38 protein-coding genes and 5 pseudogenes are annotated in these 43,155 nt (G+C 61.4%); 16 read left to right on the forward strand and 27 right to left on the reverse strand.

Annotated features, from left to right (window positions below; all coding sequences use genetic code 11):
* Nucleotides 1-235, forward strand: a pseudogene (locus BM222_RS36330) (ISNCY family transposase); the annotation flags it as partial.
* Between the two features lie 703 nt (nucleotides 236-938).
* Here the strand turns inward: BM222_RS36330 and BM222_RS36335 are convergent.
* On the reverse strand, nucleotides 939-1,859 hold the full coding sequence (locus BM222_RS36335) for a nucleotidyl transferase AbiEii/AbiGii toxin family protein (RefSeq protein WP_092239468.1): 921 nt from the start codon (nucleotides 1,857-1,859) through the stop codon (nucleotides 939-941).
* Nucleotides 1,846-2,643 carry a type IV toxin-antitoxin system AbiEi family antitoxin gene (locus BM222_RS36340; RefSeq protein ID WP_092239469.1) on the reverse strand — a complete coding sequence of 266 codons (798 nt, stop codon included), beginning with the start codon at nucleotides 2,641-2,643 and terminating at the stop codon, nucleotides 1,846-1,848. Before BM222_RS36340 ends, BM222_RS36335 begins: the two co-directional genes overlap by 14 nt.
* Nucleotides 2,644-2,955: 312 nt before the next feature.
* Here BM222_RS36340 and BM222_RS36345 point away from each other — a divergent pair, with 312 nt between their 5' ends.
* Nucleotides 2,956-4,263: a DUF2130 domain-containing protein gene (locus tag BM222_RS36345; protein ID WP_092239470.1), complete on the forward strand. Its 1,308-nt coding sequence runs from the start codon at nucleotides 2,956-2,958 to the stop codon at nucleotides 4,261-4,263.
* Between the two features lie 195 nt (nucleotides 4,264-4,458).
* Here the strand turns inward: BM222_RS36345 and BM222_RS36350 are convergent, their stop codons facing one another.
* Nucleotides 4,459-4,674, reverse strand: coding sequence for a hypothetical protein (locus BM222_RS36350; protein WP_092239471.1), 216 nt, complete (start codon nucleotides 4,672-4,674; stop codon nucleotides 4,459-4,461).
* A 792-nt stretch (nucleotides 4,675-5,466) separates the two neighbouring features.
* Nucleotides 5,467-5,676: a hypothetical protein gene (locus BM222_RS40600; protein WP_143106162.1), complete on the reverse strand. Its 210-nt coding sequence runs from the start codon at nucleotides 5,674-5,676 to the stop codon at nucleotides 5,467-5,469.
* Between the two features lie 400 nt (nucleotides 5,677-6,076).
* Here BM222_RS40600 and BM222_RS36355 point away from each other — a divergent pair.
* Nucleotides 6,077-6,653: pseudogene (locus BM222_RS36355) on the forward strand (ATP-dependent DNA ligase).
* 432 nt (nucleotides 6,654-7,085) lie between these two features.
* On the opposite strand, the gene BM222_RS42550 reads toward BM222_RS36355, so the two are convergent.
* Nucleotides 7,086-7,436 (reverse strand): Rid family hydrolase, encoded by a 351-nt coding sequence (locus tag BM222_RS42550; RefSeq protein WP_244547395.1) that lies wholly within the window; start codon nucleotides 7,434-7,436, stop codon nucleotides 7,086-7,088.
* 213 nt (nucleotides 7,437-7,649) lie between these two features.
* Here BM222_RS42550 and BM222_RS36365 point away from each other — a divergent pair, with 213 nt between their 5' ends.
* Nucleotides 7,650-7,904, forward strand: coding sequence for a DNA ligase-like domain-containing protein (locus BM222_RS36365; RefSeq protein WP_244547396.1), 255 nt, complete (start codon nucleotides 7,650-7,652; stop codon nucleotides 7,902-7,904).
* Nucleotides 7,905-8,744: 840 nt separating this feature from the next.
* On the opposite strand, the gene BM222_RS36380 is transcribed toward BM222_RS36365, so the two are convergent.
* From BM222_RS36380 to BM222_RS36405, 6 genes are all read right to left on the reverse strand, one after another.
* Complete coding sequence (locus BM222_RS36380) at nucleotides 8,745-9,836, reverse strand: HupE/UreJ family protein (RefSeq protein ID WP_244547397.1); 1,092 nt, start codon at nucleotides 9,834-9,836, stop codon at nucleotides 8,745-8,747.
* A complete protein-coding gene (locus tag BM222_RS36385) occupies nucleotides 9,833-10,891 on the reverse strand; it encodes a hypothetical protein (RefSeq protein ID WP_143106163.1) in 1,059 nt (352 codons plus the stop codon). Before BM222_RS36385 ends, BM222_RS36380 begins: the two co-directional genes overlap by 4 nt.
* Nucleotides 10,888-12,477, reverse strand: a complete 1,590-nt coding sequence (locus tag BM222_RS36390) for a Gldg family protein (protein WP_177243677.1) — start codon at nucleotides 12,475-12,477, stop codon at nucleotides 10,888-10,890. Before BM222_RS36390 ends, BM222_RS36385 begins: the two co-directional genes overlap by 4 nt.
* An 8-nt stretch (nucleotides 12,478-12,485) precedes the next feature.
* On the reverse strand, nucleotides 12,486-13,187 hold the full coding sequence (locus BM222_RS36395; RefSeq protein ID WP_092239476.1) for an ABC transporter permease: 702 nt from the start codon (nucleotides 13,185-13,187) through the stop codon (nucleotides 12,486-12,488).
* Nucleotides 13,184-14,122, reverse strand: a complete 939-nt coding sequence (locus BM222_RS36400; RefSeq protein WP_092239477.1) for an ABC transporter ATP-binding protein — start codon at nucleotides 14,120-14,122, stop codon at nucleotides 13,184-13,186. The genes BM222_RS36395 and BM222_RS36400 overlap by 4 nt, the downstream gene beginning before the upstream one ends.
* 112 nt (nucleotides 14,123-14,234) lie before the next feature.
* Entirely contained in the window at nucleotides 14,235-15,032 is a 798-nt protein-coding gene (locus BM222_RS36405) for an N-acyl homoserine lactonase family protein (RefSeq protein ID WP_177243678.1), read from the reverse strand.
* Between the two features lie 551 nt (nucleotides 15,033-15,583).
* Here BM222_RS36405 and BM222_RS36410 point away from each other — a divergent pair.
* Genes BM222_RS36410 through BM222_RS36430 form a run of 5 tightly spaced genes read left to right on the forward strand, consistent with a single transcriptional unit; the run spans nucleotide 15,584 to nucleotide 20,137 of the window.
* Nucleotides 15,584-16,819, forward strand: coding sequence for an ABC transporter substrate-binding protein (locus BM222_RS36410; protein WP_092239479.1), 1,236 nt, complete (start codon nucleotides 15,584-15,586; stop codon nucleotides 16,817-16,819).
* Nucleotides 16,820-16,825: 6 nt separating this feature from the next.
* A complete protein-coding gene (locus BM222_RS36415) occupies nucleotides 16,826-17,725 on the forward strand; it encodes a branched-chain amino acid ABC transporter permease (protein ID WP_092239480.1) in 900 nt (299 codons plus the stop codon).
* 44 nt (nucleotides 17,726-17,769) lie between these two features.
* Complete coding sequence (locus BM222_RS36420) at nucleotides 17,770-18,681, forward strand: branched-chain amino acid ABC transporter permease (protein WP_244547398.1); 912 nt, start codon at nucleotides 17,770-17,772, stop codon at nucleotides 18,679-18,681.
* A 38-nt stretch (nucleotides 18,682-18,719) separates the two neighbouring features.
* Nucleotides 18,720-19,430, forward strand: a complete 711-nt coding sequence (locus tag BM222_RS36425; protein ID WP_244547399.1) for an ABC transporter ATP-binding protein — start codon at nucleotides 18,720-18,722, stop codon at nucleotides 19,428-19,430.
* Nucleotides 19,427-20,137 carry an ABC transporter ATP-binding protein gene (locus tag BM222_RS36430; RefSeq protein ID WP_092239483.1) on the forward strand — a complete coding sequence of 237 codons (711 nt, stop codon included), beginning with the start codon at nucleotides 19,427-19,429 and terminating at the stop codon, nucleotides 20,135-20,137. The genes BM222_RS36425 and BM222_RS36430 overlap by 4 nt, the downstream gene beginning before the upstream one ends.
* 263 nt (nucleotides 20,138-20,400) lie before the next feature.
* On the opposite strand, the pseudogene BM222_RS36440 reads toward BM222_RS36430, so the two are convergent.
* Nucleotides 20,401-21,430: pseudogene (locus BM222_RS36440) on the reverse strand (IS110 family RNA-guided transposase).
* A gap of 213 nt (nucleotides 21,431-21,643) precedes the next feature.
* Here BM222_RS36440 and BM222_RS36445 point away from each other — a divergent pair.
* Nucleotides 21,644-22,392: pseudogene (locus BM222_RS36445) on the forward strand (IS110 family transposase).
* 710 nt (nucleotides 22,393-23,102) lie between these two features.
* Here the strand turns inward: BM222_RS36445 and BM222_RS41565 are convergent.
* Complete coding sequence (locus tag BM222_RS41565; RefSeq protein ID WP_177243675.1) at nucleotides 23,103-23,270, reverse strand: hypothetical protein; 168 nt, start codon at nucleotides 23,268-23,270, stop codon at nucleotides 23,103-23,105.
* On the opposite strand from BM222_RS41565, the pseudogene BM222_RS40605 reads away from it, so the two are divergent.
* Nucleotides 23,223-23,339, forward strand: a pseudogene (locus BM222_RS40605) (IS110 family transposase); the annotation flags it as partial. The gene BM222_RS41565 and the pseudogene BM222_RS40605 sit on opposite strands and share 48 nt — an antisense overlap.
* 40 nt (nucleotides 23,340-23,379) lie before the next feature.
* Here the strand turns inward: BM222_RS40605 and BM222_RS41570 are convergent.
* The 8 genes from BM222_RS41570 to BM222_RS36490 are packed head-to-tail and all read right to left on the reverse strand — an operon-like array spanning nucleotide 23,380 to nucleotide 30,799.
* The gene (locus BM222_RS41570) at nucleotides 23,380-23,592 is read right to left on the reverse strand and encodes a hypothetical protein (RefSeq protein WP_177243676.1); all 213 of its coding nucleotides are present in this window, start codon (nucleotides 23,590-23,592) and stop codon (nucleotides 23,380-23,382) included.
* Between the two features lie 44 nt (nucleotides 23,593-23,636).
* Complete coding sequence (locus tag BM222_RS36460; RefSeq protein WP_092239487.1) at nucleotides 23,637-24,674, reverse strand: tagatose 1,6-diphosphate aldolase; 1,038 nt, start codon at nucleotides 24,672-24,674, stop codon at nucleotides 23,637-23,639.
* Nucleotides 24,671-25,630: a sugar kinase gene (locus tag BM222_RS36465; RefSeq protein WP_092239503.1), complete on the reverse strand. Its 960-nt coding sequence runs from the start codon at nucleotides 25,628-25,630 to the stop codon at nucleotides 24,671-24,673. The genes BM222_RS36460 and BM222_RS36465 overlap by 4 nt, the downstream gene beginning before the upstream one ends.
* On the reverse strand, nucleotides 25,627-26,700 hold the full coding sequence (locus BM222_RS36470; RefSeq protein WP_092239488.1) for an ABC transporter ATP-binding protein: 1,074 nt from the start codon (nucleotides 26,698-26,700) through the stop codon (nucleotides 25,627-25,629). Before BM222_RS36470 ends, BM222_RS36465 begins: the two co-directional genes overlap by 4 nt.
* A 6-nt stretch (nucleotides 26,701-26,706) precedes the next feature.
* Nucleotides 26,707-27,711: a zinc-dependent alcohol dehydrogenase family protein gene (locus tag BM222_RS36475; RefSeq protein ID WP_092239489.1), complete on the reverse strand. Its 1,005-nt coding sequence runs from the start codon at nucleotides 27,709-27,711 to the stop codon at nucleotides 26,707-26,709.
* A 7-nt stretch (nucleotides 27,712-27,718) separates the two neighbouring features.
* Complete coding sequence (locus BM222_RS36480) at nucleotides 27,719-28,546, reverse strand: carbohydrate ABC transporter permease (RefSeq protein WP_092239504.1); 828 nt, start codon at nucleotides 28,544-28,546, stop codon at nucleotides 27,719-27,721.
* 4 nt (nucleotides 28,547-28,550) lie between these two features.
* Complete coding sequence (locus BM222_RS36485) at nucleotides 28,551-29,438, reverse strand: carbohydrate ABC transporter permease (protein ID WP_092239490.1); 888 nt, start codon at nucleotides 29,436-29,438, stop codon at nucleotides 28,551-28,553.
* 59 nt (nucleotides 29,439-29,497) lie between these two features.
* Nucleotides 29,498-30,799, reverse strand: a complete 1,302-nt coding sequence (locus BM222_RS36490; protein WP_092239491.1) for an ABC transporter substrate-binding protein — start codon at nucleotides 30,797-30,799, stop codon at nucleotides 29,498-29,500.
* A 192-nt stretch (nucleotides 30,800-30,991) separates the two neighbouring features.
* Here BM222_RS36490 and BM222_RS36495 point away from each other — a divergent pair, with 192 nt between their 5' ends.
* Nucleotides 30,992-32,044, forward strand: coding sequence for a LacI family DNA-binding transcriptional regulator (locus tag BM222_RS36495; RefSeq protein ID WP_092239492.1), 1,053 nt, complete (start codon nucleotides 30,992-30,994; stop codon nucleotides 32,042-32,044).
* Nucleotides 32,045-32,054: 10 nt separating this feature from the next.
* Complete coding sequence (locus BM222_RS36500; RefSeq protein ID WP_092239493.1) at nucleotides 32,055-32,789, forward strand: SDR family NAD(P)-dependent oxidoreductase; 735 nt, start codon at nucleotides 32,055-32,057, stop codon at nucleotides 32,787-32,789.
* Between the two features lie 276 nt (nucleotides 32,790-33,065).
* On the opposite strand, the gene BM222_RS41730 is transcribed toward BM222_RS36500, so the two are convergent.
* The 5 genes from BM222_RS41730 to BM222_RS36525 form a co-directional block, all read right to left on the reverse strand.
* Entirely contained in the window at nucleotides 33,066-33,383 is a 318-nt protein-coding gene (locus BM222_RS41730) for a hypothetical protein (protein WP_092239494.1), read from the reverse strand.
* 416 nt (nucleotides 33,384-33,799) lie between these two features.
* Nucleotides 33,800-33,979 (reverse strand): hypothetical protein, encoded by a 180-nt coding sequence (locus tag BM222_RS36510; protein WP_092239495.1) that lies wholly within the window; start codon nucleotides 33,977-33,979, stop codon nucleotides 33,800-33,802.
* Nucleotides 33,980-34,532: 553 nt separating this feature from the next.
* Nucleotides 34,533-34,712: a hypothetical protein gene (locus BM222_RS40615; RefSeq protein WP_143106165.1), complete on the reverse strand. Its 180-nt coding sequence runs from the start codon at nucleotides 34,710-34,712 to the stop codon at nucleotides 34,533-34,535.
* A gap of 11 nt (nucleotides 34,713-34,723) precedes the next feature.
* A complete protein-coding gene (locus BM222_RS36520) occupies nucleotides 34,724-35,203 on the reverse strand; it encodes a Crp/Fnr family transcriptional regulator (RefSeq protein ID WP_092239497.1) in 480 nt (159 codons plus the stop codon).
* A gap of 466 nt (nucleotides 35,204-35,669) precedes the next feature.
* Nucleotides 35,670-36,197 carry a hypothetical protein gene (locus BM222_RS36525; RefSeq protein WP_244547400.1) on the reverse strand — a complete coding sequence of 176 codons (528 nt, stop codon included), beginning with the start codon at nucleotides 36,195-36,197 and terminating at the stop codon, nucleotides 35,670-35,672.
* A 144-nt stretch (nucleotides 36,198-36,341) separates the two neighbouring features.
* Between BM222_RS36525 and BM222_RS36530 the strand changes: the two genes are divergently transcribed.
* From BM222_RS36530 to BM222_RS36540, 3 genes are read left to right on the forward strand one after another with little or no spacing between them, the layout of a single operon-like run.
* Nucleotides 36,342-37,610: an NHLP bacteriocin system secretion protein gene (locus BM222_RS36530; protein ID WP_092239498.1), complete on the forward strand. Its 1,269-nt coding sequence runs from the start codon at nucleotides 36,342-36,344 to the stop codon at nucleotides 37,608-37,610.
* Complete coding sequence (locus BM222_RS36535; RefSeq protein ID WP_244547401.1) at nucleotides 37,603-39,825, forward strand: NHLP family bacteriocin export ABC transporter peptidase/permease/ATPase subunit; 2,223 nt, start codon at nucleotides 37,603-37,605, stop codon at nucleotides 39,823-39,825. Before BM222_RS36530 ends, BM222_RS36535 begins: the two co-directional genes overlap by 8 nt.
* The gene (locus BM222_RS36540) at nucleotides 39,822-42,707 is read left to right on the forward strand and encodes an NHLP bacteriocin export ABC transporter permease/ATPase subunit (protein ID WP_092239500.1); all 2,886 of its coding nucleotides are present in this window, start codon (nucleotides 39,822-39,824) and stop codon (nucleotides 42,705-42,707) included. The genes BM222_RS36535 and BM222_RS36540 overlap by 4 nt, the downstream gene beginning before the upstream one ends.
* A gap of 97 nt (nucleotides 42,708-42,804) precedes the next feature.
* On the opposite strand, the gene BM222_RS36545 is transcribed toward BM222_RS36540, so the two are convergent.
* Nucleotides 42,805-43,017 carry a hypothetical protein gene (locus BM222_RS36545; RefSeq protein ID WP_092239501.1) on the reverse strand — a complete coding sequence of 71 codons (213 nt, stop codon included), beginning with the start codon at nucleotides 43,015-43,017 and terminating at the stop codon, nucleotides 42,805-42,807.
* Nucleotides 43,018-43,155 lie beyond the last annotated feature (138 nt).

The raw sequence follows: 43,155 nt of genomic DNA on the forward strand, positions 1-43,155 counted from the left end.
CACCGTGTTCGATTATCCGGATGGGCGGCTTGTGATCAAGCACAGGGGCCGTGCGTTGCCCTACCGGACATTCGACAAGGTGCGACAGGTCGACCAGGCGGCGATCGTCGAGAACAAGCGGTTGGGACCGGTTCTGGCGTACATCGCCGAGCAGCAGAAGCTGCTCGACGTCAGCCGCAGCCAGAAGGCCCCGCGCCGCCGCGGCCAAGGTGCGAGCCTGTTCAAGGCGGGCTAAAAATCCCGCATCGACCAGTCGCCGTCACTGGCACTCTCATCCGGGCGCCCGGCCGCTGCGCAACCCCGGCCAGCTTCGCGTCCGTGCGCCCTCCTCGCCGGGTCTTGCAGTGACATTGCTAACGAGCGCAATCGGCGACTTGTCTATCGAGTTCCAACATTTCGGCAGCCCTTGTGAAGGTCCGGCAACCGACTTCCTAACGACCATGACTTACGCAGGGCTTTACTGTTCGCACTCGATCCCCACATCATTAGCTTTTAGGAGGCCCTTAAGAGACACATAAATGGCAACGCTGATCTTGGCTACCGCGCGACAATCAGTATCCCTAGTATCGCGAGGTGCGGGTTGGAGATCGCAAGCAGAGTCGACGAGCGGAGCCGCCACTTCACATTAGCAAGTGCACCCTCCCCGATTGCTCGCCTCTTTGAAACGGGTAATTCGGGGCGTTCAGCGCTATGATGGCAGGACCGCTGTCTGCGGCCAATCAGGTACATAATGACCTACAATTTCGAATTGTCCGCGATCTTCGGCTGAGCTCGTCGCGCCAAGAAAGAGGGTACTAGGTAGTCGAGGTCAGGCTAGCGATAGCTGGCTGAGCTGAAGACCGCAAGCTCCGGGCTCGCTGTTTGGCGGCGTCCCCCCTTGGAGATCGGTCTCAACAAGTTGCCACGCGCGTGCTCGACGAAGATCCCCTCCTCCGACCTCAGGCATTGCGCAAGACTTGCTCGAGCTGCGCGACGAGCTTCGGCCGGAGCTCGGCAGGAAGCTTGTCCAGATTGATCTGCTTCCAGCGCACGGCCGGCAGCTCCGCCGCGCCAGCGACGCCCAGCAGGCTCCAATCGGGCTCGCCGCGCTTGAACCCTATGAGGAAATCCTTATGAACTTGCGGCATTTTTCCTGCAATCTCGGCGATCAGCGTTTCCCGGGCTTCGAGCAACTCGTCCAGGCTTACTTCATCGGCGGTCATGCCCTCGAAGCCATGCGTGAATTCGTGCTGGATGTCCTTGCGACTAGGAACCACGACCTCGGAAATCGGCCTGTCATGGCTGATGAGGTAGACGATGAACGCCTTACGAAGATCGTCCGTGATGCCCTCGTTGGCGAGCAGATCGCGGACATCGAAGAGGTCGCGCGGATGTTGCCGGTCGAGCGCCGCGACGAGCTTTCCGGCGTATAAGTCGGCGAACGAAACGACTTTCATCTGTGCGAAGCCGAACGTTTCTTCGACGCTCGGCGACACGTCGCGCAGCTCCGGCTCGAAGACGCAGCCCCTGATCACCGGGGTGACCTCGATCTTGATCTGCGCGTCGCCTTTCTGGACGGTCAGCTTGGTAACGATCTTTTCACGAGCGTTGACGACTTCCGTCACCCGTACGCCCGGCAATCCTTTCCTGATGGCCGCCGCCACGCGCTTCATAGCCGCATCGATTGCAGCAAGAGATTCGGGGCGCGGAGCCACCGGCAGATAGGTCAGGTCGATATCGACCGACAGGCGCGGCATGTGGCGGTGGAAGAGATTGATGGCGGTGCCGCCCTTGAGCGCAAAATCAGACTCCGCCGCGACGAACGAGATCGTCTCGATCAACAAGGGCACTTGATGCCGATATGTTTCAGACAGGGGCATTGAGGTCGTCTGGGATGGTTATGAGGTATTTGGTGTCGAGTTTACCGCCCTTGACGAGCATGCGCTTTCCTGTGCCGAGATTGACGTTCGACTTGTCGATCTGTTTGAGCCAGGCATGCTGATGCCGCTCTGCGAACCAGAAGAACAGCCGTTTGACCTTAACGCTTTTGCAGTCGTTCAAAAGCGTTTGCAGCCGCCGGGGACTTAGGCTCCTCAAGCCTTCCGCCAACGCATCTATCTGATGGAAGCTTTCGTGGCGGGGCAATTCGTCGAGCAGTTCGAGAAACGCGCGTTCGGGCGTCGATACTGTGAGAGGCCAGTCAAATGGTCCCGGTATTTCCCGCGTCGTCCCCGACTTTGATCCGGGCGTGCTCTCGTGCGTTTTGAATAGACTTTGCGTGCGGTGAACGCGGAATTTCTGTTTGAGCGGGAGTTTGCCGAGCCAGCCAGGAGCAGGCCGCGTTCCGTATAGATGTACGGTCGAAGGACCCTTCTCGTTCAAGTAGTGGCCGAGGCCTTGCGCTTCGATGGCCGTGCGTCCGCCGACGACGAGGTCGGAGCCGAGCAACCGCTGGAGTGAAACGACGACGCTCTGCCAGGAAAGTTCGCCGAGCGGGCGCTTGAAGGTTCCCCGCGCCGGCTGATCAAGCCAGCCGGCCGCTACGTATTGGCTGCGCAGACTGGTGGAATATCCATGCCGCTCCATCCAGGCAGCATCGACTACAAGTCCTTGCGGGAGAGTCCTTTCGAGTTTGTTTAGCTTTCTGTCGTTTTGCTCAGCCATACTAAGTAAACTAGCATCTCTTCAAACCAACGTCGAGGTTTAAGATGTGTCCGTTTCCCGTAGCCATACTAAGTAAAATTACCAAAACACAAACTCTCGCCATTCAGATTTGACATATGTTCCTATTTTGTTCTAATCTGAGATTACCCTCCTGCGAGGCTGCTCGCGCACGCGTTCGGGTAGATAGACCTATCGGTGGAAAACCCGCCGGCAAAGTCGAAATCGTCGACGCGTATGTGGACATTGAGCCGAGCGACATCGCAATCGCGAACAGATCATGTTGAATCCGGTTGCAACGCTGAAGGGGAGTTCATGAGTTTCAAAGCAACCGGCGCTTCACACGAGGCGACCCTGCATTGCCCCAACTGCAATCACGAGATTCGGCTAACGGAGTCGTTGGCCGCTCCCCTCCTCGCCGAAACCCGTCAGCGCTTTCAACAGCAGCTGGCCACCAAAGATGCAGAGATGGAGCGTAAGACCGAGGCACTGCGGCTGGAACGGGAGCAGGTCGCTAAGGATCGCGAGCAAATCGAGGACCACATTGCGAAGCGATTGACCGCCGAACGTGCCCAGCTGGTCGTCGCCGAAAGCAAGAAGGCGCGAGAGGCGGCCGCAGTCGAGCTGCAGGCGAAGGAAGCGGAAGTCGCGGAGCTGCGAGCGAACCTGCTTACCAACAACGCAAAGCTTGCCGAGGCCCAAAAGCAGCAAGCCGAACTGATGCGACAGCAGCGCGCACTCGAAGAGGAAAAGCGCGAACTCGACCTGACAATAGAGAAGCGCGTGCAGGCCTCAATCAGCGAAATCCAGATCAAGGCCAGGCAGGAAGCCGACGAAGCAGCGCGCTTGCGCGTTGCCGAAAAGGACCAGACCATCGAGTCGATGGCTCGAACTATCGAGGAGCTCAAGCGCAAGGCCGAACAGGGATCGCAGCAATCCCAAGGGGAAGTACTCGAGCTCGAGCTCGAAGAGCTTCTGCGCGGACGTTTTCCATCCGATTCGATTGAGCCGGTTGGGAAAGGTGAGCTTGGAGCGGACGTTATTCAGCAGGTAAATGGTGTTATTGGCCAATCTGCCGGCATCATCCTTTGGGAAACCAAACGCACCAAGGCATGGAGTGATGGGTGGCTCGCTAAATTGCGTGACGACCAGCGTCGTTCCGGCGCCGATATAGCTCTGATCATCTCTCAGGCACTACCGAAGCATATCGAGCAATTTGACTTGGTCGACGGTGTATGGGTGGCTCATCCGCGGTGCGCATTGCCGGTCGCCGTGGCGCTCCGCCAGGGTCTAATCGATGTAAGCAGCTCGCGCCTCGTTCAGCAGGGTCAGCAGAGCAAGATGGAGCAGGTTTACCACTACCTGACCGGCATGAAGTTTCGGCAGCGGGTAGAAGCAGTGGTTGAGAAATTCAACGATATGCGCGACGACCTAGACAAGGAGCGCAAGTTCATGGGCCGGCAATGGGCCAAGCGCGAAACTCAGATTCTCGCAGTGGTTGAGTCGACCGTTGGCATGGTGGGTGATTTGCAAGCGATCGTCGGCAAGGCCATGCCCGAGATCCCGAGCCTGGATATGCCGCTGCTTGAGAGCCACGCCGCACCTGAACGGAAGGTGGGATGATGGCGGAAGCTGATGGCGAGCTCGGGTCGGCAATATCTCGATCTCGCCGTCCGCCGCCTCCACCCAGGCCGGCGGACGAGGCCTCACCCCCGGGGCTGCCGAGATGAACCGGAATCGCGTAGTCGAGGCGCGATCCGGGAACATGAACTGATGCACCGGCCATTCGGTTCCCAGTGCTTGCAACGGCGGTCCCAATTAAGTGATGCCAAGTTCTCGCGTAGCCACCTTCGCGATCTCGTGCGGGTCATGAGTGCCGGCCGCGTCGATCTCGATCACCTTCCGCGCGACGATCTCGCAAACCGGATCATTGCGATCAACCAAATGCAGTGTTTTCAGTGTAGCAGCGAACGCCCGCTTTAGTCGTTCAGCGTCTGCCGAGCTGGCATTCCCCAAAAGCCGATTGATCGGCATAGCTTGTAGCCCCCGGTTACGCCACCTTCCCAGGGATGGCCCTTGGGCACACCCTTTCAGCGATCTAGGACACTTCCAAATCCAATTTTGAAACATAAGCCGGAACACACACTGCCGGCCGGTACGCCCTGCCTTGCCTTTCGTCGGCTGTGGGTGACAAGCGGACAATCTTGCGACGGCCGAACGATGAGGTCGCTACGGCCCAAGGCACCTTGTTTGCATCGAGATTGCCGCCCAACGGCGAGAGCCTGCCTCCAGAGAGATAGTCCACCCGTAAATTTCCCAACTGCCGGTCATTACGCTCGCTGGTTAACCGGTGCGGATCGAGCGCCGCGTCATGAAAACACCGAAGCCAAAGCAATGGGGCCATCCAAGAGGTCCGACCGATTAGTCGGGCTCGCCCGGCAGGGAGTTGGCACATCGCGGATAGCCGCCGTCTCGGCCACGCCGGATCAGTGAAGCGAATGGCGCGAACGGTCGGGAAAGAAGGAGTCCCCGAGCGCCGACTTACAGCCCAAAACTCGGCCCCCCGCCGCGAGCTGGCCTGCAATTCGCGCAGAGCTAGAACTTAGATCGCTTGCAACAATATCATCCCGACGACGGTCACAACGAAACCGATTGCCGTCACTGCGGCGAAGCACCGCTCTACGTTATCCATGAACGACCCCCCTCAAAAGAAATAAGTTCGTCTCGCAAAAAGTGAGAGCTGGCTGTCACCGTCGAGGAGACTTTGAGCAACCAAAAGCGCTCACGCCGCCATACCTGCGCCGAGGGCGTGATGTTCGCATCATCTCACATTGCTGGGAACGAGAAGCTAAATGTGCACGGGTGATCGCGCACCGCATCGTTGGCTAAATGCTCCCAATACTCAGCTTCGGCGAGCAGTTTCCAACTTCTATCGGGATGATGCGCGGCAGTCTGACGGCACAGTGATGCCATCGCGCGCAGGCGAACCGCAGTATCCACCCAATCCTCCCAACCCCATGTTTTTGTGTTTTCCACCCTATTTTCTATTTTTGCGTCGGAGTCATTATAGTTATAGCTCAGAACGAATTTTACTTTCCAAAGCGCGATGCGGCTTTCGTGGCGGCTTCAAATCGCAGCGCGATCACAACGGGCGCAACCCAGTATGTTGATTGGCACTTAGGGGTCGAACCCCGCGCGGCCACGAAGTAAGCCGTATTTGCACGGCAAAGCACCGCCATGGACTGTAGTGGTACGGAGACTGCCCCAGGCTAGTCCTCGGCGGTATCGCTGTGTTCACTTGTGTGCGGGACCAGCTATTCATAATGTTCCTGCATTGGAACATCGAGGCCGCAGATGAAAGACATGCAGGCCCAGTTCGAAAACCGGTTGCCCAAGCTCCATCTCGTATTCAGGCGGCGAATGCCCTTTTTTCCGCATGCGTTCCTTTGAGTTTTGCCTGCCGACCAAGGGCACAATCGTGCCAAACGTCCCCGATTGGCTCCACGAAGTGAAATACGACGGTTATCGCCTCCTCTTGGAGCACGATGGCGACCGCGTGCGCCTGATAACGCGAGGCGGCTACAATTGGGCCGACCGAAACCCCTGGATGGTCGAGGCCGCACGGAAGGTGCGCCAGAAGCAATTCGTGCTGGACGGCGAAGCGGTCGTGTTCGGCGTCGATAGCATCTCAGATTTCAACGCGCTGCATTCGCGCAAGCACGATCGTGCAGTTCTGTGCGTTCGACATCCTCGCGGAAGAAGGCGACGATCTGCGGAAGCTCCCGCTGCATCTCCGCAAGAGCAATCTGGGACGCCTTGACGCCTTCTTGCGCACCGGCCGGAAGGGCATCTTCGTCAATCCGTTCGAGCGAGGTGAGATCGGCCCTGATCTCTTTCGAGCCGCGTCCGAGATGGGTCTAGAAGGCTTGGTCTCTAAGCGTCGCGAGCGGTCCTACGTCGCTGGCCGCTGCAAGTATTGGATCAAAGTCGCGGCGATGGAGCGGGAGTTGTAAATTCCAAAATCCCTGAGAGGGTCAGACAAAACAGGATGGCTGGTCAGTAGCCCCTAACTGTTTGAGCCGTTCGCAGGCAAGCGCCATGCTGTTTCATTTCAGAATTGCAATTAAATTTTGTGCGGCATCGCTCATCGAACGATGGTTAGCTTGTAATCAGTCCGGGCGGAGACGTTTGATCCCGATCGATTTTGGCCCGGCGCCTTGCACTAAAAACGACCGTCCTTTAGGCGGTCTTTTTTCGTCGCATTCTTTGCAAACACCCCGGCAAGCACAGCCAGCCGGGGTTCAAGACGGATCATTGAGATCAGGTACTCATTTGTGGGCAACGGCCCAGCATTCCACTCGAGTTGGGCACCCAGAGCTAGTCCGCTCACCCCAAAGGCAGACCGAGCAGGGAAACGGTCCGGTTTGAAATGGGTTGCGTATATCTTATCGAACGCATCCAATTTGGACTGTCTGCAAGCATCGCAGTGCATTGAACACGTCATCGAACGTCAAGCCACTCGCTCTCAAGATATTGCCGATGTTCTGCATAATCTGGGTGGTCTCGGGTTCAATTCCTCCCGGAGCCAGCTCCGGTTTACCCGGCAGGACGCCGGTGAATCCGGACAAATACAGTATGTCCCCGACCCGCACGGCAAGACTGATCGGAAACTTTGCAGCGATTGCCGGAGGCGCGTTATAGAAGTAAACCTGTTCGTCTCCGGCAGCTACCGGTGTTGCATAAGCGAGCCCAAGGACGGCCATCAAAACCAATGCAGCTTTCGAAAGTTTATTCATTTGGCGCTCCCTTCAAAAGTTCATTGCCCGCGCCCCGTCCACCCCCCGCCTTCCGCTCGGGGCAGCTTAAAACCCTAGCAGGGCTGTTTGGGGCGTCTGTCCAATTCCAGACGGCGGGAAGCGTTGTTCGGCTAAATAATTAGGCTAGTGCCGCGAAGAGGAGCGTCGGAACAGGCCGTCGAGGCCGCGCTCAAGAACAGGATCAAGCAGTTCGTGATCGATGGCGAGGCCGTAGTGCGCGGCGTCGATGGCATCTCAGATTTCAACGCGCTGCATTCGCGCAAGCACGATCACGAGGTGCAGTTCTGCGCATTTGATATTCTCGCCGAAGGCGCTGACGATCTGCGCATGCTCCCTCTGACGATGCGTGTTTCGAGCGGCCTGTCAAATGGGCTTGGAGGGGATCGTCTCGAAACACCGAGAGCGGCCGTATCAGGCCGGCCGGTCCAAGCACTGGATCAAGGGTGAAGAACCGTAGTCACCCGGCGATGGAGCGAGTGCTTAACGCACGCACATGACGCCCTCCTACGCGTAGCGACGACTTGCCTTTAGCCGTGCGGTCTGAAGTTCATTTTCCCCGGTTGAACTAGTGCTACGCTGTATTCCAACCGGAGGCAGCAACATGCTATCTACCGAATAATGCAGAATCTACCTCTGGGCCCAGACGAAATCGACCGGCTTTCGACGGCTTACGAACAGGCCCGGCACGCCATCGGCGGAGAAGATCGGAACGACCCTCTCACCGAGCTGATCGCCAAGAAGATAATCGAGATCGGCCAGACCGGTCTCAGAGACCCTGCCCAAATTTGTAGGCGGGCCGTCGAAGCATTGGACCTGCCCAAAGGATAGTCACCTAATGGCCATTTAATTCCACCGCGCCGTCATATGGTTGTTCGCGAAATCGGACATGCTGCAAATGGGCATAAGGGCTCAAGCCGCAAGCGCACTTCGCTCCATTTCAGAACTGCAACTGTGTTTGTGAGACAGCGCTCGTTGAACGATGGTTAGCTGTAATCGGTCCGGGCCGAGCGGCGGACGGCCACGGACGCTTCGGCTCCGAGCCGTCTCTGAACGTCAAAGCCCGGGGCGCGGATCTGGGGCTGCCGGCACCAGAGAGAGGCTACGCTACTCGGAGGCATCCGCCTTTCGCCGCCGAACTCCTTCACCATTCGAACGATCTCATCCGTTGCAAACATGCCGCCTCAAGTTTGGGCGTGCTTCCTCGAAAATCACTCGCCGACCAAAGCCAGCGGGAGGCAATCGAGATTGCAGATAAGGTCCTATCTACTGCTCCGATCGGCTGAATTGCTATGCATCGAGCACGCGCGTGAAGAACCAATAGCTGCCGAGCACTGCAATCAGCGCCGACAGCGCATAGACCAAAGCTGCGGGCCGCGCCGGTTTGGCTCTGTCGATCGCCACGAGCCCATCCAGGGCGATCAGCACCGGAATCACCGTTGCGGCGATCGCGACTTGGCCGATCTCGACGCCGATATTGAAGGCGGCGAGCGCCGAAAGGACCGCATGCGATGGCAGACCGATCTCCTGAAGCGCGCTGGCAAATCCGAAGCCGTGGACGAGCCCGAACACGAAGGTCACGCGCCACCGCCGATCGATATCCCGCGAAAAGAAGTTCTCAACTGCGACGAACACGATCGACGCCGCGATCGCCGGCTCGACGATCCGGCTCGGAATGACGACGACGCCGAGCGCCGCCAGAGACAGCGTGATCGAATGCGCGATCGTGAATGCCGTCACGATCTTGATGACGGGCATGAGCCCGCGCGCCCACAGCACGACGGCCACCAGGAAGGCGATATGGTCGTAACCGAGAAAGATGTGCTCGATGCCGGTGACGAGGTAGCGCTGCATGGTCGAGGCGAGCGGTGGCGCCGGCGCCGACAGCGTCACGCTGGTATTGTCGGCGTCGAGCAGCGCCTGCGCCTCGCTTTTGCCCTGCGCGACCAGTACGACCTGCCGCGCGTTCGGATCCTTCTCGGTCAGCACCCTCGAGCGATAGATGATGTCGCCGGCGACGGTGGCGCAGAAATACGTTTTGCGGAAGATGACGCCGTCGCCATCGGTGACGATCGCGGCATCGCTTGCGGGGCACGCGATGCCAGCGGCGTTGGTAACTGCCAGATGCGTAGTCACATAGGCGAGGATCGCCGGCGTAGCGGCAGCGACCGCGGCGGGATCGACCGCGTCCTCCTTCGCGTCATAGAGCTTGGTGCCGACCAGACGATCGACGTCGCTGCCCTTGAGCCCGATCTCGACGGTGACCGTGCGGTCGTCGTTCAGGGCGAGGCGCGCAGTCGCGAGATTGATCTGGTGCGCCGCGGCCGGCAGGGCGGTGGCGAGCAGGATTGCAGCCGCCAGCCGGTGGCGCGTCCATCTCACGACCCGGCTCCGACCGCGCGCAGTAGCTCGGTCAGCCGGCGCATCTCGAACTCGGCAACGGTGACCACGGCGCCGTCAGGCGTAAGTCGCGCATAGCGGTCGAGGGGATCGGCCGAGGCACCGAATTCTAGCCGTGCCAGCGGCGTCGAACTGTCGCGCGCGAAGACCAGCAGGATCAGAGTCGGCAGGTTGAGCCCATACCCCGCGAGCTCCGGCGAACCGGCCCGGTCGATGCGCGTCTCGATGGCAGCTGCGTCGAGCGCGCGCAGCGCCGTATCGATGATGCGGGCTTGCGCGGGGTCGGCGACATGGGTGACATTGCCGGCGACATGGCTATGTTGGCCGAGATGACGGAACCAGTTGCCGTCGACATCCCGCTCGAACCGGGTCAGCTTGCCGGCGAACACGATCTCGATTGCCCAGACCTGCGCTATCGAGACCGGCAACAGCAGGTCCTTCCCGCGGCTCGCCGCACTCGCGCCGGCTTGGTCGCGGAAGCGGCGCGCGATGTCGAAGGCCACGCGCCACTCCTCGGCGACGTGGCGCGGCATCAGCGCGACCGTGGGCCGGCCGGCTAGCCGGACATAGTGCGATGTGCTCGCCGGATTGAGCGCGCCGAAATTGATGGTGGCGGCAGCCCCGCCGCGAGCCTCGATGGCAGCGACGACGGCCGGAGGATCGAGGCCGAATTCGGCGAAAGTCGCCGCGGTCAGCTCGCTCGCCGGAATCTCGCGCGCAACGTCGCTGACATTGATCAGGCGCAGCGCGGTGTCGAGATGCTTGCCGAGTTCGGTCGGCGCAGCTGCATCGACAGAGTCGATGCCCCAACCGGTCGCCCGGCGGACCAGCGCGATGCTGTCGCTGCCGGAGCGGATCGCCACGCGGCGCACGTCGGCCGGCGCAATAGCCACCAAGCCCTTTGGCGCGAAGGCGATCTTGCTGCGCAACTCGGGCCATTGCCCGCTGATCACCAGCGCGGCGAGCAGCACCAGCAGCGTCGCGGCCAGAAACGGCATCCGCCAGCGCCCGCTGCCGCTCGCGGCCGCCACCCTCACCGCCGCCTCCACCACATCACCATGCCGAACATTGCGGTGCTCAGTGGCAAAAGCACCTCCAGCACGATGAAGCTGTCGCGCATCTGCCGGCTCGTCAGCACGATCTCCGGCAACTTCAGCGGCTGCGGCGCGACGCTCGGGCTTGCATCGTCCTCCGCAAGCCAGCGCAGCATCGACAGCGACATCTCGCCGTTGGAGACGTAAGGAAAGTATTCGTTGCTGGCGAACTTGCTGGTGCCGGCGACGACGAGGCGGAAGCGCTTGTCCGCGCTCCCTCCGGGCCAGTTTCCCTCGAGCGCGACCGCGAGCGGCTGTGCGCCGCGCTGCGCGCTCCGGGCTTCGCCTGTCGCGGCAACCGTTGCCATTGACGACTTCACATAGCTGTCCTGGCTGCTCGCTGCGAGCACGATAAGGCCGACGCCGAACGGCGGCTGCGCCACGAGAAGCGGCCGCGCCTGCGGAAACACAGTCAGCGCTAGGCGCTTTGTGATGGGATGACTTGGATAATAGGGCACCGCGACCTTGTCGGCGTCGGTCCGGAAATGATTGAGGGGGTCGACGACAATCGCGGCCTCGCTCGACAGCCCGACGGGCCTGAGCAGCAGCCGCTCGAAATCGCCTGATATCTCTGACAGGGGATCGAGTAGCAGGAGGAGCCGGCCTCCGCCTTTTAGGTAGCCGCCGAATAGCTGCACCTCATCTGAGGTGAACGCGGTGCGCGGCCCGATTTCGGCGACCACGGAGCAGTCCGGCGGGATCGCCGGGCTCGTCGCAGTGAGGAGCTCACGCATTTCGAAGCCGACCTCGTTCAGCGCAAGCTGCAACCGGTCGAGCTGTTCGGGCGCGGCCTCCAGCACGTCGCCCGCGCCGGGCGTCTCATGCCCCTTCAGCGTCTCGACATGGCTGTAGTGGAAATGCGATGGCATCGGACGGAAAGTCTCGCCATGCCCGGTGACGAAGCAGACCATCTCGGTGCGCTTGCGCAGCACGCGTAGCGCGGCAAAGCCGAGGCGCGCGGGATCGATCACGTTCTCGACCAGGACCTTGCGATCCTCGGCCTGCAGCACGGCGGTGTTGTAGGCGCGCACGCCGAGGTCGCGCGCCGTGCTGGGCTCCTTGTCGAGATCGATGGCTCGGAAGGCGAAAAGCGGATGGTTGCGCGCGGCAATCTGCACGAGATCGCGCAGCGCAATTGCGTTGGCATCGCCGGCATTGTAGAAATAGGTGAGCGCGAGCGGGGTGTGCAACTGCGCGATGACGTCGGTTAGCTGCCGCGGCGGCGTGTTTGCCGCCTCTCTGCTGACGTCAAGATGCACGTCGTGCCTGTAAAGCGCGACATTGGCGCCGGCCACGACGGCAATCGCGCCCACCACGATGGCCGCATTCGTAGCCCAGGCCGACCCGCACGATCCGCTGCCGCGCAGCGGAAGCCGGACCGCCAGCATGAACAGCGCAAGCAGCAGGAGGAGACAGGCTGCGAAGAGAAAGCCGTTCGACATCGTCTCGCCAAGTCCGGCAAAGCCGAGCACGCTGCTGGCGACAGCACAGGCCACAAGCGTCGCCAAGGCGATGTCGGCTCGGGTCAAGTGCGCCATCATCGCCGTGCCAGCGCCCGCACAGTCAACAGCAGCGTCAAGAGCGTAACGCTGATGAAGAAACCGACGTCGGACAGATAGATCGAGCCGATTGCGAACGGGCGAAAATGAACCGACAATGACAGGTTCACCACCAGCGTGTCGACGGGGCTCGGCAGCAGCCAGCCGAAATTGTCGATGATCCACAGCAGCAGGAACGTGCTGAGCGAAACAAGCGCCGCGATCACCTGGTTCGCCGTGAGCGCCGAAGCCAGGAGCCCCGTGCCGACGAGCGCCGAGCCGAACAGCAGGAGGCCGAGATAGCCGCTGTAGATCGGGCCGAAGTCGGGGTCGCCGAACCAGGCGAGCGCGGCGGCGTAAGCGCTTGAAAGCAGCAGCATGACCAAGACCAGGCTCATCGCGGCGAGATACTTTGCCAGCACGATCGCGACTTCCGACACCGGCGCGGTCAGGAGCACCTCGAGCGTCTTCAGTTTCCGTTCTTCGGCGAACAGGCGCATGGTGATCAGCGGCGCGGTGAGCCCGAACAGCACGAACATTTGGAAGAAGATGTGCACCATGCTGGGCTGGTGGCTGAGGAATAGCGTGAGCGTGAAACTGTAGCCCATGATCAGCAGGAACACGGTCATCAGCACATAGGCGACCGGCGAGGAGAACAGCGCCGTCTCTTCCTTTCGGAGCAGGACTGCAAAGCTTCTCATGCGACCTCCCCGCGGCGCCTGGTGAGATCGAGAAACACGCGCTCGAGATCCGGCCGCAACTCCGTGAGCGCCGACACCGCGACATCGGCGGCGACGAGCGCGGCGACAAGATCGGCCGCGAGCGATGCGCGGCGTGCCGCGCGGATCAGATATTGGCCTGCGCCGGCGTCGGGATCGTGCGCGACGTCGCGCACGCCGGCGACGCCTTCGGCCGCATGGCGGACGGCAGCCTCGGGCGAGGGCGTCGATAGTCGCAGCGCCAGCTCCTGCGTCATCTCCGTCATCGCATTAGCCGTCAGGAGCCGGCCGTCGAGCAGGATCATCACGCGGGAGGCGATTTTCTCGATCTCGGGCAGGATGTGGGAGGCCATCAACACCGTGTGGCGACCGGCAAGCGACCGGATGAGGTCGCGTACCGCGATCACCTGATGCGGATCGAGCCCGCTGGTCGGCTCATCCAGCACGAGCACGTCAGGATTCGCCAACAGCGCCTGCGCGATCGAGACCCGCTGCCGGAAGCCGCGCGACAGCTTTCCCGTAGCCAGCGTCATGACCCCTGTCAGGTCGAGCCGCTCGGCGGCCTCATCGACTGCGGCCCGCGCCTTGGCGCCGGGCAGCCCCTTGATGCCTGCCATGAAATGCAGGAACCCGCCGACGCTCATGTGATCGTAGAGCGGCGCATCCTCCGGCACATAGCTGATGGCGCGGCGCACGCCGAGCGAGTCGGCGACCACGTCGCAGCCCGCCACCTCGATCCGACCGGAGGTCGGCACCAGATAGCCGGTGAGCATGCGGAAGATGGTGCTCTTTCCCGATCCGTTCGGCCCGAGCAGGCCGACGATCTCGCCCGGCTCGATCGCAAAGGATACATCGGTGACGGCGCGCCGCGGCCCGTACCACTTTGTCATATGCTGCGCCAGAACGACCGGAGGCATGAACCCAAAACACTCCTCTGGCGGCCGCGCCGCGCAGAGCACCGAGTAGAATCCCGGACCCTAAGGCCCGGGATGGTGACTCGGCGCTCGACGACCGAACGTCGTCAGCCAATCACTCATAGAACTCGGGCGAGTGCTTGTGAGCCTTGAACGTATCGGGATCGTGGGCATAGATGATGTCGGCGCCCTCGGTGTCGCGAAGCCGCTTCACCCAGGCGTAGGCATCGAGCATGCCGACGGGATCATACACGCTGCCGACGCTCGGCAGGATGTTCTTGTCGAGATTCTCCTGCAGATAGACGGCGTCGGAGGTCAGCACCACCGTGCCGGTCTTCGGCAGCCGCACTACCAGGATCTGGCTTCCTGGCGTGTGCGACACCGTCCGGTGGATAAAGACACTGTTGTCGCCGAACAGGTCGAGATCGCCGTCGAGCTCGATGGTCTTGTACTTGGCAGGCATGCCGCCGCCGACGCTGTTTCGCAGCATGGAAAAATCGTCCGAGATGAAGAACGTCGCATAGCCAGGCGCCGGCCAGAACGCATTCCTGATCTCATCGCGCTGGAAGACGAAGGTCGAGTCCAGGAACTTGCCGATGTTGCCGGCGTGGTCGACATGGAAGTGGCCGAGCACGACATATTTAATGTCGGATGGCCTGACGTTGATCTTGGAGAGCTGGGCGTCGATGGCGATGTCGGGATCGCGGCCCGGATCCAGCGCCTTCACGAATGGACCCCAATAGTCCGGGTCTTTGATGATCCGGTCGTTGTTGCCGCAGTCGAACAGCACGTCACCCTTGGGATGGCGGATCAGGAAAAACCCAACGGGAATCTGGACTTTGCCGCTAGAGCCGTTTTGAATTATTGACTTGTCGAGATTAAGCGCCCCCGAGGAGAAGACGTAGAGCTTCATCTCTTTTGGAGGCTCCGCCGCCATAGCCCCGGCGGCTGCCCAAACCAGTCCTATGATCACTAAGCCAAGGACTCTCGCACAGCGCATCAGCATGTCGTCCTCCCGGTTTTGACCGATTTTGCTTGTGTTTTGTCTTTCCGTCGTGATTGGACAGTCTAAACGTTTGTCGGACGCCGGCTTCATACCACAAACTGGGTCGATTGTGCAGATCCTGGCCCACCCACTCGACGAATTGCGCGAACGGTTTTGCTGCGCGGCAGCAAGATCAGGATCGGTCTGGCCGACTGACTTAGTTCACTGGGCCAGATATTGCCGGCTCACCGGTCACCTCCTTCGCTCGCCCAATAATGGCGCAGAAGCGACCAGCCGCCTTCAATCATGGTCGGCATCGCTCGACCTAGCGTCGCAACCGCGCCGCCGTTACTGGTTGGGCCAGTCGCAAATGTCAGTTGATCAAAAAGCGACCGCCGATCTACAGTCCACGCCTGAATAAGAACAGCCGGGTGTCTTCAAGGCAGTCCCGGCAACGAGTCTATGGGAGGTGCGGTTCAATGAGCGCAGTCATCACGCGTCGCACTGTGCTGGCCGCTGGTACCGCCAGCTTGCTGGCGGCTCCTTGGGTGGCAAGGGCACAGGCCAACACCTTGCGCATCGGGATGCAAAGCATCCTGTCGGGGCCGATCGCGCTGCTCGGCACGTCGTCGCGCAACGCGCTGATGATGGAGCAGGACCGTATCAACGCGGCCGGCGGCTTTCTCGGCCGCCAGATCGAAATCGTGTACCGCGATTCGAAGGGCCAGCCGCAGGAGGCCGCCCGCATCGCGCGCGAGCTGGTGAACAGCTCAGGTTGCGAACTCCTGATCGATGCCGAGGCGTCGTCGGCCTCTTTCGCAGTCCAGGAAGTCGTGCGCAGTCTCGACGTCGCCTGTATCCACACCAACAGCGAGACCTCGTCCCTGACCGCCGATCCCAAGATCCGGGCGCCCACCGCGTTCCGCGTCGCGCGGCAGGGCGTGCACGACGCGGTCGCCGGCAGCATTTATCTCGCCGAATACGCCAGCGCCAAGAAGCTCAACAAATGGGCGACTTGTTCGCCTGACTACGCCTACGGCCGCGACACCACCGCGCAATACCTGCAGTTCTTCAAGCAGTTCAAGCCGGACCTCGAGGTGATCACCGAGGCTTGGCCCAAACTTGGGCAGCCCGACTTCACCGAAGTGATTACCAAGCTGATCCAGGCCAAGCCGCAGGCGCTGTTCACGTTGCTTTATGCGGGCGACCTCTCAGCGTTCGTGAACCAGGGCAACATCTATGCGCTGTTCGCGCAGATGGCGGTGGCGACGCCCAATGTCGATTATCCGGTACTGGCTGCGATCAAGAACCTGCCGGCCGGCATCCAGTCGGCAACCCGCTATCTCGAAACCTTCCCGGATACGCCCGCCAACAAGGAATGGGGCCAAGCCTACTTCAAGAAGTGGAACGAGCGGCCGACGAATTGGTCGTGGCAGAACACGGTGGCTATGCAGTTCTACGAGCAGGCCATCAAGAAGGCGAACGCGCTGGACGGCAAGGCGCTCGCCGCTGCGCTCTCCGGGATGAGGATCTACACGCCGTTCGGCGTCGATGGCACGATCACCATGCGCGACGACCACACCACGATAGGCTATGCCATCGGCTGGGGCCAGACCATACCGAAGGAGCCGTTCATCGTCGACGTGAAGGCCGCCGATTGGGGTAAGATCATTGAGCTCGAGACCGAGTGGAAGAAGCAGCAGAGGTACATCTGAGCTCAGATGGACCTCCACGCGCTCGGCGCCTGCCTCACAACATCAGCCTGTGTGGTGACCCAAACCACCAGCGGGCTGATTGTGGGCATGCTGCTGTTCTTGGTGGCGGCAGGCGTGACCCTGATCTTCGGCGTGCTGAAGATCGTGAATTTCGCCCATGGCACCTTCTACATGCTAGGCGGCTACGTCGCCTATACGACACTCGGCGTGACCGACAGCTATATGCTGGCGGTGCTGGCGGGCGCGCTATCGATGGCGCTGTTCGGCGTCGTGTTTGAGCGCGCGCTGATAAGTCGCGTCTATGGCTCCAATGTCCTGATGCAGCTTCTGATCTGCTACGCTGTCGTGTTGATCTTCGACGATCTCGTGAAGATCGTCTGGGGGCCCGAATTCCATGCCATGGGTATGCCGCAGGCGTTCCAGGTGCCGCCCCTCTTCATCGCGGGTGGTGTGGTGCCCCCATTTTACGCTGTGCTGATCGGCATCGCTGCGCTGATCGCGATCGTTCTCGGCCTCGGCTTGTCGATGACGCGGCTCGGTAAAACCGTGCGCGCTGCGGCGATCAACGCTCAAATGGTATCCGCGCTCGGCGTCAACACCACGCTGCTGTTTGCGATCGTCTTCGCGGTGGGCGGCGGGCTCGCGGGGCTCGCCGGCGCGCTCGCAGCCCCGGTGCGTTCGCTGTCGCCAGGCATGGGCTTTTCAGTCCTGATCGAGAGCTTCATTGTCACTGTGATCGGCGGCATGGGCTCGATTGCGGGTGCGCTGGCTTCGGCGCTATTGATCGGGCTGGTCCGCGGCTTCGGCACGATCGGCTTCCCCCAGTTCACCGATGGCCTGATCTACATCGTGATGATCGCAATCCTGCTGCTCCGGCCGCAGGGCCTGTTCGGCCGGCGGCTATGAAGGGCAACCGCCGCTCAGGGACGCGCGAGACGGCGATTGCAGCAGTGGCATTGCTTATCGTGCTTGTAGTCCCGTTCGTCCATCGCAGCCCCGCGTTCGAAGATTTCGTCATCCGATTAAGTTCGATGGCGCTGTTTGCGACCTCGCTCAACCTCCTGGTCGGCAACACCGGGATGGTCTCATTCGGGCATGGCATGTTCTATGGGCTGGGCGCCTACGCCTTCGCATTGATGATGCAGATGACCGAGCTCTCACTGCCGGTCGCCGCCATGCTCGCGGTGCTGTTCACGACGGTTGCCGCGCTCTGCGTCGGTGCTATCTGCGTCCGCCTCAGCACGGACTATTTCGCCTTCATCACGCTGGCGTTCCAGATGCTGATTTACAGCGTCATCATCTCCTGGCAGAGCCTCACCGGCGGCGATCAGGGCCTGCGCGGCGGCCTGCCGCGCCGCGAGATCTTCGGCTTCGACCTCGCCTCGCAGCTTCATCTTTACCAGTGCTGCGCCGTCGTCGCGGTGCTCGGCCTGCTCGCGCTACGCCACATTTCCGCAAGCCCCTTTGGCCAGACGCTACGCATGATCCGCGACAACGAGAGTCGCACGGGCTTTCTGGGCGTGGTTCTGTGGCGCGCCCGGCTGTGGGCCTTCACCATCGCCGGCGGCTTCGCAGGGCTAGGCGGCGTGCTGGCCGCACTGTTCGTGTCGGGGGCGTATCCCGAACTCGCCGATTGGCCGAATTCGGGGCAAGCGATCTTTGCCGTCATGCTGGGTGGCATCAACAGCTTCCTCGGACCGGTTCTCGGCGCGGCGATCCTGCTTGCATTGAATGACGCCGTAGCACGCGTCACCGAATATCAGGGGCTGGTGCTGGGGATTGTGATCCTCATTTTCGCCCTAGGCTTGCGCCGCGGCGTGCTGGATTTTCTCCGAGTTGCCTGGTCGAAAGATTCACAATGAAGCTCGAGATTAGACATCTCACCAAATCGTTCGGTGGCGTGCGGGCGATCGACGATGTGTCGCTAACCTTTCCGTCAGGCTCGCTTTCGGCGGTGATCGGCCCCAACGGCGCCGGCAAGAGCACCTTCTTCAACCTGATCAGCGGCGCGTTCGCCCCCGATGCCGGGGAGGTGCTGCTCGAGGGTCACGACGTTGTCCGTCGCTCCAAGACTGAACGCATGCAGCTTGGCATCGGGCGGGCGTTTCAGGTGGCGAGCTGCTTCCCGAGCATGACAGTGGCGGAGAACCTAATGGCCGCCGTTACGGCCCGTCTCGGCGAGTGGGGCAACATCGTTCGCCGCTTTCCGCCGCCCGGCGTGCGAGAGCGCGCCGGAGAGGTGATGGACTTAGTAGGCCTGACCCACGTCGAGAATGTCAAGGCTGCCATCCTTTCCCACGGCGACCAGAAGCTGCTCGATATCGCAATCGCGCTTGCGCTCGAACCGAAGGTGCTCCTGCTTGATGAGCCAACGGCCGGCATGGGCCCCGACGAACGCTGGCGCATGATCGAGCGCGTTCGACGCTTATGGGACCAGCGCAAGCTGACGTTGGTGTTCATCGAACACGACATGGACATCGTCTTCCAGGTCGCGAGCACCATTCGCGTGCTGTGCTACGGCCGGGTCCTGGCCGAGGGCACGCCGGACCAGATCCGCAACAACCAGGCGGTGATCGACGCGTATCTTGGCAAGGAGGAACATGCCGCATGACGGAGCTCCTGCGCGCCGAAGGATTGAGCGCCTTTTATGGCGCCAGCCAGATCTTGTTCGATATCGACCTCTCACTCCAAGAGAAGCGTACGCTGGCGCTGCTCGGCCGCAATGGCGCGGGCAAGAGCACAACCATGAAGACGCTCGCGGGAATCGTGCCGGCCGGGAGCGGCCGCATCGTTTTCGACGGCCGCGACGTCACCCGCGCGCCGCCGCATACGCGCGCCAGGCTCGGCCTCGCCTATGTGCCCGAGGATCGCCAGGTCTTCCCCGAGCACAGCGTCGAGGACAATCTCCTGATCGCGGCTAAGAGCGGTCCCGATGGACGGCGCGACTGGACGCTGCCGCGCATCTGGGACACCTTTCCGCTGCTCGCAAATCTTCGGGCGCGTCATGCGGACCGCCTCTCCGGCGGCGAGCAGCAATTACTGGTAATCGCGAGGGCTCTGATGGGCAATCCTCTGGTTCTCTTGCTCGACGAACCGAGCGAAGGGCTCGCGCCCATCGTGATCGCCACCATCAGTAGGATGCTGCGCGAACTGGGAGCAAGCGGAGCCACCATCCTGCTTGCAGAGCAGAACATGCATTTCTGCCTGCGGATTGCGGACGAGGCCGTAGTCATCGATAAAGGTAAAGTGGTGCACCACCAGGATACGGCCGGTCTCGCCAGGAACGAGGATATCCGCCGGCGTTATCTTGCCATGTAGCAGTCATGCTGGGACTGGCGATGGAACTTCACCCAATTGGGTGAGAGAACACCGGATGATGAATCTCGAATTGCTCCGCTCAGACCTCGACCTCTCCTCCGCCATCACCGAGGGCAATGCGCGGTTTCCTCCCTTGGAGGCTTTCGGACGCCGGCCGCTCGAATGTGCCGCGCCGTCAATCATGCGGCCGGCATCCGAAACCCTTCACATAAGCGGACCTCCATCAGGCACGGCGTAACTTCGCAGATGCGGCGCGATCTCGCTTAGGCCGCTAGCGCGGCCGGCTCCTGATAGCGTTCGTTCCTGGCCATCATCGCCCAAGCCATCCTGGCGAGCTTATTGGCGAGCGCGATGGCCGCGACCTTCGTGGGCCGCCGGGCCAACAATTGCGTGGGCCAGGGCCGGTGATCGGTGCCATGGATTTTGGCATAGCGGATTACCGCGAGCGCACCAGCCGTGAACAGGCTGCGCAATTAGCAATCGCCCTGCTTGCTGATACTGCCAAGCTTGTCCTTACCCCCGCTCGAGTTCTGCTTCCGCACAAGCCCAACCCAGGCCGAGAAGTCTCGCCCGGATCGGAAGCTTTGGGATCGGCAATACTGGCTACCAGGGCTGTTGCCAATGCCGGCCCAACGCCAGGATCGCGTCCAGCCGCTTGCTCGCCGCGCTTGATCGATGCGAAGCGATGATGCGTCGGTCGAACTCAAGGATCTGGGCCTTCAGGGCGCGCAATTGACTACCAAGAGCAGCAAGGCACATCCGGGCGACCTCCCGAACCCGGTCTTCGGCGTTGTCGACGACCACTTCCAGCAGCTGCTCGACACACCTGCGTCCGACGGGCGCTACGATCCCGAACTCGGCAAGATAGGCGCGGACTGAGTTGATGACAGCAGTCTGCTGTCTGATGAAGAGGTGGCGCGCGCGATGAAGCATCAGACAGCTCTGTTGCTCGACCGTTTTGGTAGGCACGAACCTCATGTTTGGCCTGGCAACCGCTCCGCAAATCGCCTCAGCGTCGGTGCTGTCGTTCTTCTGCCGCTTGGCGTAGGGCTTCACATAGGCCGGCGGCATCAAGCGCACGGTATGCCCCAACGCCTGCAGCTCGCGCGACCAATGGTGTGATGAGGCACACGCCTCGATACCCACCAGGCATGGCGCCAGTTTCTGGAAAAAGGCCAAGAGGTGCCGGCGCTTCAACTGACGGCGCAGGACCACTTGGCCCGATCCATCAACGCCGTGCACTTGGAAGACCGACTTCGCAATATCCAGACCGATGGTCGAAATTGACTGCATAGGGTGCTCCTCCGATCGCGGGAGCCTTAAAACGGCACCCACTCCTTAGCACTCTCGTGCCGGCGGAGGAGCCGTCCACATGGGGTAATCGCGGGAGCGAGTCACCCTGAATCAGGCCCAACCGATAATGGAAGCTGGTGACTGTTCCCCGATAGGATGGAAATACGGGCTCACGAGTGGACGCCGGGCCCAAACATCGAATGGAGAACAGCCATGGAAGAATATATCGGTCTCGACGTGTCGATGAAAGAGACGACTGTCTCGATCCGCCGAGCAGGTGAACGGATCTGGCGCGGCAAGTGCGCATCTGATCCCACAGAATCATAGCCGAGCTCATCCGCAAGCGGGCGCCATCCGTGAAACGCGTCGTATTCGAGACCGGGCCGCTGTCGGTGTGGTTCTATCATTCTCTCCGCATCGAAGGGTTGCCGGCGATCTGCATCGATGCGCGCCATGCTAAAGCGGCGCTCGATGGCGAATAAGACGGACGCAAACGACGCCGATGGCCTGGCGCAACTCGCAGAAGTCGGCTTCTTTCGTCAGGTGCGTGTGAAGGGATTCGACAGCATGCTAACCCGCACGCTTGTCGCAGCGCGGACGCGGCTGGTCCGAATCACTACCGAGCTTTCCAACCAGATCCGCGGCGTCATGAAAACCTTCGGTCTGGTCGTTTCTGCCGGAAAGGGAAGCACCTTCGAGAAGAACGTCCGGAGCCTTCTTGCCGATCAGGACGGACTTGCATCGATCGTGCTTCCGATGCTGGAAGCCTGGCGTGGCATTCGCATCCTTATGTCCATTCCCGGGATCGGTGCGATCACCGCAACCGCCTTCGGTCTGAAGCTCCGGGAGAGGATCGGCTTCAAAGGAGCTGCCGTGGCCGTGGCGCGCGAACTGGCGTGATAATGCATACGATGCTTAAGACTGGCGAACTCTTCAATCCGAATGCCGGACCCACCGCATAAGTCCCGATAGCGTTCAGAACCTGAACCCCCAAGGTGTCCCTGCCGGGACGTGAGCCGAGCCCTTCCGCTGATGCTGTTGCACTGCTGACTCAGCAAAGTGCGTCGTCCACATTGAAGGCTCGTCCTGCGACGCTCCATCATGCGGCGGCTAATGCCGACCGCGAAGACAACCATGCACCCGGCAGTATCTCCTGAGCGAAATTATAGACGCCTCAGCAGCGATTAGACAACAACATCAGCAGCGGACTCGCGGCAGAACTCCGAAAGGACCGAAAGGTGACGGCGATCACAGACCGTGACGCTTCTTTGCCCGACTTATGCGCGCCTGGCCGCGTATGGCCGGTCATCCGCAACAGGAGATAATGATCATGCCTACGAATAACGAGTTTGAAAAGCGTCCGCTGGCTGACAAAGAGTTGGAGAAGGTAAGCGGTGGCTTCACGAGGACGGGAGACTTCTACGGTGAGCCAGTCGTATACACCGTGAAGGATTACGCTACTGTGTGGAATACGGTCTCTCAGCTAAGGTGACGCGTCGGCCAGCGCGGGAGCGCACTGCGAGGCGCAGTGCCCTCCCTGCTGTGTATGTGCCGGAAAGGATGTTTGGGGTCATCAATGACGGTTTCAATCGAAGCGTTGCGAGGCTCGCATGTCTGCTCCTGCACGGGTCTAGCCACCCGTAACATTGTTCCGGTACTGAAACGCGCGCGATCATCGAAAGTCCGCTAATGGAATGGTCCGGCCGTGCTCCGGCCCCAGTGCGAGAAGCTGGCAAAGGTCGCTCAAGTCAAGGAGCACGCCATGTCTCAGAACCTCAACACAGCGATCGCGGTGATCGGCGTCGATATCGGCAAGAACTCGTTCCACCTCGTCGGTCATGGTCACCGCGGTGCCATCGAGCTGCGGCAGAAGTGGTCACGCAGCCAGGTGGAAACACGGCTCGCCAACTGCTGTTCCGCCAACGGGCACACTGGGCTTGCTTTCGAGCTCACAGCTCGACCATCTCAAGCTCGCAGGCGTGGCCAAAATATTCGGCTTGGGAGAACATGATGAGGCATCCGAAACCGTGGAAAGCGCAGCGCGGGTCTCGGCGTGTTTCTGGTCGGCGTCGGTCATCTCGCCGAACGACGTTACCACCGTCGTCGGCAAGGTATAGCGATAGCAGGACGCCTCGATCGAGCATGGTGAAGCCGTCAGTCATATCGCGGATCCTACGATCAGGATGAACAACGCAGAGCCACTATTTCAATAGGCGCGTGCGAAGTCACCCTCCTGTTTGATATCGGTGAACACCGGAAAGCGGGCTTTCCACGGTATGCCCTTGGCTGTGGTCAGGTTGTTGAGACGTTCCAGCACGCCGAGACCATCCTTGCGCAGGCTGGCCGAGACGGCGGCGCGGTCCGGGAAGTTCTTCAGGACGGCATCGAGCCAGATCGTACGACCGGCCAGGAAACCGCTTGCGCCCGCAGCATAGGAATAGTCGAGCACGCGCTCGAACTTTTCGGGCGCGGCGCCGCCCGACAGCAGCACCCAGGGGATGTTGCGGCCGCGGCAGATGTCGCCGATCGCATCGAACTCCTTCTGCGCGGCCTTGGCTTCCGCGCTGCCGTCGCGGGCCGGCAGGCTGTTGGCCGCAAGCGGGCTCTCCAGCTTGAGGAGGTCGACGCCGTACTCCGGCTTGGCGAATTCGCGCACGCTGTCGATGACGAGACCGGGCAGCTTGCCGGGCGATTCCACGTAGTCTGCCGTGTGATTGGCACTGCCGAGAAACGGATAGACCAGCAGCTCGAGCACGTAGGGAATGTCGTGCCGGGCACAATCCTCGCCAATCTCGCGCACGAACTTCTTCTGATGCGCGTTCACCGCGGCATCGGCGTCCGGCCGGTACCAGGCCAGCACCTTGACGGCGTCGCCACCCATGGCGCGGATCTTCTCCACGCTCCAGTTGGTGATCGCACGCGACTTGCGGCCGCCCGCGGTCTCCTCGACGCGATGCTCCTCCAGCGTCATGATCAGGCCGCAGCGCGGCGGCAGCAGATCGATCGCGGCGGGCACCGCGAAGTTCGGGTCGAACAGCATGGAGCTGCAATGCGGCGCGAGGTTCTCGACTAGGAGGCGCTTGGCCGCCGTAACGTCGGAATATTCGACCTGCTCCCGCGTGATCCCTTTTGCTTTGGCGATGGCATCGAACAGCGGCGGCCGCTGATCCAGCGCGACCATGCGAAAGTGGCCATCCGCGTCGGCAAGCCGTGCCAGGCCGCGGTTCTTTCCAATCGTTCTCATGGCGTCGTCCTCATGAATGCAAGACACTCGTTGATATCGGGGATCCCATTGCGGCCACCGGCGTGGCGGCATTTAATCGCGGCTGTCGCTGCCGAAAACGCCATGGCGGCCCGCACCCCGAGGCCGGCGCCAATTGCCAGCGCATAGGCACCGTGAAAGACGTCCCCCGCCCCCGTGGTGTCGACGACATCGACGGCATAGGCGGCCTGCCGGTGGAGCTGGCCATTCTCGTACCAACTCACGCCGCCCTCGCCGCGGGTGACTGCAATGACGCAGCAGCCGAAGCGCCCAAGCGCTGCAAGGCCCTCACCCTGGGACGAGCCGGCAAAGGCCGTGAGCGCGGGCTCGGAGAAGATGGCGTGGTCGGTCAGCGGCAGCAGCCGCTCGAACACCTCGGCATCGGCCATGTCGCCATCAAGCACCGTCGGAACGCCGCGCGCACGTGCCTCCCGGAACAACGTGGCCGCGCCCTCGACCCAGCGCGGGTCGGCTAGCACGGACGATGCTCGCGCGACACCTTCGAGCGGAAGCCAGTCTGCGGATTCTGGATAGAGGCCCCGGAAATTCACGATCTGCCGCTCCCCGCCGCTATCGACGATGATTCCAGAGACGGAGGAGCGGCCGTGGGGAAACAGCCGGAAACTCTCGACATCGACGCCTTCGGCGGCAAAAGCCGACTTCATTTCGTGGCCGGCGGCATCGTTCCCTGCTCGCCCCCAGAAAGCGACCGACGCCCCGAGCCTTGCCACCGCAACGGAGGCGTTGGCCGCCATGCCGCCGCCGAGCGTGCCGTACTCGAGGGCCCTGATCTTCTCGCTTCCGCCCGCGAACGGCCGATCGACGCGCCAGACCTGGTCGAGCGCGGACAGGCCGAGGCAGATCACATGCACGGGCTTCGCTTTAGACGCGACCTCCGCCAGCGCCGAGAGATCGCCGATGTCGACCGATGCGCTCACCACAGGACCTGTCCGTTGCTGGCATCGAACAGATGTGTTTTGCCCGGCTGCGGATACAGATTGATGCGATCGCCGACCTTCGGCCGCAGGGCCGGATCGACCCGCGCAATCGCCGAGCCTCCGGCGAGATCGAAATGGATCAGCGTATCCGAGCCGAGCGGCTCGACCAGCTTGACGTCGATGGCGATGCTATCGGCGGAATCCGAAGCGACCGCGAAATGTTCGGGACGAATGCCGAGCACGGCATTGCCGGCCCTGCTCAGGCGGGCCGCGGTCTCGCCGTCCAGCGGCACCATCCTCCCAGCTTGCGAGAGGATCGCACGTTCCTGCCGCCATTCAACCGGGAAGAAGTTCATCGCGGGCGAGCCGATGAAGCCGGCGACGAACTGGTTGGTCGGCCGCTCGTAGATCGTCTCCGGCGTATCATATTGCTGGATGGTGCCGCTCTGCAGCACCACGATCCGGTCGGCCATGGTCATGGCCTCGATCTGATCATGGGTGACGAAGACCATGGTGGTCTTCAGCTCCTGCGACAGTGCCTTGATCTCGGCGCGCACCTGCCCGCGGAGCTTGGCGTCGAGATTGGACAGCGGCTCGTCGAACAGGAACGCCTTGGGGTTACGCACGATGGCGCGGCCCATGGCGACGCGCTGGCGCTGACCGCCGGAGAGCTCTTTCGGCTTGCGCTCGAGATAGGATTCGATGTGGAGCAGCGCGGCGGCGCGTTTCACCCGAGCATCGATCTCGGCCTTCGGCGTGCCCCGCAGCTCCAGCGCAAACGACATGTTGTCGTAGACCTTCATGTGCGGATAAAGCGCGTAGTCCTGGAACACCATGGCTATATCGCGCTGCGCGGGCTGCACGCCGTTGACACGCTTGTCGCCGATGTAGAGATCACCCGACGAAATCGGCTCAAGGCCGGCGATGATGCGCAGCAAGGTCGACTTGCCGCAGCCAGACGGGCCGACGAACACGACGAACTCGTGGTCCGCGATCTCCAGATTGAGATCGGGGATCACGGTGAAATTGCCGTAGCGTTTGACGAGGTTGCGGATCGAGATCGAGGCCATGATCGATCAGTCCAGCGCCAGCACGGGCTTGATCAGCTCGCCCTTGGCGAAGCGGGCGAAATTCTCTGGGAGCGCCGGCAGGCCGAACTCGCCGTCGACGAGGACGCGATATTCGTCCTTGTACTTGCGCAGCAGCTCGACGTTCGGCTCGAAATCCGAGACCGGGAAATAGAAGGTCCGGATCATGTAAAAATCCTTGCGGCGGAACACCTTGCCTTCCTCGATGGTCCAGGGCGCGGCGTTTTCGCCCACCAGCACCAAGGCGCCGCGCGGCAGCACCAGCTCGATGCCGAGATTGCGCGCCGCGTGTGCGCCCGAGCATTCCATGATGAGGGCAAAGCGCCTGGAGGTATCACCGACCGGGTGCGCCTTGGCGCCGAAGGACTGCGCGATCTTGAGACGCGCCGCGTTCGGGTCGGCAACGTAGATGTCATTGTAGCCAAGTGCGCGGAGCGCCAGCACGACGCCGAGGCCGATGGGCCCTGCTCCCATCACGAGCACGGGGCCGGCCTCGGTCGGCGGCACCACCTGGCCGACGAAGCGCACGGCGTGACCCGAGGTGCCGATGGTGTCGAGCAGCAGCGGCGCGAGGCTGTCCTCGATATCGTCGGGCACCGGCAGCAGGCAGTTTTCCGGCACCGGCACGTATTCGGCATACCCGCCCGGCCTGTTCCAACCGATCAGGCTGGAGACCTCCAGACACATCTGGGTGTCACCGCGCTTGCAGGCGGCACAATGGTCGCAATGCAGGGGGATGTAGACTGCGCAGCGGCGGCCGTGCAGACGATGGGCGGGCTGCTCGACCACGCCAAAGATTTCGTGGCCGGCGGTGAACTCGGCGCCCTTGTGCCAGAGCTTGAAGTCCGAACCGCACAGCGCGGTGCGCGAGACACGCACGAGCACCTCACCGGTGCCGACTTCGGGCATCGGCACGCGCCCGATGGTGATGCGATCGTTGCCGTGGAAGACCGCGGCCTGCATGATCGAATTCGGACGGGGAGACAAGCTCATCAGATGCCTAGCCTTTCACCGCGCCGAGCGTCAGTCCGGACACCAGCCAGCGCTGAACGAGGGCGGCCAGCACCAGCGGCGGCAGCGCGATTAGCGTCGCCGCGGCCATGAGGGCGCCCCATTGCGTCGAGCCTTCGCCGATGAAGTTGAAGGCCGCCGCGATCAGCGTCTTGGTGTCGCCATTGGAGAGCACGAGCGCAAACAGGAAGTAGTTCCACGAAAACACGAAGGCGAGAATCGCCGAAACCGCAACCCCGGATGCCACAAGCGGCAGCGCGATGCGCCAGAGAATGCGCGTCACACTGCACCCGTCCACCTGCGCGGCCTCAAAGACGCTACGCGGGATGCCATCGAAGGACGGCAGCAGAACCCAGATCACGATCGGCAACGTGATCACCGCGTGGCTGAGGATCAGCGCGGTGTAGGAGCCGATCATGCCGATTTGCCGGAACATGACGTACCAGGGCAACAGGAACAGCGTGCCCGGCGCCATGCGGGCGGCGAGTGTCAGGATCGCCGGCCACGAGATCCGCGTCCAGGACACGGCGAACGCCGCAGGGATTCCAAACAGCAGACCTAGCGCGGTCGAACCGAGGGTGACGATCAGGCTGTTGAGTGCGTAGCTCAAGAACGGCGTCGTCCTGGTCAGTTCGACGTAGTTCTCCAGCGTCGGCGAGAAGACCAGCGTCGGCGGATAGGCTGTGACCTCGAAGGACGGCTTGAACGAGGACAGTACCATCCAGACCGTGGGCGCCATGATGAGCAGCCCGGCGAGCACGAGCTGCACGGTGTTGAGCCAGCGGATCCAGCGGTCTGTGTTGGCGGCGTCGCTCATGACATCACCAAGCCACTGCGCCACGAAGACGATTGAAGGCGAGCACGGCGCCGAACACGATCGCCGTCAGCGTCAGCATCAGGGCGCTGGCATAACCGATGTTGAAGAACTCGAAGCCGACCCGGAAGCCGTAGATATTGAGCGTGTTCGAGGCGTTGCCCGGGCCGCCCTGGGTGGTGATGTAGATGATGTCGAAGAAGCGCAAGAGATCGACGCTGCGCAGGATCGCCGCGGTGACGATAGTCGGCAAGAGGAGCGGCAACGTGATGCGCTGGAAGGTCTTGAACGGGGATGCGCCGTCGATCTGCGCGGCCTCGTAGACGCTCGGCGGCAGCGACTGCAGGCCGCCCAGCACGATCAGAGCGACGTAAGGCGTCCACTGCCAGCTGTCGATCAGCGCCACGGTCGGAATGACCCATGTCGGCGAAGCAAGCCAGTCCGACGGCGGCAGGCCGAGCGCTTGCAGGATGTAGTTTGCGGCGCCCAGCGAGGGATCGAGGATCACCAGCCACATCATGCCGGCGACCACAGGCGGCATCATGAAGGGCGAGATGAACAGCGAGCGCACGACGCCCGGCAGGCGCTTGGCGTGGAACAGCACCAGCGCGAGCCAGACGCCGAACAGGAGTTGGAGCGCCAGTGACAGCACGTAGAGCGCGATCGTGACCCATAGCCCGTGCCAGAATTCGTAGTCGGCGACCAGCTTGGAATAATTGGCAAGGCCCGCAAAGGACTGCTTGCCGGTCGAGGAGAAAGTCTGGAAGCCGAGCCAGATCGTATAGACCACCGGGAACGCGATCATTCCGACCGTGAAGATCACGGCCGGCGCAGAGAGCGCCGCCATCTCCAGCTTCTGCCGGTCCTGCGTGAGTGTCGCAGCCGTGTCCGACATGCGTTGCATTTCCTAGGGGATGGGTGCCGGCAGGCCGCACACCTGCCGGCGTCGAGCCGTTACTTCTGGGCGATCAGCGCGTCGAGCGCCTTGTCGGCATCGGCGCAGGCCTGCTCGATCGGCTTCTGCTTCAGGATCAGATCCTGCACAGCCTGGCCGATGAACTCCCGCGATTCCGGATTGGCGACAATGGGATAACCGACCTCGGAGGAGCCCTTGGTGGCGAGCACGTCGAGCGCAGCCTGCCATTCCTTGCGGACCGGCTCCTCGTCGATCCACCTGCGATACTCCGGGTCCTTCGCGACCGACGGGCGCGGCGGAGCAATGCCCTGGAGCGCCATCTTCTTCTGCACCTCGGGGCTGGTCGCCCATTGCACGAAATACCAGGCCGCCTCGGGCCGCTTGCTGTGCGAGGACACCGCCATGCCCCAGCCGATCGTGGTCGGCACCTGGCCGGCCTCACCCTCCGGGAACGGCAACAGGCCGGTGTCCTTCAGGCGCGCGCCGCCTTCCATCACGGTGCGCAGCTCGTTCGAGGATTCGAACGCCATCGCGGCGCGGCCGCTGCGGTAGAGTGCGGAGATCTGCTGGAAGCTGTAATTGACGACGCCGGGCGGTCCGAAGTCCCGCAGCAGCCTGCTATAAGTCTCGAGAGTCTCCTTGCCTTTGGTCGAGCAGAGGTTCGACTTACCGTTGGCGATGTAAGTGCCGCCGATGTTGTGCAGCATGTTGCTGAAAGTGTAGGCCACCGCGGGCTTGAGGCCGCGCGAGACGAACGGCGTCACCGCGCTGTCGCAAGCCTTGATCTTTTCGGCGGCGGCCTCCACGTCCTTGATGGTCTTCGGGGCCTCGAGGCCGCACTTCTTGAAGACGTCGGTGCGATAATAGAGGATCGGGCCCTCAATGTTCATCGGCATGCTGGTCAGCTTGCCGTTGAATGTCGCGGCCTTCAGCAGGGCCTGGCTCAGCCCGTTCGGATCATAGTCTTTGGCGACCTCGTTCTTGGCCATCGCGGTAAGATCGCCGTACCAACCCGCGGCGGCGAACTGCTCGCCCTCGCGCGAGGGCAGCGTCATGAACGCGTCGATTTCGTCGCTGCTCGCATTCATGACGGTGACCAGACGCTGGCGCATCTGCTGCTCCTGATAGCCGTCGACCTTCAGGGTCATGCCGGTCAGCTTCTCGAAATCGGCCTTATAGGTGAGCAGCGCTTGCGCAACCGGATTGTTGTTGGCGAGAAAAGTGACGGTCTTGCCCTTGAACTTCATCCAATCGAAGTCGGCGGCGCGCGCCTGCCCATTGACGACGGCAATTGCGAGAACGGGCAGCGCGACATGTGCCGCGAGCATCCTGGCCTTCATCGAACTCTCCTCCCGGCTGGCCGCCTTAATTTGGCGGACCTTTTTAAACGCGCTTGAACACATTTGAAAACGGTTACAAAATAGACCCCAAGCCATCGATGTCAAGCGATAGACAGGCCGCACAATCTGCGGCAGATTTCGCAAAGGCGCCGCTATGACCTGTTCGCGCCGCGCAATGTAACGTTACACATCATGGGACTGACGGCCCCCAAGTCGATCAACAAGTCTATCAAGCAGGGCATCCGCGCCGTGGCGGCCCGCGCTGGCGTTTCGACAGCCTCGGTCTCGCGCGCCCTCAACAATCCCGATGCGGTTAGCCCCTCCTTACGCGCTCGCATCGAGCAGGCCATCGACGCACTCGGCTACATCCCGCATGCGCCGGCGCGGATTCTGTCGTCGCGGCGCTCGCGCACGCTCGGCGCGATCGTGCCGACCATCGACAACACGATGTTCGCGCGCGGCATCTCCTCGCTGCAGCAGTATCTGTCGTCGGTCGGCTACATGCTGTTCCTCACCACGAGCGGCTACGATCTCGACGTCGAATTGCAGCAGGCGCGCAATCTGATCAGTCGTGGCGTCGACGGCCTGGTGTTGCGCGGCGACTGCCACCACGAGGGTCTGCGAAAACTGCTCGCGGACAACGCGGTGCCGTTCATCAACGTCGGCATCTATCAGCCTGACAGGCCCTACCCCTGCGTCGGTACCAATAACGAGGCCGCGGCCCATCGCGCGGCAGCGCATGTCATCGAGCTCGGCCACCGCCGCATCGGGATCGTCTCGGCGCTCCAGCGCAACAACGACCGCGCCAGCGCCCGCGTCGCCGGCTTTCGCCGTGCGCTCGCGGAGAACGGGATCGAGCTCTCGCCGCAATGGCATGTCGAGGTTCCCTACACCCTGGACGACGCGCGCGAGGCGGCCCGCCATTTGCTCAACCTCAAAGACCGCCCCACGGCCGTGGTGTGCGGTAACGACGTCATCGCCTATGGCGTGCTGCTCGAGGCGGAGCGGGACGGCTTCTCCGTGCCGCGCGATCTGTCAGTGGTCGGCTTCGACGACCTCGACTGGAGCCGGCATCTGCGACCGAGCCTGACCACGATCCAGGTGCCGACCGGAGAAACCTGGCAGCGCGCCGGCGAATATCTGGTGCGGAGCCTCGCCGGCGAGCAGACCATCATGCACCGCGAGATCGACTTCTCTCTGGTGGTGCGCGAATCCACTGCTCCTCCACCGAAATCCCTGACGTGAGACCTACCGGATGACTTCGAATTTCTCCCTCGCACCCGGCTTTCATGCCGTCGTGATCGGCGGCGCTGGCGACATCGGTGCTGCGATCAGCAACCAGTTCTGCGACCTCGGGGCGACAGTGACTGCGACCGGCGCGAACAAGGCCGACCTCGCGCGTACTCTCCTCAAGCCGCGCGCGGGGCTGACGCTCGCGACGCTCGATGTGACCGATGATGCTGCCGTCACCTCGTTTGCGGGGAAGCACCAGCGCGTCGATGCCCTGATCAACTGCGCCGGGATCCTCGCGCGCGACAAGGAATTCGAAATCGGGACCTTCATGAAGGTGCTCGACATCAATCTCACCGGCACGTTCCGCACCTGCATAGCGTTTCAGCCGCGTCTCGCGGAGACGAAGGGTTCGATCGTCAACATCGCCTCGATGAACGCGACGCTGGCGCTGCCGCGGATTCCCGCCTACTGCGCCAGCAAGGGCGGCGTCGTGATGCTGACCAAGGCGCTGGCCTTGAAATGGGCCGAGCAAGGCATCCGCGTCAACGCGGTGGCGCCCGGCTATGTCGAGACCGCGATCAACGCCGCCGGCCGCACCGATCGCGCGCATTATCAGCGCATTGCCGACCGCACCGCGTTCAAGCGTTGGGGACAGCCGGAAGACATCGCCGGCGCTGTCGCCTTCCTCTGCATGCCGGCCTCGCAATACGCAACCGGGACTGTCGTTGCCGTTGATGGCGGGTTTCTCGCTGGATAATGGACGGACTTAACTTGATTCGGATTTCCTTTCACAACGGGGACTTCATCGGAACTCATAGGGCGCCGGGATCATTTCAGATTTTTTGCCAGAACCATCATGTAGCGATCCGCCATGCACCGACGATTTATCTAGCAAACGTGACAATGACAGCGATGAGCTCCCGCCTTCGCGGTGGCGCCGCATAAACATAGATTATGGCATAATCCGGTTTCCCAAAGGGAGAACCAGCTAACGGCTTTCGTTGTGGGATAGCGTTATCGGCAAAATCGCAAATTAGCTCCTGGATTTTTTTTCCGTGGCAGCGGCAATTTTGTGCTCTTCGCTGACCAGAAGCGCTTCAGCAAGCTCCGCGGCTGCTTTCTTTTCGCGCTCGGACTCGGCCAGCGCGTTCGCGAGCCTGTCACGCTCTTTTTCCACAGCGCGACGATGCGCCGCGCTTGGCCGCTTGCCGGCATCGGCGGTGCGCGTGCGGAACCAGTGGCTGAGTTCGTCACCGATTCTCGTGAAGCATCTGCAACTCTGCGATGCGATTGTCGGCGCGACGAAGCCGCCGACAAAGCTCGGTTGACATTCTGCATTACCATCACACACGCGTGGAACGTGGCCGGGCGAACTCGTCGCGAGAGACGCGGTTCGCGTAATGAACCTATGCGAAGACCACCCTGTGTCGTTGCGTGTTGTTGTCGTCTCGTGTAGCGCTCACCATACTCCTGCATTCCAATCACACCATTCCTGCACGCGATCCCTCCGGTGCCCTGCCGGCCGCCGTAGCAGGCTAATCAGAGCTCCACATCCCCTATGTCTTATGCGAAGCTCACGGTTTCCGAGCGCGTCGAGCGTTTGGCGAACCCGCTGAAGGACGGACGGCCTCGCGCATGAAAAGGAGAATGGCGCCAATTTCGGCGAATTCGCTGTGTTGAGGGCGCTGAAGGCCAAAGGTGGAGAAGCCCCCTTCTCCGAACTGGCGATCGAATTGCGAGGCATCCCGCCAAGACAGCATCGGCAGCTCAGATGTCGTCCCGTTGACTAGCGGACGTCACTTGAGGACCAGCCGAATCTAGCGCCCCAATGATTTCTTTACCGAGCATCTTGGCTTCCTCGATACTGATGGGCCCGGCAGCATGATCCTTGAAGAACTGGCAGATCGCAGCAGTGATGATGGTGTTCGGTTGGTGAGGGTCGTCCATTCCGAGTCCCCAAGGCGGAATTACGCCAACGAGCTCGGCTCGTTCACTCTTAATTCAGCGAGGGCCGCCTTCTCTAGCGCGACTTCCTTTGCAATCGCCGCCAGCGAGGGGCCGATCTTCTGGACAATCCGCGCGAGATCGCCGTCGGTTATCTTTAGGCGCTTTTTCACGGATCTGACCTGCCTCGCATCCGCTAGATCCAGTGCCGTTCTAATCGGACGTCGTGGCTTCGTGAGCATGACGGAGACCCTCATTACACAAACAAATCCGACGATTGCCATTTGTTCCTACTCGCAGGAAAAACCTTGATCGTGATGCATTCTATCGAGGCCGGGGTCCATCCCAAGGTCAACAGCAGGATGCGCCTTCAGAAAACTTTTCGGCTAGCGCCTAGCGCGCCGGTGGATCTCTGAAGCGCTGCGCTGACTTCCGGTCTCTCGAGCCAGAGCATCAGCGGCGCATATCCGTCCTGCTGGGGATACACTTGTTCGAAGAGCTCCGCGAGCTGCCCTTGCTTGAGTCAGCCTAATGCAGGGGAATGATCGAGGATGATTCACTGGGCACGCGCTGGCGGCGGTCCTTCGCGAAATAGCTTCAGGACCGGGAGACGGCCTTGCTGTAGGCCGCCGATATCAAAAAAATTTAATTGTCGCGCGATTTCAATCGCTCGTTGCGAATTTGCCAGATAGTCTCGCGCGCGGTCAATCACGTAGTGGCCGCCGAAACCAGACATCACTCACTTCGTCACCGGCTCTCGTGATGCATCTGCAACTCGGCGATGCGATTGTCGGCGCGACGAAGCCGCCGACAAAGCTCGCGGTTGACATTCTGCATTACCATCACATACGCGTGGATATCGGCCTTGTAATAAGCGTAAAGTTGTCGAGCCGTGAGCTCGTACAGCAGAGTTGGGCTCAGCGCGACGATGGTCGCTGACCGGTTCTGCATTTCGATAAGCGTCATTTCGCCGAAGAAGTCTCCGGGCCCCAGACTAGCCATTGGAATTACGCGCCCCGAGCTCGCAAGCTTGCTCACGACGAGCTCGCCGGACTGAACAACGAACATCGAGCGCCCCTGCTCTCCTTCCGCGACGACGGTGTCACCGACGTCGAAGCGGCGCTCGACCAGCATCGAGATCAAGAGATCGCAACTCGCGTCTGACAGACCACCGAAAAACGGTGTGGCAAGCAAGAACGCTTTCAGATCCGGCGAACTGACAGCCATCGAGAAAATATACTTTCGCGCCCGACGGTGGCAAGCGGCGAAGCTCAGCGGACATTTCCGCCATAAGTATTGCGGGGGGAGCCTCGGGTTGCCGATCAAGCACGCAGACCGGCCTGATCATTGTGAAGTAATCACTGCAGTTGTGGCGTTTGCGCGTTTAGTTTTCGTCCCGGCAGACCCAGGTGGATCGGCCGGAGCACCGAGACGTTCACGCTGCTGCCGCAGAGGCGCGGTGATCACACTTGGGGAACCGGTCATCATCCTCGATTTGCATCGTCAGGGTCTGCTGGTGAGCGCCATCGCCCAGCAACCTCGATCAAAAGACCGTCGGGGCCTACATGGCCGGACGCTTGGAGCCGGCGGCTTACAAAAAGCGGCACTAGCTTTTCGACGGTACTTCGCTACTGACTGGCTGATCGGGGCACCTGTGACTGCCGGGTCTAGAGATTGCTCGCTGCGCGAGCGCTCAAAGGCGACCTCGAATCGAAGCCAATATGCCTGTCGTCGTGTCGATGACGGTTACTGCCTGATCAATCTTGCCTTGCCCCAATGGGTATTTGGTACACCGCTCGGAGATCTGCACTAATCGTTTTCGTTCGCTGATCAGGATCGTGCTGCTCTTGTCGACGGCAAACTTGAGGACGTCCCGCATCGGACTCTCGTCGCCGAAGTCGGTCAGATCTTTCTCCATGGTGATCAGATACTCGTAGCTTGCGAGTTCGTCGGAGATTTGCAGAAGTTCCCGGACAGTCGTGTTGACACACTCGGCGTCGCCGCTGGAAACATCAGGACGCTTGGCTGTTGCGACAAGGTCGTTCATGAGGTTGGCAAAGAGCGGCCTAAGGCTCTCCGCCTGCCGAAACTCGCTCTCGGAGAGGACGCCCGCACTGCACACGCCGGGCAAAACCAAAGCAAGCCCCAAGCCGGCGGCCCGTAGCTTTCGGTGCGCTCGCGCTGGGAACGAAAACATCGTGGTGCCCGTCAGCCCGCGCATTCCAGCTGCTCCTTCCCTGCTCGCCCCTTATTGTTGGACGTTTGATTCTGTGCAAAGATCAGCCATCGTCGACTTCCGTTCACACTGGCTTTGCGTGCAGACATGTCGGCGTCTGAACCGCTCCCAAAGGTGGAGCATAGGAGCATGACCGACGGGCCGCAACGGGCGTTTCGCGCCGCGGCCCTTGACCGGGCTGCGTCTCCCGAGCAGCTCGATCATCTTGTTGTTATCACCAAGCCCGCTGACTGGATTCTGACCCTCGTGCTCTGCATTGCGCTGGTGGCAGCCGTGCTGTGGGGCATCTTCGGGCGCGTGCCCACTCGCGTCTCGGGCGAGGGTATCCTGATTGGCAGCGGCGGTAAGGTGGTCGACGCTGTATCCGCCGCGGCCGGACGGCTGCAGTCGGTCGCAGTCACGGTCGGCGATCACGTCAAGAAGGACCAACCCATCGCTCAGATCGTTCAGACCGAGATCCAGCAAAAGCACGACGCGGCTACCGAGGTCTTTCATGAACGCGAGCGGGAGCATGCCGATCGGGTGTCGAAAGCTGCAAGCGAGCTCGCCGCGAAGAGCCAGAACTTTGCAAAGCTTGAAATCGCCCTGCAACAGGTGATCAAGGCAACGACCCAACGTCTCGAGTATCTCACCGTCGACGTCAAAAACCTGGAGGATTTGCTGGCCAAGGGATATACGACGCGGCGCAATCTGGAAGAGCGACGTCAGGAGCTGACCGATGCGCAACAGCGCCGCACTGATGCCCAGAACGAGATCTTGAAGCTGCGGTCGCAGAAAACGGACCTTGAAACGGAGCGCGGGCGCGAAATTCAGCAGTCCGAGTTTGCTCTCAACGAGGCCCGGCGGCAAATGAATGCCGCCGCCGAACAGCTGAGCCAGAACACTCAGGTGATCAGCCCGATGGACGGGCGGGTTTTGGAAGTGAAGATTTCGCCTGGTTCGGTGCTAGCCATCGGCACACCAGTTATCGCGATCGAAAGCGAAGGCACCAAGCTCCAAGCCGTCGTCTATGTTTCTGCCGAACGGGGCAAACAGATCAAACCTGGTATGCAAGTGCAACTGGAGCCGAGCACGGTGAAGCGCGAGGAATTTGGCATGATGCTGGGCAAAGTGGTCAGCATCTCCGATTTCCCGATGACGCCGCAAGGCATGGGTGCGCTGCTGCATAACGACAGCCTGGTTACGCGCTTCTCGCGCGACGGTGCGCCTTACGCCGCGATGGTGGCACTCGATGAGGACACCTCCACTGCAACCGGATATACATGGGCGGTTGGCGAGGGGCCGAACATTCATCTCACGAGCGGAACGTTGGCGCGGGCCGAGATCACAACACGCCGGCGCCGCCCGCTCGATCTGGTGATACCCCTGCTCAAGCACCTCACGGGAATTGATGGATAAGCCCTCTCCAAACCAGCCAACCAACGAACGCGGCCGACCAAAATCTTACGTCAGCCGCATGGCGAGCTGGTTGCCGGACCGACGCATCCGGCGGACACCCATCCTACTGCAGATGGAAGCCGTCGAATGCGGAGCGGCAGCGCTTGGCATCATCCTCGGCTATTACGGTGCGTGGATTCCGTTGGAGCAGCTTCGTATCGCATGCGGCGTATCGCGCGACGGCAGCAAGGCGAGCAACATCATCAGAGCGGCGCGCCGATACGGGCTGACGGCGAAGGGCTACAGCGTCGAACCTCCGGCGCTCGCAGAGATTCCAACCCCATGCATCATTCACTGGAATTTCAATCATTTCGTGGTCCTGGAAGGAATTGACAAGAAGCGCGCCTATATAAACGACCCCGCGAGCGGACGCCGGCGGATCGATCTGGTCGAGCTTGACCTCGCCTTCACCGGCGTCGTTCTCGTGTTTGAACGGGGCGAAAGGTTCGAGAAGGTTGGCAGCAAACCTAAGGGCATAAGCCTGCTCATGCAGGAGCTGCGACAGTCAAAGCAGGCGGTGGCCCTGCTGGTTATTGTCAGCACCGCCGCGGTCTTCCCCAACATCGTTGCCGCAGGATTCTCAAAAATCTTTGTTGATGAGATCTTGATCCAGCACACGCGCAGCTGGCTTGTGCCGCTCCTGATCGGCATGGCGCTGACGGCTACCTTGCGGGCCGTTCTGATCATCCTACGCCAATCGCTTCTATTGCGGCTACAAACCAAGCTCGCCGTCGTGATGACCAGCCGCTTTCTATGGCGCCTCATGATGCTGCCGCTGGAATTCTTCACCCAACGCCACGCCGGAGACATTGCAAGTCGTATTGCAGCCAACGAGCAAATCGCCCGGCTGCTTTCAAACGGCATTGCCGCCAATGCGCTGAGCCTAATGTCGGTGGTGTTGTTCGCCGCGGCCATGGCCGTCTACGACGTTAGTCTTACCGCGCTTTGCGTCGCAATCTCTTTGATAAATGTCCTGCTCCTGCGGCTTGTCGCTTCTCGCCGCCAGGAACTGAGCTATCGGCTGGCGCTCGATCAGGGAAGACTGCTCGGCGCGACCGTGAGCATGGTACGGACTATCGAAACCATCAAAGCAAGTGGATTGGAAGACGACGCTTTCGGCCGATGGGCCGGTCTTCAAGCCAGGAACCTCAACGCCGAGCAAAGACTCGGCGCCTCCGCCGTCATATTGGACATGGTGCCGACCCTGCTCTCGGGCCTCATGATCGCGGCGATTCTTGGCGTCGGCGGCCTGCGCGTCATTCAGGGCTCCCTGACACTGGGAAGCCTCGTGGCCTTCCAATCCTTAGCATTGAGTTTCTCCGAGCCTTTCGCCAACCTCGTGAACTATTTCGGCGGCCTGCAAACGATCAAGGGAGCGCTCGAACGGCTCGAGGATGTCTACCGATACCCGCTCGTGCCGCAACCGCCGACACATGCGGCTGCGTTGCCCCCCAAGCTTACCGGCCGCCTCGAACTTCACAACGTCAGCTTCGGCTATTCGGTGCTCGAACCGCCGCTTTTGGCGGATCTTTCGCTGGTGATCCGCGCCGGTTCACGCGTGGCACTCGTAGGGGCGTCGGGCAGCGGAAAATCGACCCTCGGGAAACTGATCTGCGGACTGTACAAGCCCTGGTCCGGCGAGATTCGTTTTGATGGGTGGAAGCTGACCGATGTCCCTGCGGACGTTTTTGCGAACTCCGTCGCTTATGTCGACCAGGACGTCTTTCTGTTTGAGGGAACCGCGCGAGACAATCTGACCCTCTGGGATTCAACCACTGATGAGCGTGACCTGCTGACGGCGGCCAAGGACGCACTGATTCACCAAGACCTTGCGACCAGACCAGGCAACTATGACTGCCACGTCAATGAGGGCGGCACGAACTTCAGCGGTGGTCAGCGTCAGCGCATCGAAATCGCCCGAGCTCTGGTTTGCAATCCCTCGATCCTGATTTTGGACGAAGCGACGGCTGCGCTTGATCCAATCACCGAAAAATCCATCGACGACAACCTGCGGCGCCGAGGCTGCAGCTGCATTATCATCGCCCACCGCTTGAGTACGATACGCGATTGCGACGAAATCATCGTGCTCGAACGCGGTCACATTCTTGAGCGCGGCACTCATGAAGAGCTCCTTGCGCTTAACGGCTCCTATGCCAAACTGGTGGCGCGCGAATGACGGATCGATTAGTCGGCGAGAATTCCGGTGGGTATCAAGACGCGGTGCACCGAACCGCGCTCGATGCCCGTCGCCCGATGCTTCTCAGCGACCACGAACACGTTCTTCAGGTGGCTGCCAGCCACGTCGATTTGTTTGCAGTTCAGCCGACAGGCATGCGCCAGCATTTATTTCGCGTCCAAAACGGCGAGAGCATTCTGGACCTGCATCATGCTTGCGAAACCTTGGGCAGCCGATTGCAAGTCATCGCCGTCGGCCCTCCTGGCACTGTGCTTGTGCAGGTGCCGCGCAGTGCAACGTCCTTTGGCCCTGTGTCTGGCTGGATTGCCCATTTGGCAACGTTCATGGTTCGCTCGGCGGCGAACGAAGTCATTTCCGAACTGGTGATCGGCGAGGCGGTTGAACTCCGTCCGGGCGAGCGCCGTCGCGGTCCGATGCGGGGCCTCCTGTGGGCACACCTCGAAACCGGGTCAGCAAGGCTCATGGACCCCGGCTCGAGCTTCGCTCCCGGGCAGCCTCCCTTCCCTTTGACTGGTGGGATGTGGGTGGAAGCCGGCGAGCACGGGTGCAGATTGCGTCTGGACCCGAACCCACCCGATGCCCCGGTTCTCTGGCCCGCCATTGACGGATTCCAGATTGCATTCATTTCCCATCTTGAGCGCAGCCTCGCAGAGGGCGTCACGCGGGAGCGAGAACGCCTGGTCCGGCGTGGTGAACTCATTGTGTCGCAAACGCTCGACTCCTTTGAGCGGCTCTCTGACGTCGTGGTCAGAAGAGCGGATCGCGCGCAATCCGAATGGGATCCGGCAGACCCGCTGCTTTGCAGTTGCCGTGTTGTCGGAGAAGAACTGGGAATACCGGTTGCGCTTTCGCAGCGCGCTCAACCCGCAAGACAGGCCTTCAGCGAAATTCTTGAGATCGCTCGCACAGCCCAATTGCGGATTCGTCGTGTGCTCCTGCGCGACGTCTGGTGGAAGACCGATGCCGGACCGCTCCTCGGTTGGCGTGGAGACGAACGTACTCCAGTGGCCCTGGTGCGCAATCGAGCGAACACCTACACGATGTTCGACCCAAAGGTTGGAAGGCGCCGCTCGGTCGATCGCTCCGTTGCCGGCGAGCTCAAACCCGAAGCTATCACCTTCTATCCAGCGTTGCCATCCCGCGCGCTCCAATATCGCGATCTGCTTGCCTTTGCCATGCGAGGCGTTTCCGACAGCATCGCGCGCATTGCGTTGGCCGTTATGGTAATCGGCCTACTGTCGCTGATGCCGCCACTGATCACCAATGTCTTGGTCAATTCGGTTATCCCGCGAACCGAGATCGACCAGCTCGTTGTTTGTGCGCTTGCGCTGACGGTCACCGCTGTGGCGATCGCCAGCGTGCAGGTGATGCAAGGTCGGGTCACGTTAAGGCTCGAAGGTCTGCTCGACTACAAGCTTCAGGCCGCGCTGATCGACCGACTGCTCCGGCTACCCACCTCTCTATTTCGCGAATATACCAGCGGCGATTTGGTTGATCGCGCCATGGGCATCGACGCCACGCGTCGGATCTTCACCGGACGTGTGCTGGGCGGCTTTACGGCCTCGTTCTTTTGTCTCTTCAGCATTGGGCTGATGCTCTACTATGACCTCCGACTGGGCAGCATTGCACTGCTGATCACCATGCTTAGAGCGGCTGCAATTCTTGCCGCGAGCGCCGTGCGGCTCTACTACGAAACCAAGCATTTCAACCTGCAAGGCAAGGCCAGCGGCTTTGTCCTGCAATTGATCGCGGGAGTCGGCAAGCTTCGTGTGGCAGGCGCAACGGCGCGCGCGTTAGCGCGCTGGTCGCAACAATTTGCCGTACAGAGGCGGTATTTCATCGCCTCGCAGCAAGCGGCCAACGCGCTGAGCACCTTTGACACCGCTTTTCCGATGTTGGCGACGTTGACCATCTTTGCGCTTGCCTCCTACACAAACAGTCATATCCTGCTCGACCTCGGCGCCTTTCTCGGCTTCCTCGCAGCCTTCGGACAGACAACGGCCGCGATCGGCAGTTGGGCCTCGAGCGTCAGCGAATCCCTGGTGGCCATTCCTCACCTCGGCCGCCTGAAGCCCGTGATGTCCACTCCTGCCGAGATCTCCGAAGAACGACGATCGCCCGGAGAACTATCTGGAGAGATTGAACTTTCCGGCATCGTCTTCCGCTATATGGAGGGTGGGCCGAAGGTCCTGGATGACGTCAGCCTAAGCATTGCGACGGGTGACTACGTCGCGATCGTCGGTCCTTCAGGCAGCGGCAAATCGTCGCTCTTTCGTTTGCTGCTCGGTTTTGAGCGAGCCGAAGCCGGCACCGTGTTTTACGACGGCAAGGCGCTCAACACCCTCGACATCAGTGCCGTACGCCGGCAGCTTGGTGTAGTGCTGCAAGATACCAAGCTTGCAACCGGGAGCCTTTACGAGAACATTTGCGGCGGCGTTGATTTGCCGCTCGAGAAGGCCTGGGAAGCCGCCCGACTGGCGGCCCTGGATGCCGACATCGCGCAGATGCCGATGGGCATGCATACGCTGGTTTCGGAAGGCGTGAGTACTCTGTCAGGCGGTCAGCGGCAACGACTGTTGATCGCCCGCGCCCTTGCTCGCTCACCACGACTTCTTCTGTTCGATGAGGCAACCAGCGCACTCGACAACCAAACCCAAAGCATTGTCGGCACCTCGCTGGAACGATTGAGCATCACGCGGATCGTAATTGCGCATCGCCTCAGCACTGTGCGCAATGCAGACCGTATAGTCATGCTCTTGCGCGGCAAGGTCGTGCAAGCAGGGAGCTACGCAGAACTCATGAGTGAGCGGGGGCCGTTTGCGGAATTTGCCGAACGGCAGTTGCTTGAACCTCACCGCTAGCCTACCAGCGGCGGGGCGATACGAGCGCACTTTTCGATCGAAACGACGACCCGCACACTCCAAGGGCGCAGCCAGGGAGTGTGCGGGCATCCGTGAGTTAGCCGATCGAACTGGTGTTCGTCTGCGCGAGCAGCTGGGTGACGGCAGCGGCACCACCGGCACCGAACACACTGGAGCCGCCCTGAGCCACGCCAACCTGCGTCGCGGAGTTCGCCTGCGCGACGATGTTGTTGGACAGATTGTTCAGGTCGAAGATCCCGCCGGACACGGCGTCGAGTTCCATATCGATCAGTTCGTACGCTTCAATCATGACGTTTCCTCCTCAGTTGGGTTTGACTTAGCCGATCGAGCTGGTGTTGCCCTGCGCGAGCAGCTGGGTGACGGCAGCGGCACCACCGGCACCGAAGACGCTGGAGCCGCCCTGAGCCACGCCGACCTGCGTCGCAGT

It is taken from the genome of Bradyrhizobium sp. Gha, assembly GCF_900113735.1.
Lineage (GTDB): Bacteria > Pseudomonadota > Alphaproteobacteria > Rhizobiales > Xanthobacteraceae > Bradyrhizobium.

What these genes read in the sequence shown, in the direction of transcription:
- BM222_RS36350 (WP_092239471.1), bottom strand. Translation starts at nt 4,674, where the DNA reads ATGCCGATCAATCGGCTTTTGGGGAATGCCAGCTCGGCAGACGCTGAA.
- BM222_RS36530 (WP_092239498.1), top strand. Translation starts at nt 36,342, where the DNA reads ATGACCGACGGGCCGCAACGGGCGTTTCGCGCCGCGGCCCTTGACCGG.
- BM222_RS36470 (WP_092239488.1), bottom strand. Translation starts at nt 26,700, where the DNA reads ATGGCCTCGATCTCGATCCGCAACCTCGTCAAACGCTACGGCAATTTC.
- BM222_RS36495 (WP_092239492.1), top strand. Translation starts at nt 30,992, where the DNA reads ATGGGACTGACGGCCCCCAAGTCGATCAACAAGTCTATCAAGCAGGGC.
- BM222_RS36535 (WP_244547401.1), top strand. Translation starts at nt 37,603, where the DNA reads ATGGATAAGCCCTCTCCAAACCAGCCAACCAACGAACGCGGCCGACCA.
- BM222_RS42550 (WP_244547395.1), bottom strand. Translation starts at nt 7,436, where the DNA reads ATGAATAAACTTTCGAAAGCTGCATTGGTTTTGATGGCCGTCCTTGGG.
- BM222_RS36475 (WP_092239489.1), bottom strand. Translation starts at nt 27,711, where the DNA reads ATGAGCTTGTCTCCCCGTCCGAATTCGATCATGCAGGCCGCGGTCTTC.
- BM222_RS36480 (WP_092239504.1), bottom strand. Translation starts at nt 28,546, where the DNA reads ATGAGCGACGCCGCCAACACAGACCGCTGGATCCGCTGGCTCAACACC.
- BM222_RS41565 (WP_177243675.1), bottom strand. Translation starts at nt 23,270, where the DNA reads ATGACCGACGAGGTGGAACGAGTTCTTGCCGATATCGACGCCGATCAC.
- BM222_RS40615 (WP_143106165.1), bottom strand. Translation starts at nt 34,712, where the DNA reads ATGTCTGGTTTCGGCGGCCACTACGTGATTGACCGCGCGCGAGACTAT.
- BM222_RS36540 (WP_092239500.1), top strand. Translation starts at nt 39,822, where the DNA reads ATGACGGATCGATTAGTCGGCGAGAATTCCGGTGGGTATCAAGACGCG.
- BM222_RS36485 (WP_092239490.1), bottom strand. Translation starts at nt 29,438, where the DNA reads ATGTCGGACACGGCTGCGACACTCACGCAGGACCGGCAGAAGCTGGAG.
- BM222_RS36525 (WP_244547400.1), bottom strand. Translation starts at nt 36,197, where the DNA reads ATGCGCGGGCTGACGGGCACCACGATGTTTTCGTTCCCAGCGCGAGCG.
- BM222_RS36490 (WP_092239491.1), bottom strand. Translation starts at nt 30,799, where the DNA reads ATGAAGGCCAGGATGCTCGCGGCACATGTCGCGCTGCCCGTTCTCGCA.
- BM222_RS36545 (WP_092239501.1), bottom strand. Translation starts at nt 43,017, where the DNA reads ATGATTGAAGCGTACGAACTGATCGATATGGAACTCGACGCCGTGTCC.
- BM222_RS36335 (WP_092239468.1), bottom strand. Translation starts at nt 1,859, where the DNA reads ATGCCCCTGTCTGAAACATATCGGCATCAAGTGCCCTTGTTGATCGAG.
- BM222_RS36400 (WP_092239477.1), bottom strand. Translation starts at nt 14,122, where the DNA reads ATGCCTCCGGTCGTTCTGGCGCAGCATATGACAAAGTGGTACGGGCCG.
- BM222_RS36520 (WP_092239497.1), bottom strand. Translation starts at nt 35,203, where the DNA reads ATGGCTGTCAGTTCGCCGGATCTGAAAGCGTTCTTGCTTGCCACACCG.
- BM222_RS36460 (WP_092239487.1), bottom strand. Translation starts at nt 24,674, where the DNA reads ATGAGAACGATTGGAAAGAACCGCGGCCTGGCACGGCTTGCCGACGCG.
- BM222_RS36395 (WP_092239476.1), bottom strand. Translation starts at nt 13,187, where the DNA reads ATGAGAAGCTTTGCAGTCCTGCTCCGAAAGGAAGAGACGGCGCTGTTC.
- BM222_RS36410 (WP_092239479.1), top strand. Translation starts at nt 15,584, where the DNA reads ATGAGCGCAGTCATCACGCGTCGCACTGTGCTGGCCGCTGGTACCGCC.
- BM222_RS36340 (WP_092239469.1), bottom strand. Translation starts at nt 2,643, where the DNA reads ATGGCTGAGCAAAACGACAGAAAGCTAAACAAACTCGAAAGGACTCTC.
- BM222_RS41570 (WP_177243676.1), bottom strand. Translation starts at nt 23,592, where the DNA reads ATGACTGACGGCTTCACCATGCTCGATCGAGGCGTCCTGCTATCGCTA.
- BM222_RS36405 (WP_177243678.1), bottom strand. Translation starts at nt 15,032, where the DNA reads ATGAAGCTCTACGTCTTCTCCTCGGGGGCGCTTAATCTCGACAAGTCA.
- BM222_RS36345 (WP_092239470.1), top strand. Translation starts at nt 2,956, where the DNA reads ATGAGTTTCAAAGCAACCGGCGCTTCACACGAGGCGACCCTGCATTGC.
- BM222_RS36430 (WP_092239483.1), top strand. Translation starts at nt 19,427, where the DNA reads ATGACGGAGCTCCTGCGCGCCGAAGGATTGAGCGCCTTTTATGGCGCC.
- BM222_RS36415 (WP_092239480.1), top strand. Translation starts at nt 16,826, where the DNA reads ATGGACCTCCACGCGCTCGGCGCCTGCCTCACAACATCAGCCTGTGTG.
- BM222_RS36500 (WP_092239493.1), top strand. Translation starts at nt 32,055, where the DNA reads ATGACTTCGAATTTCTCCCTCGCACCCGGCTTTCATGCCGTCGTGATC.
- BM222_RS36510 (WP_092239495.1), bottom strand. Translation starts at nt 33,979, where the DNA reads ATGGACGACCCTCACCAACCGAACACCATCATCACTGCTGCGATCTGC.